55 protein-coding genes (2 of these 55 running past the window's edge) are annotated in these 57,671 nt (G+C 33.9%); 22 read left to right on the top strand and 33 right to left on the bottom strand.

The window, feature by feature from the left end; translation table 11 throughout:
• Nucleotides 1-816 carry the 5' portion of an OmpA family protein gene (locus tag UH7x_RS06475; protein WP_482362904.1) on the bottom strand. 525 nt of this gene lie to the left of the window's left edge, so only the first 816 of its 1,341 coding nucleotides appear in the window; it begins with the start codon at nt 814-816; its stop codon lies beyond the left edge, outside the window.
• Between the two features lie 462 nt (nt 817-1,278).
• Entirely contained in the window at nt 1,279-4,416 is a 3,138-nt protein-coding gene (locus UH7x_RS06470; RefSeq protein WP_482362903.1) for a UvrD-helicase domain-containing protein, read from the bottom strand.
• 73 nt (nt 4,417-4,489) lie between these two features.
• On the opposite strand from UH7x_RS06470, the gene UH7x_RS06465 reads away from it, so the two are divergent.
• The gene (locus tag UH7x_RS06465) at nt 4,490-5,098 is read left to right on the top strand and encodes a superoxide dismutase (RefSeq protein WP_482362902.1); all 609 of its coding nucleotides are present in this window, start codon (nt 4,490-4,492) and stop codon (nt 5,096-5,098) included.
• A 1,089-nt stretch (nt 5,099-6,187) separates the two neighbouring features.
• Here the strand turns inward: UH7x_RS06465 and UH7x_RS06460 are convergent.
• The 4 genes from UH7x_RS06460 to purN form a co-directional block, all read right to left on the bottom strand.
• Nucleotides 6,188-8,086, bottom strand: coding sequence for an amidophosphoribosyltransferase (locus tag UH7x_RS06460; protein ID WP_482362901.1), 1,899 nt, complete (start codon nt 8,084-8,086; stop codon nt 6,188-6,190).
• 44 nt (nt 8,087-8,130) lie between these two features.
• The gene (locus UH7x_RS06455) at nt 8,131-9,057 is read right to left on the bottom strand and encodes a PfkB family carbohydrate kinase (protein WP_482362900.1); all 927 of its coding nucleotides are present in this window, start codon (nt 9,055-9,057) and stop codon (nt 8,131-8,133) included.
• Nucleotides 9,058-9,146: 89 nt separating this feature from the next.
• Nucleotides 9,147-9,782, bottom strand: coding sequence for a ribonuclease H1 domain-containing protein (locus UH7x_RS06450; protein ID WP_482362899.1), 636 nt, complete (start codon nt 9,780-9,782; stop codon nt 9,147-9,149).
• The gene (gene purN / locus UH7x_RS06445; RefSeq protein ID WP_482362898.1) at nt 9,782-10,354 is read right to left on the bottom strand and encodes a phosphoribosylglycinamide formyltransferase; all 573 of its coding nucleotides are present in this window, start codon (nt 10,352-10,354) and stop codon (nt 9,782-9,784) included. The genes UH7x_RS06450 and purN overlap by 1 nt, the downstream gene beginning before the upstream one ends.
• A 156-nt stretch (nt 10,355-10,510) precedes the next feature.
• Here purN and UH7x_RS06440 point away from each other — a divergent pair, with 156 nt between their 5' ends.
• The 13 genes from UH7x_RS06440 to UH7x_RS06380 all read left to right on the top strand — a co-directional run bounded on the left by UH7x_RS06440 (nt 10,511) and on the right by UH7x_RS06380 (nt 22,066).
• Nucleotides 10,511-10,744: an acyl carrier protein gene (locus UH7x_RS06440; protein ID WP_153756429.1), complete on the top strand. Its 234-nt coding sequence runs from the start codon at nt 10,511-10,513 to the stop codon at nt 10,742-10,744.
• A gap of 99 nt (nt 10,745-10,843) precedes the next feature.
• Nucleotides 10,844-12,094, top strand: coding sequence for a beta-ketoacyl-ACP synthase II (fabF, locus tag UH7x_RS06435; protein WP_482362897.1), 1,251 nt, complete (start codon nt 10,844-10,846; stop codon nt 12,092-12,094).
• Nucleotides 12,095-12,102: 8 nt separating this feature from the next.
• Complete coding sequence (gene rnc, locus UH7x_RS06430; protein ID WP_482362896.1) at nt 12,103-12,840, top strand: ribonuclease III; 738 nt, start codon at nt 12,103-12,105, stop codon at nt 12,838-12,840.
• Between the two features lie 116 nt (nt 12,841-12,956).
• A complete protein-coding gene (locus UH7x_RS06425) occupies nt 12,957-13,412 on the top strand; it encodes an IPExxxVDY family protein (RefSeq protein WP_482362895.1) in 456 nt (151 codons plus the stop codon).
• 2 nt (nt 13,413-13,414) lie between these two features.
• Nucleotides 13,415-14,857 (top strand): pyruvate kinase, encoded by a 1,443-nt coding sequence (gene pyk, locus UH7x_RS06420; protein WP_482362894.1) that lies wholly within the window; start codon nt 13,415-13,417, stop codon nt 14,855-14,857.
• Nucleotides 14,858-14,996: 139 nt separating this feature from the next.
• Nucleotides 14,997-15,845, top strand: a complete 849-nt coding sequence (locus UH7x_RS06415; protein ID WP_482362893.1) for a helix-turn-helix domain-containing protein — start codon at nt 14,997-14,999, stop codon at nt 15,843-15,845.
• Between the two features lie 92 nt (nt 15,846-15,937).
• Nucleotides 15,938-16,093 carry a hypothetical protein gene (locus UH7x_RS06410; protein WP_482362892.1) on the top strand — a complete coding sequence of 52 codons (156 nt, stop codon included), beginning with the start codon at nt 15,938-15,940 and terminating at the stop codon, nt 16,091-16,093.
• A gap of 91 nt (nt 16,094-16,184) precedes the next feature.
• Nucleotides 16,185-16,733, top strand: coding sequence for a carboxymuconolactone decarboxylase family protein (locus tag UH7x_RS06405; protein WP_482362891.1), 549 nt, complete (start codon nt 16,185-16,187; stop codon nt 16,731-16,733).
• 31 nt (nt 16,734-16,764) lie between these two features.
• The gene (locus tag UH7x_RS06400; RefSeq protein ID WP_482362890.1) at nt 16,765-17,148 is read left to right on the top strand and encodes a cupredoxin domain-containing protein; all 384 of its coding nucleotides are present in this window, start codon (nt 16,765-16,767) and stop codon (nt 17,146-17,148) included.
• 210 nt (nt 17,149-17,358) lie between these two features.
• On the top strand, nt 17,359-18,603 hold the full coding sequence (locus tag UH7x_RS06395; RefSeq protein ID WP_482362889.1) for an efflux RND transporter periplasmic adaptor subunit: 1,245 nt from the start codon (nt 17,359-17,361) through the stop codon (nt 18,601-18,603).
• A 5-nt stretch (nt 18,604-18,608) separates the two neighbouring features.
• Nucleotides 18,609-19,985 carry an ABC transporter permease gene (locus UH7x_RS06390; protein WP_482362888.1) on the top strand — a complete coding sequence of 459 codons (1,377 nt, stop codon included), beginning with the start codon at nt 18,609-18,611 and terminating at the stop codon, nt 19,983-19,985.
• Between the two features lie 45 nt (nt 19,986-20,030).
• Nucleotides 20,031-21,491 carry a TolC family protein gene (locus tag UH7x_RS06385; RefSeq protein WP_482362887.1) on the top strand — a complete coding sequence of 487 codons (1,461 nt, stop codon included), beginning with the start codon at nt 20,031-20,033 and terminating at the stop codon, nt 21,489-21,491.
• 119 nt (nt 21,492-21,610) lie between these two features.
• On the top strand, nt 21,611-22,066 hold the full coding sequence (locus tag UH7x_RS06380) for a COG2426 family protein (protein WP_482362886.1): 456 nt from the start codon (nt 21,611-21,613) through the stop codon (nt 22,064-22,066).
• Between the two features lie 20 nt (nt 22,067-22,086).
• On the opposite strand, the gene dinB is transcribed toward UH7x_RS06380, so the two are convergent.
• A complete protein-coding gene (dinB, locus tag UH7x_RS06375) occupies nt 22,087-23,187 on the bottom strand; it encodes a DNA polymerase IV (protein WP_482362885.1) in 1,101 nt (366 codons plus the stop codon).
• Nucleotides 23,188-23,220: 33 nt separating this feature from the next.
• On the opposite strand from dinB, the gene UH7x_RS06370 reads away from it, so the two are divergent.
• Entirely contained in the window at nt 23,221-23,688 is a 468-nt protein-coding gene (locus tag UH7x_RS06370; protein WP_482362884.1) for a CYTH domain-containing protein, read from the top strand.
• Between the two features lie 14 nt (nt 23,689-23,702).
• On the opposite strand, the gene UH7x_RS06365 is transcribed toward UH7x_RS06370, so the two are convergent.
• The 18 genes from UH7x_RS06365 to UH7x_RS06280 form a co-directional block, all read right to left on the bottom strand.
• Nucleotides 23,703-24,311, bottom strand: coding sequence for a TetR/AcrR family transcriptional regulator (locus UH7x_RS06365; RefSeq protein WP_482362883.1), 609 nt, complete (start codon nt 24,309-24,311; stop codon nt 23,703-23,705).
• Between the two features lie 14 nt (nt 24,312-24,325).
• The gene (locus UH7x_RS06360) at nt 24,326-25,729 is read right to left on the bottom strand and encodes a TolC family protein (RefSeq protein WP_482362882.1); all 1,404 of its coding nucleotides are present in this window, start codon (nt 25,727-25,729) and stop codon (nt 24,326-24,328) included.
• Between the two features lie 7 nt (nt 25,730-25,736).
• Nucleotides 25,737-28,883, bottom strand: coding sequence for an efflux RND transporter permease subunit (locus UH7x_RS06355; RefSeq protein WP_482362881.1), 3,147 nt, complete (start codon nt 28,881-28,883; stop codon nt 25,737-25,739).
• 37 nt (nt 28,884-28,920) lie between these two features.
• Nucleotides 28,921-30,006 carry an efflux RND transporter periplasmic adaptor subunit gene (locus tag UH7x_RS06350; protein WP_482362880.1) on the bottom strand — a complete coding sequence of 362 codons (1,086 nt, stop codon included), beginning with the start codon at nt 30,004-30,006 and terminating at the stop codon, nt 28,921-28,923.
• A gap of 101 nt (nt 30,007-30,107) precedes the next feature.
• Nucleotides 30,108-30,590, bottom strand: a complete 483-nt coding sequence (locus UH7x_RS06345; RefSeq protein ID WP_482362879.1) for a GbsR/MarR family transcriptional regulator — start codon at nt 30,588-30,590, stop codon at nt 30,108-30,110.
• A gap of 242 nt (nt 30,591-30,832) precedes the next feature.
• Nucleotides 30,833-31,228 (bottom strand): hypothetical protein, encoded by a 396-nt coding sequence (locus UH7x_RS06340; RefSeq protein WP_482362878.1) that lies wholly within the window; start codon nt 31,226-31,228, stop codon nt 30,833-30,835.
• Between the two features lie 10 nt (nt 31,229-31,238).
• Complete coding sequence (gene pheS / locus UH7x_RS06335) at nt 31,239-32,258, bottom strand: phenylalanine--tRNA ligase subunit alpha (protein WP_482362877.1); 1,020 nt, start codon at nt 32,256-32,258, stop codon at nt 31,239-31,241.
• A 117-nt stretch (nt 32,259-32,375) separates the two neighbouring features.
• Complete coding sequence (locus UH7x_RS06330) at nt 32,376-34,241, bottom strand: SulP family inorganic anion transporter (RefSeq protein WP_482362876.1); 1,866 nt, start codon at nt 34,239-34,241, stop codon at nt 32,376-32,378.
• A 147-nt stretch (nt 34,242-34,388) separates the two neighbouring features.
• On the bottom strand, nt 34,389-35,015 hold the full coding sequence (locus UH7x_RS06325; protein ID WP_482362875.1) for a carbonic anhydrase family protein: 627 nt from the start codon (nt 35,013-35,015) through the stop codon (nt 34,389-34,391).
• A gap of 95 nt (nt 35,016-35,110) precedes the next feature.
• The gene (locus UH7x_RS06320) at nt 35,111-35,410 is read right to left on the bottom strand and encodes a hypothetical protein (protein ID WP_482362874.1); all 300 of its coding nucleotides are present in this window, start codon (nt 35,408-35,410) and stop codon (nt 35,111-35,113) included.
• 59 nt (nt 35,411-35,469) lie between these two features.
• Entirely contained in the window at nt 35,470-36,237 is a 768-nt protein-coding gene (locus tag UH7x_RS06315) for a tetratricopeptide repeat protein (RefSeq protein ID WP_482362873.1), read from the bottom strand.
• Between the two features lie 19 nt (nt 36,238-36,256).
• On the bottom strand, nt 36,257-38,035 hold the full coding sequence (locus tag UH7x_RS06310; RefSeq protein WP_482362872.1) for a BatD family protein: 1,779 nt from the start codon (nt 38,033-38,035) through the stop codon (nt 36,257-36,259).
• A 5-nt stretch (nt 38,036-38,040) separates the two neighbouring features.
• Nucleotides 38,041-38,901, bottom strand: a complete 861-nt coding sequence (locus UH7x_RS06305; RefSeq protein ID WP_482362871.1) for a tetratricopeptide repeat protein — start codon at nt 38,899-38,901, stop codon at nt 38,041-38,043.
• Nucleotides 38,902-38,903: 2 nt separating this feature from the next.
• Entirely contained in the window at nt 38,904-39,956 is a 1,053-nt protein-coding gene (locus UH7x_RS06300) for a VWA domain-containing protein (RefSeq protein ID WP_482362870.1), read from the bottom strand.
• Nucleotides 39,957-39,962: 6 nt separating this feature from the next.
• A complete protein-coding gene (locus UH7x_RS06295; RefSeq protein ID WP_482362869.1) occupies nt 39,963-40,961 on the bottom strand; it encodes a vWA domain-containing protein in 999 nt (332 codons plus the stop codon).
• Nucleotides 40,962-42,623, bottom strand: coding sequence for a hypothetical protein (locus tag UH7x_RS06290; RefSeq protein WP_482362868.1), 1,662 nt, complete (start codon nt 42,621-42,623; stop codon nt 40,962-40,964).
• A complete protein-coding gene (locus UH7x_RS06285) occupies nt 42,623-43,489 on the bottom strand; it encodes a DUF58 domain-containing protein (RefSeq protein WP_482362867.1) in 867 nt (288 codons plus the stop codon). The genes UH7x_RS06290 and UH7x_RS06285 overlap by 1 nt, the downstream gene beginning before the upstream one ends.
• A gap of 89 nt (nt 43,490-43,578) precedes the next feature.
• Nucleotides 43,579-44,580, bottom strand: coding sequence for an AAA family ATPase (locus UH7x_RS06280; RefSeq protein ID WP_482362866.1), 1,002 nt, complete (start codon nt 44,578-44,580; stop codon nt 43,579-43,581).
• 260 nt (nt 44,581-44,840) lie between these two features.
• Here UH7x_RS06280 and UH7x_RS06275 point away from each other — a divergent pair, with 260 nt between their 5' ends.
• Complete coding sequence (locus tag UH7x_RS06275; RefSeq protein WP_482362865.1) at nt 44,841-45,596, top strand: SDR family NAD(P)-dependent oxidoreductase; 756 nt, start codon at nt 44,841-44,843, stop codon at nt 45,594-45,596.
• Nucleotides 45,589-46,725, top strand: a complete 1,137-nt coding sequence (locus UH7x_RS06270) for a DUF5929 domain-containing protein (protein WP_482362864.1) — start codon at nt 45,589-45,591, stop codon at nt 46,723-46,725. The genes UH7x_RS06275 and UH7x_RS06270 overlap by 8 nt, the downstream gene beginning before the upstream one ends.
• 54 nt (nt 46,726-46,779) lie before the next feature.
• On the opposite strand, the gene UH7x_RS06265 is transcribed toward UH7x_RS06270, so the two are convergent.
• From UH7x_RS06265 to UH7x_RS06240, 6 genes are all read right to left on the bottom strand, one after another.
• The gene (locus tag UH7x_RS06265) at nt 46,780-47,064 is read right to left on the bottom strand and encodes a hypothetical protein (RefSeq protein WP_482362863.1); all 285 of its coding nucleotides are present in this window, start codon (nt 47,062-47,064) and stop codon (nt 46,780-46,782) included.
• A gap of 30 nt (nt 47,065-47,094) precedes the next feature.
• On the bottom strand, nt 47,095-49,119 hold the full coding sequence (locus tag UH7x_RS06260; RefSeq protein WP_482362862.1) for a serine hydrolase: 2,025 nt from the start codon (nt 49,117-49,119) through the stop codon (nt 47,095-47,097).
• A 28-nt stretch (nt 49,120-49,147) separates the two neighbouring features.
• Complete coding sequence (locus UH7x_RS06255) at nt 49,148-49,738, bottom strand: hypothetical protein (RefSeq protein WP_482362861.1); 591 nt, start codon at nt 49,736-49,738, stop codon at nt 49,148-49,150.
• Nucleotides 49,735-49,899: an RNA polymerase sigma factor gene (locus UH7x_RS06250; RefSeq protein ID WP_482363586.1), complete on the bottom strand. Its 165-nt coding sequence runs from the start codon at nt 49,897-49,899 to the stop codon at nt 49,735-49,737. The genes UH7x_RS06255 and UH7x_RS06250 overlap by 4 nt, the downstream gene beginning before the upstream one ends.
• A 9-nt stretch (nt 49,900-49,908) precedes the next feature.
• Nucleotides 49,909-50,241: an RNA polymerase sigma factor gene (locus UH7x_RS06245; RefSeq protein ID WP_482362860.1), complete on the bottom strand. Its 333-nt coding sequence runs from the start codon at nt 50,239-50,241 to the stop codon at nt 49,909-49,911.
• 141 nt (nt 50,242-50,382) lie between these two features.
• Nucleotides 50,383-51,324, bottom strand: a complete 942-nt coding sequence (locus UH7x_RS06240; RefSeq protein WP_482362859.1) for a carbohydrate kinase family protein — start codon at nt 51,322-51,324, stop codon at nt 50,383-50,385.
• A 137-nt stretch (nt 51,325-51,461) separates the two neighbouring features.
• Between UH7x_RS06240 and UH7x_RS06235 the strand changes: the two genes are divergently transcribed.
• The 4 genes from UH7x_RS06235 (at nt 51,462) to UH7x_RS06220 (ending at nt 55,584) form a co-directional block, all read left to right on the top strand.
• Nucleotides 51,462-52,598, top strand: coding sequence for an SPFH domain-containing protein (locus tag UH7x_RS06235; RefSeq protein WP_482362858.1), 1,137 nt, complete (start codon nt 51,462-51,464; stop codon nt 52,596-52,598).
• Nucleotides 52,599-52,723: 125 nt separating this feature from the next.
• On the top strand, nt 52,724-53,806 hold the full coding sequence (locus tag UH7x_RS06230) for a TFIIB-type zinc ribbon-containing protein (protein ID WP_482362857.1): 1,083 nt from the start codon (nt 52,724-52,726) through the stop codon (nt 53,804-53,806).
• The gene (locus tag UH7x_RS06225) at nt 53,803-54,525 is read left to right on the top strand and encodes a metallophosphoesterase (RefSeq protein WP_482362856.1); all 723 of its coding nucleotides are present in this window, start codon (nt 53,803-53,805) and stop codon (nt 54,523-54,525) included. The genes UH7x_RS06230 and UH7x_RS06225 overlap by 4 nt, the downstream gene beginning before the upstream one ends.
• A gap of 63 nt (nt 54,526-54,588) precedes the next feature.
• Nucleotides 54,589-55,584, top strand: coding sequence for an acyl-ACP desaturase (locus UH7x_RS06220; protein ID WP_482362855.1), 996 nt, complete (start codon nt 54,589-54,591; stop codon nt 55,582-55,584).
• A gap of 73 nt (nt 55,585-55,657) precedes the next feature.
• On the opposite strand, the gene UH7x_RS06215 is transcribed toward UH7x_RS06220, so the two are convergent.
• Nucleotides 55,658-56,206, bottom strand: a complete 549-nt coding sequence (locus UH7x_RS06215; RefSeq protein ID WP_482362854.1) for a hypothetical protein — start codon at nt 56,204-56,206, stop codon at nt 55,658-55,660.
• 25 nt (nt 56,207-56,231) lie between these two features.
• The gene (locus tag UH7x_RS06210; protein ID WP_482362853.1) at nt 56,232-57,140 is read right to left on the bottom strand and encodes an OmpA family protein; all 909 of its coding nucleotides are present in this window, start codon (nt 57,138-57,140) and stop codon (nt 56,232-56,234) included.
• A gap of 219 nt (nt 57,141-57,359) precedes the next feature.
• Here UH7x_RS06210 and UH7x_RS06205 point away from each other — a divergent pair, with 219 nt between their 5' ends.
• Nucleotides 57,360-57,671, top strand: partial view of a hypothetical protein gene (locus UH7x_RS06205; protein WP_482362852.1) — the 5' end (the start) only. The gene runs 555 nt beyond the window's last position; 312 of the gene's 867 nt are visible here — the first part of the coding sequence; the start codon lies at nt 57,360-57,362; its stop codon lies beyond the right edge, outside the window.

Genomic DNA, 57,671 nt, shown 5'->3' with positions numbered 1-57,671 from the left:
ATCAGCATCAGGACAACCACCTAAGTTAGCTAAACCAGCTTCGTTAGGACAAGCATCATCTTTATCAGCAACACCATCACCATCAGCATCAGGACAACCGTTCATCTCTTTAGAACCAGCTTCGTTAGGACAGCTATCTTTACTATCTTCGATTCCATCGCCATCAGCATCAGGACAACCGTTGAAAGCTTCTAGACCAGCAACTTCTGGACAAGCATCATCTTTGTCATATATACCATCACCATCAGTATCAGTACCACCAAATTTAACTTTGATACCAGCTAAATGCTGAAAATGAGTAGATAAATAATCTTCGAATGCATGTTTGTATACTGTTTGTACAGAAAGACCAATATTGTCAGTGAACCAAAAGTTAAGACCAATAGATCCGTTAACAGTACCAGCACCAACTTCATCAATCCAAGTATAACCACCACCTACTTCAACGAAAGGATCAATTACAGTTTCTTTTAAGAAGTTGTACTTAATAGTACCATCAAGACCGTAATAAGAAAGATCAGAAACATCTGTATCTCCCCATTTACTAATTTTATTTAAAGAACCTCTAGCTCCAATAGAAAATCCATCACCTATTGACTTCGATACCGCAACAGTTGATATTGAAGGAAGAATATTCCAGTGGTCTGTCGCATTAAAGAACTCATTACCAAAAGAACTAACGTCACCAGTTGGGTATACGTCAATGGCATTTACCCCAAAGCTCACTGCCCAAGGATTGTTCTCGTCTTGCGCTTGTATGTTGTTAAAACCTACAACAAGTAGAGCAACAACTAATAATTTGCTAAGATGTTTCATGTTCAAATTTTTAAGTTTAAGTGTTTATTAGGCGCAAATGTAAGTTGTTAAATATTATTAACAAAATCAATTTCTTATTTTTTTATTGCATTTTTTTTGTAAAATGATGCATTTAAACGATATTAATGGCCCTTCTAACGAAAAAAACATACTCCTCTGGCACGTATGAACCACGCTACTATATAGATTTTTCGGTGTACGACTTTAATAATTGACAATACTTTCAATCTTGTAAGAGGGAAAAATCTTATAACATTAAATACACGTTTTTATGTGTATTTGAAGTAAAAATTGTTAATTTTTAGACTAAAGGATACATGAAAACTGTGTTATTTATGAAGCTTAAGTTCTATAGAATAGGAATTTTACCTATCTGATAGGCGTAAATAAGAAGTTTATGAGTAATTAGCTTTATAGAATATAATTCATTTGACTAATAAAAATGATTTGATGTTATAAGATTTATACGTATTCAAGAATTATATCTTTATTTATATAAACTATAATTTTGTTCTTTATTATATAGCCCATTGCTACTAAGGCGTCTGCGTATGAATAGATTTGTTCTTTGTGCTTGGGGTTTTTTAAACCCGTTTTGTAATCAATGACTGTAGCTTCGTTCATATGTATAACGATTCTATCAGGCCGCAGGAGCCTACCATCTGATGTTAATATGTCGCGTTCATTTAATATAGTATACTTTTCAGTATAGAATTCCTTTAAATCATTATGTTGTATAATTTTTTTAATAACTGAAGTAATTGAAGCTATTTCATTTTTATTGATATCTCCATTTTTGAGTACTGTTTCTAGTGCTTTCTCTAAATCTATCTCGGTTTCAATCAGTCCTAATATATAATGTATTAAGGTGCCATGAGTTATAGCTTCTTCCCTTTCGGTATTCCATAACATACCACAAGTAGTTACAATATTAAAGTTGGGTCTGTCTCGAAAGGAGTACTGATAATTGAGTGATTTTGTATTTGCGTCTGTGGTTGACGCTTTTGAGCATTTTTCTAATAAACCAAATTCATAAGCTGAAAGCTCATCTTGCCAAAGACCTTTATTTATAAGATAATTTATAAACATGTCGCTATAGCTACCAATTTTATCACTCTTTGATTTTGCCGATTTTTTTTCACTGATTATATAAAGTGCTTTTTCAGCTCTTGTTTGGGCAACGTAAAGAACATTCATGGCATCGAGCTCCATCATTTGTTCTTCGTGTTGAAATAATGAAGCAGCCTCATTGGGGTATTGTTCCAACTCACTTTTTTCGGTTAATAGTAATTCTTCGAAACCATTAAATACTGTTGGATCTGCCGGAGACCAAATCATTTTGTTAGTTCTATTGTAAATATTGGCATCTGCAAACGGAAAAATAACTACAGGAAATTCTAATCCTTTTGATTTATGAATTGTCATTATTCGGATAGCATCAAGGTTTTCTGGACTGGCAACAGCTAATTTCTCTTTTTTCTTATCCCAGTAGTTTAAAAAATATTGAATGCTTCCACCGTCTCTATTCTCAACATCCAATATAGTATCCATCAAGAATACAATATAAACATCAGAAGATGGAACAAGATTGAATTGTCTTATTGCATATTCCAGACTATCATAGGCCGAAAGTCTTTCAATTTTTGATAATGAAAAATTATATTGAACAGTAAGAAAATTTTCTAAATTCTCTAATTGCATATATATAAATTCGTGTTTTGAGCTATTCGAAGGAGCTAAAAATTCTAAAATTTCATAGGCTAGCGCTTTTTCTTTAAAACCGGTTGCATAATGTAAAAGGTCTATTAAAAATCGAACTTTCGGACTACTTTGTAACAAAAGACTATCTGAAGATATTATAGGTATGTCATTTTCCGAAAGATAATCAGCTAATAGTGCACCTTTTGTATTGCTTCTAACTAATATTGTGATGTCTTTATAGGGATAGTTATTTTCTTTAACCTCATTAATGGTTGATAAAACCTGTTCGCAATAAAGATCGGTTGTATCAATTTCTGCTTCTTTCGAAACAAAATCTATTTTTACAAAACCTCCTTTTTTTGAATTGGTTTCCTGTTTATTGCCTTCAATAAATAAACCTTGATACGTTTCTTTGTTTAGTAGTTCACTAGACCATGTAAAAAAATCATTATTAAATGCTACTACTTGATCATAACTTCTATAATTAACTGGAAGGTTATTAACTTTTGGTTGAATTACAAAAGGGTTTTCAAAGTCTCCAGATAAATTAATAAATTGTTCTGCTTTACCTCCGCGCCAGCGATAGATTGCTTGCTTTGCATCGCCAACCAGGAATAATGACCCACCTTCACTAGCTAAGGCATTATCTATTAACGGAATTAGATTACTCCACTGGGCGGCAGAAGTATCTTGAAATTCGTCAATAAAATAATGTCGATATTTTTCTCCGAGACGTTCATAAATAAATGGGGCGGGTTGATTTTTAATTTCTTTTGAAATAATTTGATTGAACTTAAAAATTGGAATTTGATCCCGTTCTTTTTCAATCGCTATTACTTCTTGTTGAATTACACTCAGTACCGTAAGTGGAACTAAGTTTCTATATATGTTAGTTAAGTAAGATCGATTGTAAACTGTATTTTTTAATTTTATATAATGAATAAGCATAGTTTCAAGAAACTGATAGGAGGGTAGATCTATACCTTTTTTTAGAATAGCACCATTTTCAAGATTCTCTTGTAACTTGTTATTATATAATGTAGAAGGACTATATACCCCATCTATAAACTTTTTAAAATGGTTGGGTAGCGTTTGCCTCGGAAAATCTTCAAATTGTAAACCACTTTTTGTAATTTCTTCTAGAGCGGTTTTGGCCATTTCGGCCATGTCATTTTCTAATGCGGCTATTCTTTCAATTACAATTTTTTTCAATTGTAAGAAATCGGTCATCTTTTTAGATGCTAATTTTTCAAGATGGCTTGCATGATTTTCTCTAAATATTAATTGTCCTATTTTGTCAAGGTCGAATGTGATATCCCAACTGCGATTATCATCTATTTTTTCTAAAGCAAATTCAATGAGTACTTTGGTTAATTGTTCATCACTACCAGCTTTTTGAACTACTCTAGAAATTGCCTCATCAAGCAATAAGTCAGTTTCAACTACAGGTTCGAAATTTTGTGGTAGTTTAAGGTCTTTGGCAAACGTTCGAATAACACGATGTGTAAACTTATCTATTGTAGAAACATCAAAAAATGCATAATTATGAAGAATGTATTTTAGCGTTGAGCCGCTTTTACTTCTTAACTGCTCTGCAGAGATATTTAATTCTATTAGTAAATCTTGAAATAAACTAGTGCTTTTGGGAGGGAGATCTTGAAGACTAAAGTCAAACAAACTTGATAAAACACGCTCTTTCATTTCATTTACGGCCTTATTCGTAAATGTTATGGCTAGTATGTTTTTAAAACTATTGCTGTCGCTTAAGGCAATTTTTAAATACTCTTTAACCAAAGTATGTGTTTTGCCAGATCCGGCAGAAGCATTATAAATTTTAAAACTAGTTGGTTGCAAGAGCTTTTTAATGCAAATTACTAATTCTAATAGAGTTCTTAACAAATTATTAGTGCATTATGTTTGTTAAAAAATGTAAATTTGAAGAAAATGAATATTAATTTAAAAACAATATAAAATGGCTTTTGAACTACCTAAATTGCCTTATGCATATGATGCATTAGAACCACATATTGATGCACGTACAATGGAAATTCACCATACTAAACATCACAATGGGTATACAACAAAATTGAATGCTGCTATTGAAGAAACTGATTTGGATGGAAAATCTATTGAAGATATTTTGAAAAATTTAGACATGTCGAATGCGGCTGTGCGAAATAATGGCGGTGGTTTCTTTAATCACTCTTTGTTTTGGACTGTTATGTCACCCGATGGTGGTGGAAGCCCTTCAGGTGAATTGGCAGATGCAATTAATGCTGCTTTTGGATCTTTTGAAGGTTTTAAAGAAAAATTTAGTGCAGCTGCAGGTACAAGATTTGGTTCTGGTTGGGCATGGTTATGTGTACATCCTGGCGGTAAAGTAGAAGTTTGTTCTACACCAAACCAAGACAACTCATTAATGCCAAATACTGGTTGTGGTGGCTACCCAATTTTGGGGGTAGATGTATGGGAGCATGCATATTACCTAAACTATCAGAATAGAAGACCTGATTATGTTGGCGCATTTTTTAATGTAATTAATTGGGATAAAGTAGCTGAGTTATACGCAGCGAATAAATAGAAATACTTCGAGTAAAAATAAAGCTTCTAAGATTAGTTTTTTAGAAGCTTTTTTTATGTCTTTTTTTAAATAGAAAAGGGTAGAGAAATCTCCACCCTTTTCGTCCCAAATCTTACCATAAACTTAACCTACTTATGCTATGGCAAAACTAAATTACTGGTATTGGAGGAAATAAAAAAGGAATTTTGTGACTTTTTAGGTTAAATAAATTACAAATATTTGAAGTAAAAGTTGCTAATATTTGCTTTAACCTTGCCAATTATTGGGTTTATGACAAATAAAAAGGCGGAACATTGTTCCGCCTTTTTCCCCAAATCTTACCATGAACTTAACCTACTTATGCTATGGTTCTTCAAAAATAGATTGAATAATCACCTTAAAAAAAGGTTTTAGATGAATGGTTATATGTTTGGTTAAAAGGTGAAAATTTAGTTTTTGCCTTATTTTTTTAGAAGAAAAGGAATACAAAAAGGATTAGAATCGCTTGTTATTTTTGCTGGGCATTATGTGTTTACTTATTTAAAAAATAAAGGAAGTTTAATTGATTAAAATGGTAGAATTATTATTTACTATAATTAGATATTAGTAGGTATTTTAAAGTGGAATAACCTAAAAATAAAAAGGCGGAACATTGTTCCGCCTTTTTCCCCAAATCTTACCATGAACTTAACCTACTTATGCTATGGTTCTGTAAATATATAACGAGACTTAATTGTTTTAAAACATCTTTGTTAAACTCCCCAATATTCTGTTGAAGTGTATTTTCTGTATTAAATAAAGTGTTATTTGAAATAATAAAATAAATAAGTGAACGAATATAGTCCGACCTTCATATATAAGATAATTCTTATATGGACTATGAATCGGTTAGTACTATGTGTATTTAAATTTTATGCAAATAAAAAGGTGGAGAGATCTCCACCTTTTTGCCCCAAATCTTACCATGAACTTAACCTACTTATGCTATGGCAAGCCTAAAAATAGCCTTGCTGTACGTCAAAATTATTATAAATCCGTCTAATGACCTGAATTATCGATGAAATGCACTTTTTATTGTATTTCATCGATAAGGGCCCAATTTGTACTGGGTTAATAGGCTCTTTGGTTCTTACCTTCGTAAAAGTTGATAAACGCCCTATTTACTACTCTATTTCCACCGTGTGTAGGATAATTACCTGTAAAATACCAATCTCCGAGGTTCTTAGGACACGCAATATGAAGGTTGTCTATTGTTTGATAAATAATCTGAACTTCAGCCTTTATATTTTCGGAAGTTAAGAGTTCCCCAATTTTAACCGAAACCTCATGTGGTGTAAATGGTTCGTAAAACTCTTTTACATAGTTTATTATTTTTTTATCGGGCTCATTTACTTGTTGTATCGATTTTTTATAAATTTCGTCAACAATGTGCATAGTATTGCGCTCTTTGTGCAGTGCTAGTGCAGCTCTAAAGGCTATAAAGTCTTCTAATTTGGCCATATCAATTCCATAACAATCAGGAAACCTAATTTGAGGGGCAGATGAAACTACAATTATTTTCTTTGGAGATAACCTATCTAGTATTCTAATAATACTTTTCTTTAAAGTTGTACCACGTACAATACTATCATCAATAATTACAAGATTGTCATTTTCTTTTACAGAACCGTATGTAATGTCATATACATGGGTTACTAAATCATCTCTACTGCTATCTTGTGTAATGAAAGTTCTTAATTTAGCATCCTTAATAGCCACCTTTTCAATTCGTGGACGAACTTTTAGTATTTCGTGTAACTTCTCTCTTGAAATCGAAGGGCCTATTGCAAGTATTTCTTCCTCTTTATTTTTGTTTAAATAGTTTTGAGCCTCTTTAACCATGCCATAGAAAGAAGTTTCTGCAGTATTGGGTATATAAGAGAAAACGGTATTTTTAATATCGCTATTAATTGATTTTAATATCTGTGGGAATAGAAGTTTTCCTAATTCTTTTCTTTCTTGATATATTTCTTTATCACTTCCTCTAGAAAAATAAATACGCTCGAATGAACATGCTAATCTTTCTTTTGGTTCAAGAATTTGATCAATTGCAACTCGACCACTTTTTTTTATGATCATGGCATGACCAGGATCTAGCTCTTTTACATCGTTATAATCAACATTGAAAACTGTTTGAATAGCCGGTCTTTCTGAAGCTACAACTACCACTTCGTCATCTTGGTAATAGTATGCTGGACGAATTCCACCTGGATCTCTAAGTACAAATGCATCACCATGGCCTAATAAGCCCGCCATAGTATAACCCCCATCAAAGTTCTTTGCGGCTCTTTTAAGTATTTTTGAAACTCGTAATCTGTCGGCTATTAACGCGGAAGCTTCTCTTTTTGTATATCCTTCTTTTTTAATCTTTTTGTAAAGTTTAGCGACAGCATCATCTAAAAAATGACCAATTTTTTCCATCACTGTAACCGTATCCACCATGTCTTTTGGGTGTTGCCCCAATTGAACTAGATTGTCAAAAAGTTCATGTACATTGGTCATATTAAAATTACCGGCAACAATAAGGTTTCTGTGCATCCAATTGTTTTGGCGTAGAAATGGATGTACGCTTTCCATACTATTTCGACCAAAAGTTCCATAACGAACGTGTCCTAAAAGTAATTCACCTATATAAGGAATGTTAGCTTTTTGTAGGGCAACATCGTCTTTATATTCTGGATGATCTGATAACTCGGTATTGATACGATGATTAATTTTATCAAAGATATCTTGTATTGGCTGCTGCTCTATTGAACGTACGCGACTCATAAAACGAGCGCCAACAGGTACGTCGAGTTTAATGCTGGCGAAGCCTGCACCATCTTGACCACGATTGTGCTGCTTTTCCATCATTAAGTACATCTTGTTCACACCATAAAAGGCTGAACCATACTTTTCTTTGTAATACTCCAATGGCTTTAAAAGGCGTATAAGGGAGATTCCGCATTCGTGCTTTATAGCATCGCTCATTATATATAGGTATTAAAAAAGCCCTGTTTTTTCAGGGCATGTATTTATTGTAATTCTATTTCAAATTGTGTTAGCGTCTTAAATTGATGAAGCCTTTTACTTACTTCAGCGCGCTTTAAGTTTTCCATACGTTCTGTGCCGAATCGCTCTACGCAAAACGATGCCAAATTAGAACCGTGAATAACCGCTTTCTTTAAATTTTCAAAACTTGTATCCTCTGTTGCAGCTAAATAACCAGAAAAACCTCCAGCAAACGTATCTCCAGCTCCGGTTGGATCAAATACCTCTTCTAACGGTAATGCGGGAGCAAAGAATACATTATCATTATTAAATAATAGTGCACCATGTTCACCTTTTTTAATAACTACATATTTAGGACCCATTTTATGAATCTCTTTGGCTGCTTTAACTAATGAGTATTCACTTGTTAGTTGTCGAGCTTCCTCATCATTAATCGTAATGACATCAACTTTTTTGATAACCTCTAATAATTCATCAAGTGAATTATCCATCCAGAAATTCATGGTATCTAAAATGATAAGTTTAGGTCGTTCGGTCATCTGATTAATTACACCCATTTGAATACTTGGATGCAGATTACCTAACATAACTACTTCTGCATTCTTGAAATTTTCAGGAACAATTGGATTAAAATCTGCTAATGTGTTTAATTCAGTTATTAAGGTATCGCGAGAATTTAAATCGTTGTGGTATCTGCCTTTCCAATAGAAAGTTTTTCCACCTTTTACTATTTCAATTCCAGAAATATCAATGTTCTTGCTTTTAAGTAAGTCAAGATATTCTTGTGGTAAATCTTCACCAACTACTGAAACTATTGCCGAAGACACCTCAAATTGAGAAGCCGACAAGCCAATAAACGTACCTGCGCCTCCTAAAATTTTATCAGTCTTTCCGAAAGGAGTTTCAATTTCGTCAAAAGCTACTGTGCCTACAATCAGAAGTTTGCTCATTTTATGTAAAAAATTAAGCTGCAAATATACGTTTTGTATTGCTATAAATAAGACTCCTATAAATCAAGTTATCAATATTTGTAAGTGTATTATTTACGTCCAAAATCTGCAGGAATTTCCCCCCATGCCTTGGTTTCCCATTTTACCACAGGTGTGTTGTAGTCATTTTCCTTGAGCCAAATGAGAGCTCTTCCAATTAATTCGAATACATCTTTATTCTTTGCTGTTTCTTTAAGCTTAGTATTACACGTTTTTTTGCGAATCCAACTCATGGCAATTCTAGAGTCAGTATATATGATACGATCGCTTTTACGTTCTTTTAAATAAGCTAAGCCATGCACTAAGGCTAAAAACTCGCCTATATTATTAGTTCCTTGTTTAAATGGACCTTGCTTAAAAAGCACTTTTTTAGTTTTTGTGTCAACTCCTTGATATTCCATAATACCAGGGTTACCACTAGATGCTGCATCAACTGATATTGAATGATAATTAGGTGTGCCGTATTTTAAAAGGTCTTCTTGTGATATTTTGTCAATTTTTGAATTTTTCTTACTGTAATCAGAAAAATTGCCATTAAAAGCTTTTTTTGCTTCTGCAAAAGTTAAAAAAGACTTGTATTGAGCACCTTTGTATCCAGATATTTGTGCTTTACAATCATTCCAAGTATCAAAAATACCTGTATGCTTGCCTTTCCAGACCACATAAAATTTCTTTTTCTTGGCCATTAGTTCTCAAATAATAGTTTTTCAATCGTACGTGGGAAATGTTCGTATTCTAATTGATGAACCTTTTGGGCAATTTCAGCTACAGTATTACTTTGATTTATAGTCGTTTTGGCTTGAAAAATAGTCGCGCCCTCGTCATAATTTTCATTTACATAATGAATTGTTATCCCAGTTTCATGCTCATTATTCTCTTTTACGGCTTTATGAACATTATTTCCATACATTCCTTTGCCACCGTAATTTGGCAAAAGTGCGGGGTGAATATTTATAATTTTTGTAGGAAAATCTTGAATAATTTTTTGCGGCATTTTCAAAAGGAAGCCGGCAAGTATAATGAGGTCAGGATTAATGTTTGTTAAAATATCTCGAACAATATCTGTTGCGTAGAATGCATTTTTATTGAAATATAAACCACTGATATTCAAATTATTACACCTATCAAGGACTTTGGCATCGCTTTTGTTAGTAAGTACTACGGAAGTGATAACCGAATTATTATTCTCTTGAAAGTAACGTACGATGTTTTCAACATTAGATCCAGAACCAGAGGCAAAGAGTACTATTTTTTTCATGAGTAAAGCATCGATTATCGTTAAAATAAATACGAGACGAAAGTAACACACTTGCGGTGATTTTTTTAAATTACAGTACATTTTAACCGTAAATAGTGTTATTAATCTAAAGTTTTTTATTTTTGCCATCAGTTAAAATTTTAAAACCAAATTATTATGTCAGACATTGCATCAAGAGTAAAAGCTATCATCATTGATAAATTGGGTGTTGATGAAAACGAAGTAGTATCAGAAGCTAGCTTTACGAACGACCTAGGGGCCGATTCATTGGACACCGTCGAGTTGATCATGGAATTCGAAAAAGAATTCGATATTCAAATTCCGGATGACCAAGCAGAAAATATCGCTACTGTAGGTCAAGCCATCAGTTATATAGAAGAAGCGAAGTAATTTTATGCTTACTTGATAAGATTTAAAAATTATCCATGTGGTACGATGCTGCATGGATATTTTTTTTTAATTTCACTTTGCTCATAAAAAAAGCGGTTCATGCAATTAAAACGAGTTGTAGTTACAGGTTTGGGTGCTTTAACACCTATAGGAAATAATGTAGAAGAATATTGGGAAGGCTTAAAAAGCGGAAAGAGTGGTTCTGCCATTGTAACCCATTTTGAAACCGAAAAGTTCAAAACAAAGTTTGCTTGCGAAATCAAAAATTATAATCCAGAAGATTATTTTGATAGAAAAGAAGCTCGTAAACTAGATAGGTTTGCACAATTCGCTTTAATATCTTCAGATGAAGCTATTAAAGATTCTAATTTAGATCTTGAAGCAGTCGATAAATTTCGTGTAGGCGTAATTTGGGGTGCCGGTATTGGTGGTATTCAGACTTTTCAGGATGAAGTTATGAATTTTGCGGAAGGAGATGGAACACCACGTTTCAACCCTTTCTTTATACCTAAAATGATTGCTGATATTGCACCAGGTCATATTTCTATAAAACATGGTTTTATGGGTCCTAATTACACAACAGTATCGGCTTGTGCATCTGCGGCAAATGCAATGATAGATGCATTGAATTATATTAGATTAGGACACTGTGATGTCGTTGTTACTGGAGGTAGTGAAGCTGCCGTAACTATTGCAGGTATGGGTGGCTTTAGTGCTATGCATGCATTATCTAAAAGAAATGAAAGTCCTGAAACGGCATCTAGACCTTTCGATGCAACCAGAGATGGTTTTGTTTTAGGAGAAGGAGCAGGTGCTCTTATATTAGAAGAATACGAACACGCAAAAGCAAGAGGCGCTAAAATTTATGCTGAAGTTGCCGGTGGTGGTCTATCAAGTGACGCTTATCATATGACGGCGCCACACCCAGAAGGAATAGGTGTTGTTAAAGTTATGGAAAATTGCTTGCGAGATGCTGGTATTGGTCTAGATGAAGTTGATGCTATAAATACACACGGTACATCTACACCTTTAGGTGATGTTGCCGAATTAAAGGCTATCTCAACAGTATTTGGTAAACACGCTGCTAATATTAATATTAATTCAACCAAATCGATGACTGGCCATTTGCTAGGTGCTGCAGGTGCTATTGAAGCAATTGCTTCGATATTAGCGATGAAATATAATTTAGTGCCACCAACAATTAACCATACTACGGTTGATGAGAATATTGATCCTAGTCTTAATTTGACTTTAAATAAGGCTCAAGAGAGAGAGGTAAATGTTGCTATGAGCAATACATTTGGCTTTGGTGGGCATAATGCCTGTGTTGTTTTTAAAAAAATAAGTTAAACTAAGAAATGAATTTTGCTTCTAATTTATTCAATTCCCATTCCAAAGAGGATGGGGATTTTTTTTTGGGAGTAGCTAAAATTCTCGGATTTAAACCAAAGTCTCTCGACATATATAAGAAAGCTTTTCTTCATCGTTCTGCGAATAAAAAAGATGAAGATGGTAATCCAATGAATTATGAACGCTTAGAATTTTTAGGTGATTCTATGTTGGGTACTATAATTTCTAAATATTTGTATGATGAAGTACCTGAAGGAGATGAGGGCTATTTAACAAAAATGAGGTCTAAAATTGTTAGTAGAAAACACTTAAATGAGTTGGGAAAGGATTTAAACCTGATACAATTTGTACATAGTAGAATACCAAAAACACATTTTGGTGATAACATTCATGGCAACGTTTTTGAAGCTTTGGTAGGTGCTATTTATTTAGATAGAGGTTATAATTATTGCGAGAAATTTATTCACCAACGCGTAATTGATCCTTATGTTGATATAGAGCAATTAGAAGGTCGCGTTATTAGCTATAAAAGTTTAGTTATTGAGTGGTGCCAGAAACAGAAAAAATCTTTCGATTTCAATGTTTATGAAGATAGTGGTAATGATACGCTAAAGCATTTTGCCGTAAAACTTTCTATAGATGGTCAAGTGATAGCCAAAGCAAGGGCGACTTCAAAAAAGAAAGCAGAAGAACGCGCTTCGAAAAGAGCCTTTTTTGCTTTACAGGATAAGATGAATAAGTCTTAAATCTTTATTCAAGTATTACTATAACGTTATTGTTTTAGCATATTTAATTCACATGCTAAAATTTTATGGTGGTTTTATCTAATAAGCCTATATTTACATTTCGCTTTTACATCATTATGGGAACAAAGCATAAGATCTTAGAAGATTTTTATGATGAATGGTTCATGCTCATTGCCTTACATAGCAATCAAGAAGACCATGCTTTGGTTTATGCCCTTAACTCAACTTTGAAAGCTCAATTTAAAAGGACAAAAAAGGATTTAGAATTGGACCAGAACCTCTCATTCCCCATGTTTGAATGGTTTGATGAGAAAACAGATAGTTTTTGGTCACTTTTTCCCAATAGTTCGAATAGTCAAGGTGTAATAAAAATGACAGGTCTTTTTAAAGACATGCCTTCGACATCAAAACATCTATTAGTGCCAGAGCACAAAGAAGTAGATTATTTTATAAAAATAGATCAAGAAATAGCCGATATTTTGTTAAGAAATATCCAAGAAATACCAAGCATAAGGGCCGCATATACGGTTGATTGTGATAAACTAAATTCAAAAAACAATTTAATATTTTAAGAATGCCTACACATAAAAAAACCAAAATAGTTGCAACCCTTGGGCCTGCAACTTCTAAGAAAGAGGTACTGAAAGAAATGATATTGGCTGGTACTGATGTCTTTCGAATTAATTTTTCTCATGCTGATTACGATGGAGTTAAAGAACGTATAAAAATTATTCGTGAGCTTAATGAAGAACTAAGTACAAATGTGTCTATTCTTGGAGATTTACAAGGACCTAAATTACGTGTTGGCGTTATGGGTGGTGAAATTGTAGTAGCCCCTGGTGATGAAATTGAATTTGTTACTGGTACGCCTTTCGAAGGTACTGCTGAAAGAGTTTATATGAATTACGCTGCTTTTCCAAAAGATGTGAAAGCCGGTGAACGTGTATTACTTGATGATGGTAAATTAATTTTTGAAGTTGTTACTACCAATGGTACCGACACAGTAAAAGCAAAGGTTATACAAGGTGGACCCTTGAAATCAAAGAAAGGTGTAAACTTGCCAAATACTAATATTTCACTTCCTGCTCTTACAGAAAAAGATATTAATGATGCAATTTTTGCAGTTGGCCAACAAGTAGATTGGATTGCACTTTCTTTTGTTCGTTTTGAGCAAGATTGTATTGATTTAAGAAAAATTATTGAGGAGCATTCAGAGCATAAAATTCCAATTATTGCTAAAATAGAAAAGCCTGAAGCTGTTGAGAATATAGATAAAATTGTAGCGCATTGTGATGGTTTAATGGTTGCCCGAGGTGATTTAGGTGTTGAAGTGCCTGCACAAGAAGTTCCTTTAATACAAAAGCAATTAGTATTACGTGCCAAAAAAGCAAGAATTCCGGTTATTATTGCCACTCAAATGATGGAAACCATGATTACTAGCCTTACACCAACGAGAGCTGAGGTAAATGATGTGGCTAACTCTGTTATGGATGGTGCTGATGCAGTTATGCTTTCTGGTGAAACTTCTGTTGGTAATTACCCCGTGCAAGTAATTGAAAAAATGGCTAGTATATTGCAAAGTGTAGAGGGTTCAGATTTAATTCATGTACCACACGATCCGCCTCATATTAGAACAAAAAGGTATATAACAAAATCTGTTTGTTACCATGCTGCAATTATGGCCAATGAAATAAAGGCAAAAGCTATTTCTACTTTAACAAATAGTGGATATACTGCTTTTCAGATTTCGGCTTGGCGTCCTAGTGCGCATATTCTTGTTTTTACCTCAAATAGAAGAATTTTAACGCAATTAAACCTTCTTTGGGGTGTTAAGGCATTTTATTATGATAGATATGTGTCTACCGATGAAACTATTGAAGATGTAAATGCAATCGCTTGTAAAAAAGGTTTTTTAGATGTAGGTGATATGTTAATTAGTCTAGCTGCTATGCCAATAAAAGATAAGGGAATGGTGAATACCCTAAGAGTTACAGAAATAGAAAGTTGTAGTTTCTAAAGAACTACAAGTAAATGTGTAAGTGTTAAATCCTGATTTATAAAATCAGGATTTTTTTTGATTCTATATGTTCTGTAAGTTATTTAGATGATTATGGACTAAAACTGTCATTAGTATCACATTAAAATACTTTAAGAAAATGAGATATGAATTTCATGACGCTAAAATTGGTTCTCTTCTTGGGTTTACCAATGATATAAAAAAGAATGAAAATCTTTTCTCAAATAGGTCTTCAAATATTAGTATTCTTTGGAATCGCAACAATGAGAAGGTATTAATAGAAATAGATGGTTTATCAATTCAGTTATTACCAAATCAATTGGTGACTACCACCTATTTACAACACGTTTCATATAAGCCGACTGAGTTGCCTTTAACCGCTTTTCTTTTCAATAGAGAGTTTTATTGCATTAATGATCACGATGCTGAAGTATCGTGTAATGGCATACTATTTTTCGGCACGCAAGACTTACCAATTATAACTATTCCGGAAAATCAAGAGCGAAAGTTTAATACCTTTTATGAGGTGTTTTTGGATGAATTTTCTACTGCTGATAGAATTCAAGGTGATATGTTACAAATGTTGTTAAAGCGCCTTATTATCATGTGTACTCGTTTGGCAAAAGAGCAGCTTATTGTTAAAGTATTGGACAATGAACAAATTGATGTAGTGCGCAAGTTTAATATATTGGTTGATACTCATTATAAAACAAAAAGAAAAGTTAGTGATTATGCTAGCTTACTTTTTAAGAGCCCGAAAACACTTTCTAATCTCTTTGCAATTTATAATCAAAAGTCGCCCCAGCAGATAATATTAAATCGAATTGCTTTAGAAGCTAAAAGGCTTATTACATTTTCTGACAAACAAAACCAGGAAATTGCCCATGAATTAGGGTTTAATGATCCAGCACATTTTAGTCGTTTTTTTAAAAAAATGACAGGTTATTCGCCTTCGCAATTCCGAGAATTAGACACAATTCAAGCATAAAGGGAAATTTCTACATGCTGTCGGGCAATACCTTCTAAAAAACACCTTCACTTCAGTCGCATCTTTGCATAGTAATTAAAAAACAAAGCAAGATGAATATAAGAATTAAATCCATTTTCAATTTAATTGAAATCTTCAGAAAAGGTAAAAAAGTATCTATGAAGTCAATTAATATAGATACTCATTGTGATCAAATGTATCATCATGATTTTTATTGTGGTGGTGAAAAACCATTTGTACAATTTTAAAATAGATAGAAATTAAGCGCTGTCATTAACTAAATATTCTTATTAACACGAAGTTTCTACGATAGTAAAAATTTCAAAAAATAAATTAATTATGAGCAATTTTAATGTACCCAAGAGAGCAGAAGTAAGTTCAAACAATCAGGCGATTTTTGATAATTTAGAAAAAGCTGTAGGCTTTGTTCCAAATTTGTATGCGACATATGCGCACTCAGAAAATGCCTTAACAAACTACCTAAACCTAAGTAATGCCAAAACTTCTTTAAATGCAAAACAAAAAGAAGTAGTAAACCTAGCTGTAAGTCAAGTAAATAATTGTTCTTATTGTTTGGCTGCCCATACAGCAATAGGTAAAATGAATGGTTTTTCTGATTCTGAAATTCTTGAATTAAGATCTGGGAGAGCAAGCTTTGACTTGAAATTAGATGCCTTAGCAAAATTAGCAAAAAACATAACAGAAAATCGTGGAACTACTAGTAATACTGTTATCAATGAATTTTTTAATGCTGGATGGACAAAAGAAAATTTAGTGGATACTATAGTTTTAGTAGGAGATAAAACCATATCTAACTATTTACACAAAACAACAGATGTGCCTGTTGATTTTCCTGAAGCACAACCCCTAGAAACAGTAGAAGCTTAATAATAATAGATTAATTAAATAAAAGTAAATAATGAAAAAAGTAATAGCAATAGTATTCGCAGTAGTGGGAACAGTTTTCTCAGTAAATGCACAAACGGAAAATGAAAATGTAAAAATGATTTCTTTGGAGCAAACTCCTGGAGAGTTTACTAAAAAACAACTAACAGTAGAAGAAGGCACCTATGTTTTTGAAATATTGAATAATGAAGTAGGGCATGATGTTGGTTTTGTTTTAGTACAAAAAGGAAAAGACATTAGTAAGCCTGAAAATCATATTCAAACAGCTTATGTAACTGAGGTGGTAGCTAATGGTAAAACTCAGAAATCTAATCCTACAAACTTAACAAAAGGCGAATATGTTTATTTCTGTCCTATGAACCCAACTGCTACTGATAATACCTTAATAGTAAAGTAATATCTAATATTAGATTGATTAGGCCTTGATTTTTCATAGAGAAATCAAGGCCTTTTTTATTTCCTTATTTAGGTTGTTTGGATGGGATTTTTCAATAATAAAATTTGCGATGTATCATTTTTCCTTCAAATATTAAGAAAAAAATAACAGCGAGTGTAGCTTTTGATGTAACTAATTAATTAGTTTTAAGAGATTTAAAACCAAACAACCATGAATAAAAAACGACTCCTCTATATAGGAATTCCTATATTGGTCTTACTCTTGGGTTATTTTATTTTCAGTTCTGACTCAGAAGAAGATGTTTCAATAACCGCAGAAGTAATAAAAGGAGAATTCTTAAACGAAGTGATAATTTCTGGAGAGGCACAATCTACTAGCCTTAAAAATATTGATGGCCCAGCCAATCTTCGAAAGTTTAGATTGAATAATATAAAAATACAGGATTTAATACCTGAAGGTACTTTAGTAAATGAAGGAGATTATGTTGGCAGACTTGATCCATCTCCGGTAAATGAACAAATTATTGATGCACGTTTAAGTTTAGAAAGTGCTGAATCAAAATATCTTCAAGAACAATTGGATACTACCTTAACACTCAAGCAAGAAAGGACAGCCATAAAAGATATTCAATTTAATATGGAAGAAGATAAGCTTGAGCTAAAACAGTCCATTTATGAATCGCCAGTAACCATTCGACAATTGGAAATAAAAATAGAAAGGGCTGAACGTGATTTAAAAGAAAAAAAAGAGGACTATTATATTAAAAAAAGAAAGGCCGTTGCTAAAATGGTTGAGGTAGGCACTGAGGTATCTAAAATTAGAACAAAATTGGATGATCTTATTGCTCTTCAGGCTTCATTTACAATTCATTCAGATGCGAGCGGAATGGTTACTTATGCAAAGAATTGGAATGGCACTAAAAAGAAAGTTGGGTCTGATATTAATGCTTGGGATCTTACGATTGCTACCCTTCCTGATTTGACAAAAATGGAATCAAAAACATATTCAAATGAAGTTGATGTACGAAAAATTGGGAAAGACCAAATAGTAACTGTTGGTTTCGATGCTTTCCCTGATATTACCATGGAAGGTGTTGTTACTAGTGTTGCTAATGTAGGTGAAAATAAAAGGGGTTCTGATATTAAACTTTTTCAGGTATTGATAAAGCTTAATGAATCGAATTCAAGTATTCGACCAGGTATGACAACATCAAATCGAATTTTAATACAAAAAGAAGAAGACGTTTTAATGATTCCTTTAGAAGCTGTTTTTTCTAAAGACTCTATTAGCTATGTATATATGAATTCTGGTTTTTCTGTAGATAAAAAACAAGTTGAACTAGGTGATTCAAATGAAGATGTCATCATCGTGAAAAAGGGATTAACAGAAAAAGATATTGTTTATCTCAATAAACCCGAAGGCCTAGAAGATAAAAGTATAGCCCAGTTAAGATAACTCCCATGGCTAATAAAATTCTTTTAGAAACTATAACCTCTAATCTTTCAGAGGCCGTTCGTGTAATAAGGGCCAATAAGGTTCGCACTTTTTTAACTGCTTTGGGTATCATATTTGGAGTTGCCGCTGTAATTACAATGTTGGCAATTGGTAAAGGAGCTGAACAAGAGATTTTAGCTCAATTAGAATTGGTTGGAGTAAATAATATTGTTGTAACTCCGATACCTGATGAAGCTGATGAAAATGATTCTGAATCTGAGGCAGAAGAAGGTTCAGCTTCTGAAACCATTCGATTTTCAAAAGGATTAGATTTATTAGACGTTACTAGCATTGAAGAAAATATTCCAACAGTAAAAATGCTTAGCCCTGAGATTATACTAGAAACGTATATGATTAATAAGGGAAGGCAAAGCTCGGTTCGATTAATAGGGGTTACCAATTCTTTTTTTGAGACTTCTAATGTTCATATTGGTCAAGGAGAAAGTTTCACCGACATTCAAACTATAAATGCACTACCAGTTTGTATTATCGGGGAGAAAGTAGAGAAGAAGCTATTTACTGGAGAAAGTGCCATAGGTAAACATATTAAAGTAAAAGATGTTTGGCTTAAAGTGATAGGTATTATTGAAGAAAAATTAATTTCAGAAACGGCTCAGGAAAATTTGGGAATTCGAGATTTAAACCAAGACATTTATATTCCAATAAAGACATTTTTGGTTCGTTATAAGGATCGAAAAATTATTAGCGATGTACCTATAGATTTTAGTGGTGGCATGGTTGTAATTGGTGGTGGAGATAATGGTCCAAAAAAGAGATTGCCAAGAGGCAATTACCACCAAATTGATAAACTTACGATTCAAGTGAATAACTCAAATGAATTAAAGTCCACTGCCGAGGTGGTTAGTAAAATGCTCAAAAGAAAGCACAACGGAATGCTAGATTTTGAAATTACAATTCCCATCAATTTATTGAAACAGCAACAAAAAACAAAGCAGATATTTAATATTGTCTTAAGCATAATTGCGGGAATTTCATTGTTGATTGGTGGTATAGGAATAATGAATATTATGTTGGCCTCCATTTTAGAACGAACCAAAGAAATTGGTATCATGAAGGCAATTGGTGCCACTAAGCAAGATATTATATTACAATTTTTATCGGAGTCAATTTTAATAAGTTTAAGCGGTGGTATTATTGGGTGTGTTTTGGGGATAGCTGCCTCTTATGTTTTAGAACTCGCTACGGATATTGAAACGATTGTTTCTGTTAGCTCTATTTTACTTTCCTTTTTCGTTGCTACTTTTATCGGACTCATTTTTGGGGTTTTACCTGCCAAGTCAGCTGCTAATAAAAATCCAATTGAAGCCATTCGTCATGAATAATATTTAAAGTCAAATCATTATTTAGAATTGATTAAAAAAAACAAAATGAGAAGATTTGTATTTTTCCTTTTCCTAATTTTTAATGTTGTTAGCTACGGACAGTCTCAAAAAATAAAATTGATTGAGGCCATTAAAATAGCACAGAAAAAATCTCCTGAATATGTTAGAGCTGTAAATACGTATCGGTCTGGTTATTGGAGATATCGAAATTACCAAGCCGATTTTCTACCTCAATTAAGCTTAAGAGCAACATTACCCGAATATTCAAATTCAATAACTAAAATAACCAATGATCAAGGGCAAGATATTTTTGTAAATCAAAATCAATCGGTAGTTGATGCTAGACTAATATTAGAACAAAAAGTGCCTTTCACTGGAGGAGCTTTTTCAGTAAATAGTCGTATTGATCGTGTTGATCGCTTTGGCACACAAGAGGCTACAAATTATTCGTTGGTGCCATTTTCAATCAATTATTATCAAAACTCACTATTCTATAATCCTTATAAATGGCAACGTAAAATTGAACCACTGCGCTATGAAGAATCCAAGCGAAATATTATAGAGAACATGGAAGATATTTCTTTAACCACTTGTATGCTTTATTTTGGTTTATTAAAAGCACAGGTTACTTTAGATATAGCAAAGAAAAATTTATCAAATCAAGATACTTTACTACAAATTACTAAAGGCCGATTTAAAATAGGAAAGATTGCTGAAAACGAATTGCTTCAAATAGAATTGAGTCATTTAATATCGCAAAATAACGTTACTTCAAATACCATTTTACTAAAGAAAACATCTCAGGATTTAGCACGATATCTAGAGCTTGAAACAGAATCTATTGAATTGGAAGTGCCAGAGAAGCTTGAAGAATTCGTAGTTAGCTTAGATAAAGCATTAGATGAAGCTCAGACAAACAGAAAGTCAGTTATCGCGTTCAGACGAAGACGATTAGAAGCAGAGCGCCAATTAGCCGAAGTTAAAGGTACCAATCGTCTTCAAATAAATCTAAGTGCTAATTTCGGACTTAATAGACGTTCTGAAGAGTATGCAACACTATTTCAGAATTATGACCAACAGCAAAATGTTTCATTGTCATTGGGAGTGCCGATATTTGATTGGGGTGTTACCAAATCGAGAAGAAAAATGGCAGAAGCAGATTTAGATTTGGTGGAAAATGATATTGAACAAGATAAAGAGGCTTTTGAGCAGGAAATATTCTTACATACGCTAAATTGGTCGAGCCAAAGAGATTTTTTAGCAACCTCTGAGAAAGCTCAAGAAATTGCTCTCAAACGATACGATATTACTAAAAAGAGATATGTTTTGGGTAAAATTACTATTACCGATTTGAATATTGCTCAATCGGAAAAAGACAAGGCGGTTGTTGACTATCTGAATTCATTAGAAAAATTTTGGGTTGATTATTATACGCTTAGAAGATTGACTCTTTATGATTTCAAGGAAGATGAAAAAATTTCTATTGAAGATATTGTTTTCAATTAAGGTTCTTAATCAGCTTATTTTCACTTAAAGGTTTTGTTATTTTTAATTCTTTTTTAAGAACAAAAATATACGGTTTGATCAATTAGAACGTTAATTTTGCATTCTTAAAAAATAAGGCTTTGATAATAGATTTCATAGTAGCAATTCTTTGGAGTTTGTCGCCATTTGGCGAGGCAAAAGTAGGTATCCCTTACGGGATGCTTAAGGGGCTTAATGTATATTGGGTTTTTGTGCTGTGCTTCTTTGCTAATGTTATGGTTTTTCCAATTATGATGTTCTTTTTAGAAAGAATAAACATCTATTTAACAAGATGGACCTTTTATAAGAAATCTGCATTATACGTTGCTAGAAGGGCGAAAACAGGATCTGGTGATAAAATTAAAAAATACGGATTTTTCGGATTAGTTTTATTTGTAATGATTCCGTTACCAGGTACCGGAGTTTATGCTGGAAGTATTGCAACTTATCTTTTCAAAATTGAAAGACAAAAAGCTTTTTGGGCCAATACTTTGGGTATTTTTCTTTCATCAGTTATTGTTTGGTCGGCGACTATGGCTTCTATGAAAGCAATGTAATGTTCACTTTTTCATTTAAACTATAATTCAAATTTTAATTGAACCGAAACAGCATCTTCTTTCGATTCAACTTTCTTTTTAGCAGTGTTCAGATTTGCTAAAGATATGCCTAATAGGCGCACAGAATTTTGAAGCTCTTCTTGGTATAGTAATTCTTTTGCAGTTTCCAAAATTAGTTCCTTATTCGATACAAAATAGGGTAGAGTCTTACTTCGGGTGTTTAATGTAAAATCACTGTATTTTATTTTTAAGGTGATGGTTTTGCCAGCAATTTTAGACTTTAACAATCTTCGCTCCAGTTCTTCTGATATTTGTTGTAAGCGTTCAAGCATAAAAATTTCGCTACTTAGGTTTTCACTAAATGTGCGCTCAGCACCTACTGATTTAGGAATGCGATGTGGTTTTACTTCACTGTTATGAATTCCTCGCACGACATGATAATAGTATTTGCCACTTTTACCAAAGTGTTCATCCAGAAATTCTATTGACCTTGCTCTCAAATCTTTACCTGTAAAGATGCCTAATTTGTACATTTTCTGTGCAGTTACTTTGCCCACACCATAAAATTTTCTGATATCTAATACCTCAAGAAATTTTAGTACTTCTTCTGGGTTTACAGTTTTTTGTCCATTTGGTTTATTAAAATCACTGGCTACTTTAGCAATAAATTTGTTTACAGAAATACCTGCAGACGCCGCTAACCCTAATTCATTAAAAATGCGAAGTCGAATTTCTTTTGCAATTAGCGTAGCTGATGGATTCCCTTTTTTATTTACAGTAACATCTAAATAGGCCTCATCTAAAGACAGCGGTTCAACAAGATCTGTGTAATCATGAAAGATTGCGCGTATTTGTTTTGAAATTTCCTTGTAACGGTTATACCTAGGTTTTACAAATATTATTTGTGGACAATTCTTTTTTGCCAAATAGCCACTCATAGCACTTCGCACTCCAAATTTACGAGCTTCATAATTTGCTGCTGATACTACTCCTCTTTTTTCACTTCCGCCTACAGCAACAGGTTTTCCTTTTAGTTCTGGGTTGTCTAATTCTTCCACTGAAGCGTAGAAAGCATCCATATCAACATGAATGATTTTTCGTAAAGGTAAATCCGAAATCATTTTATAAATTTATAACAACTTCCACAACAAACTATGCTAGAAATAGAACGAAAATTCTTGGTTAAATCATCTGATTTTAAAAATGAGGCTTCAACGCAAGAAAAAATATCACAGGGCTTTTTAAATACGCATCCAGAAAGAACGGTGCGAGTTAGAATTAAAGGTGATAATGGATATCTGACAATTAAGGGAATATCGAATGAAACAGGTACATCTCGTTATGAATGGGAAAAGAAAATAAGGGTATTAGAAGCCCAGGAACTTATGCTTTTATGTGAGAAAGGTATTTTAGAAAAAACCAGATATAATGTAACTGTTGGGAATCATATTTTTGAAGTGGATGAGTTTTATGGAGAAAATGAGGGACTTGTGGTTGCAGAAATTGAACTTAAGGATGAAAATGAACCTTTTGAAAAACCGGACTGGTTAGGTGCAGAGGTTACAGGCAATATAAAGTATTACAATTCTCAATTGAGTAGGAACCCTTATAAAGAATGGTAAAATCTGAAAACACACTAATTTCCTTGTAATAAATTGTTGGTTTTTTTTAAATAATTTGCGGTTGCAATACCACGAAGATTATTAACAATAATATGTTCTACAAGTTCTTGTACAGAATACGTTTCATAAATGTTTTTTGAAGAAAATAATATAAGTTCCAATCTGTTTAAATACAATTCGCAGATAAGCTCAATATTTGCTTCACTTCTAATTTGGCCTTTGTCTTTTGCACTTTGGAGTAAATTATTTAATATAACATTTACCTCTTTAGTTCTAAAATCAGTTAGCATATCGTAAACTGTCGGGTAATACTTCTTTAAGCCAAAAATGAAAGAAGGACTAAACGTTTTAAAACTATCTAATCCTATTCTATAAATCTTAATTATAGCTAAAATAGGATTAGATTTTTGTTCCTCAATGCATTTATTAAATTCGTTACGTAACTTGTTTATGAATGCATAAAGACTTTCTTGTACTATTTCTTCTTTGCTTGCAAAATGCTCGTAAATCGTTTTCTTAGAAATACCCATTTCATGAGCTAAATCGTCTAATGTAAATCGTTTGCTTCCGAACCTTGTAAATTTAGAAAGCGCAAATATTAAGAATTTGTCTTTATCAATCATTTATAGAAATTGCTTTATTGCCAACCACCACCAAGTGAACGATATAATTCTACCGTTGCCGATAATTGTGTGAACTTATTGCTTATTAAATTGAGTTCAGCATTAAGTGAGTTTTCCCTGGCTGTTAAAAGATCTAAATATGTTAAATAACCACTATTTAGCAACTCTTCAGAGTTATCTTCAGCTCTTTTTAAAGCAACTACTTGTTTTGTGACAAAAACTTCTTTTTCTACAGAAATGTTAAAATCATTTAATGCTTCCGATACTTCTTTACCTGCAGTTAAAAGTGCCTTCTTAAAGTTTAGTATAGACTGTTCTTGTTGTGCTTGTGCAACTTCATAGGCAGTTCTTATTTTGCGACCATTAAAAATAGGCTGGGTAAGACCACCAATAAGGTTAGCAAAAATTGATTTTGAATCAATCCAATTATCAAGTTCTAAACTTTGAAAGCCGCCTTGTGCAGAAAGCGTTATAGCTGGGTAAAAGTTGCTTTTAGCAACATTGGTTAATTCAAAACTAGTTGCGACTCCATATTCCGCTTGCATAATGTCGGGTCTATTGCGTAATAATAATGCTGGCACGCCAAGTTGCATCGCTTCAGATAAATTTTGATCTTCTAAAGAATTACGTTCATACGCTTTAGGTTGTTCCCCTAAAAGAATACTTAATGTGTTTTCTGTTTGATAAACTGAATTTTTAAGATCTAATAATTGACTTTGTGCACTGTATAATTGTGCCGCAGTTTGATCTACACCTACTTGATTCGCTTGTCCAGCTTCTTTTAAAGCAGAAATAGTTTCTAAACTTTTCGAACGGTTTTCAATAGTTTCCTCAGTAACCTTAATTTGCTTATCTAAGGCTAACAATTGGTAATATGTAGTTGCTATTTGGGCCACTAAATCAGTTTTTACTGCTTTATGTGCTGCTACAGTCTGTAAGTAACTTGCATCACTAGCACGTTTTGTGCTTCTTATTTTCCCCCAAATATCAGCTTCCCAAGAAAGTGTTCCAGATGCTTCATATTGATTAAAAGGTTGTGTAAAAAAGCTTCCGAATTGCCCGTTTTCACTATTTCTTGCTGTTCTTGTAGCACTTGCTGCTCCGTTTAGAGTTGGTAAATAACCTGCCTTACCTTGTTTCACATAAGCTTCAGCCGCAGTAATATTTTGCAGCGCTATACGTATATCCAAGTTGTTGTCTAGACCTCTTTGGATATAGGTTTTTAAATATGAATCTGTAAAAAGATCTTTATAAGATACTGATGCAAGCGAAACACTATCTTGCGGCAAATTGTCTGTTCGATATAAATTTTCGATTTCGACTTCTGGTCGTGTATAGTTCTTGGCTACAAAACATGATTGTAGTAATAGTGGAAGTATAGCCACTATAAAGAATTTATTTATTGCGAATTTTTGCATGATTTCTTTAGTTCTTTGTTTCTTCAATAGTTATTTGTGGAGCGCCAGTAATACGCTCCTGAATGGTCTGAAAAATGACGTATAATGCTGGAATAACAAATACTCCGAATATGGTGCCTATTAACATTCCACCAACTGCACTCATACCAATAGACTTATTTCCTACAGCTCCAATACCTGAAGACAATGCCAATGGCATTAGCCCAAGAATAAAGGCGAATGAAGTCATTAAAATAGGTCTAAGCCTTGCTTTTGCACCGTCAATTGCAGAGTCAATTATCGACATGCCGTGTTTTCTACGCTGCAACGCGAATTCTACAATAAGAATTGCATTTTTAGATAGTAGACCAATTAGCATGATTAATGCAATTTGGAAATATATATTATTCTCAAGACCAGCCATACTTACAAAACCAATAGCACCTGCAATACCAACTGGTAATGAAAGTAAAATTGATAATGGTAAAATATATGATTCATATTGAGCACTTAATAAGAAGTACACAAATACCAAACTCAATATAAAAATGATAATCGTTTGGCTACCCGCACTATTTTCCTCTTTTGTTAAACCAGAGTATTCATAAGTGTAATTGTTAGGTAGTACCTCTGCAGCTACCTCTTCAATTGCTGTAATAGCATCACCCGTGGAATAACCAGGGTTCATGGCTCCGTTAATTTTTACAGAACTCAATAGGTTAAATCTACTTACCACCTCAGGACCATAAATTTTCTTTAACGATACAAATTGTGATACAGCAACGGATTCACCATTACCGTTGTTTACGAAAATGTGGTTTAACGAATTTTCGTCCGCTCTATCTTCTGGTTTCGCCTGTATCATTACGCGATATTGCTTACCAAACTTATTAAAGTCAGTGGTATATAAACCGCCATAATATCCCTGCATTGCGCTGAAAACATCTGTTACTGCTAAACCGGCCATTTTGGTTTTCTCTATATCTACTTCCAATTCATATTGAGGGAAATTAGCATTGAAATTTGTAATAGCATATTGTACTTCTGGTCGTGCATTTATTGCAGCTAAAAACTCATTAGTAAATTTATTTACAGACTGCCAATCATCTGAATCTTTACTTTGTAAATTCATCTCAAAACCTGTTGAGTTACCAAAACCGCGCACACTTGGTGGCGTAAAGAAAAATATTTTGGCATCTTTTAATCCGGCCGTTTTAGCAAATAAACTACCTACTACCTCTTGTACAGATTCACCTTCGCCTTTTCGTTCGCCCCAATCTTTGAGTCGAATTACTGAAAAAGCATATGAACCACCGTTAACACTATTTAATATACTAAAGCCGGTGATGTTCATTCTAGCTTGAATGATATCCATAGATTGATAAATGGAATCTAACTTTTTAACAGTTTTTTGAGTCTGTTCTAACGTAGTTCCCGGAGGCATCGTTACATCTGCAAATACAATTGCTTTATCCTCATTTGGAATAAATCCGGTAGGAGTAGATTGGAATAACATGTAAGCTATCACACCAAACACGGCAAGAGAAATCCAGGTTACCCATTTTCTTTTGGCAATGAACTTTACAGAGCCAACATACTTATCGGTTACTGCATCAAATCCTGTGTTGAAAGCAGAAAAGAAACGTTTTGTAATTCCTTTTTTATGCTCGTCGGATGGATTGTGGGGTTTCAATAAAAGTGCAGCCAAAGCTGGACTTAAGGTTAATGCGTTAACCGCTGAGATAAGAATAGCAATTGCTAAAGTTATACCAAACTGTTTGTAAAACACACCAGACGACCCACTAATAAAGGACACAGGAATAAATACAGCAGACATTACCAATGTGATGGAAATTATCGCGCCGGATATTTCAGACATTGCAGATTTAGTGGCTTTTTTTGCGTTAGTGGCTCCATCTTCCATTTTCGCATGTACAGCTTCTACCACAACAATTGCATCATCGACCACAATACCAATGGCGAGAATCATTGCAAATAGGGTTAACATGTTAATCGAATAACCAAATAGGGAGAGGAAGAAAAACGTACCGATAATTGCTACAGGAACCGCAATTGCAGGGATTAATGTAGATCTAAAATCTTGTAAGAAAAGAAATACCACTAAGAATACTAGTAGAAATGCTTCAATCAATGTTTGGACAACATGATCAATAGAAGCACTTAGGAAATCTTTCGTGTTATAAGGAATTACATAATCCAATCCTTTTGGAAAATCCTTTTGACTATCATCAAGTATATTTTGTATTTCATCAATAATGGCATTTGCATTAGACCCAGAGGTTTGAAAAATACCAACAGCAGCACCGGGTTTACCCATACCTTCATTTTTGGTGCCATAGTTAAATGCACCTAATTCTACTTCTGCAACATCTTTAAGTCTTAAGAACTGACCATTCTCCTGAGCTTTGATAATTATATCACCGTATTCTTTTTCTTCTGAAAGTCGGCCTTTGTATTTTAAAACATATTCGTAAACACCATCGGCATTTTCACCAATTTTACCTGTTGCAGCTTCCAGATTCTGTTCGTTCAATGCTGCTTGAATATCTGAAGGCATAAGCTTGTAGGCAGCCATTTGCTCTGGGTTTAACCAGATACGCATTGAATAGTCTTTAGACCCAAAAACCGTAACGTTACCCACACCTTCAATACGTTGTAATTTTGGTACAATGTTAATTCGAGCATAGTTTTCTACAAAGGTTGCATCATAATCATCGTTATCTGAAAATAAAGAGAAAAATAGTAATGCACTTGTCTGAGATTTTTGAGTAATTACCCCTGTCTGTACTACTGCTTGTGGTAGAACACTATTTGCTCTAGCAACTCTGTTCTGAACATTTACTGCTGCTATATCGGGGTCTGTACCTAATTTAAAAAAGACATTTATGGTTGCAGCTCCGTCATTACTCGCGTTAGAGGTCATGTACAACATGTCTTCAACACCATTAATCTGCTCCTCTAACGGAATAACAACACTCTTAAGTACTGTCTCTGCATTTGCACCTGTATAAGTACTTGTTACTTGAACCGTTGGTGGCGCAATTTCAGGGTACTCTTCTATAGGTAAGGTAGTTAAACCTAAAATACCTAGAATAACTATTATGATAGAGATCACCGTAGATAGTACGGGACGATCTATAAATTTTTGAAACATCGTTCTTTATTTATATGTTAGGGTAATTGGCGGATGCTTATTTCGCAGGACTAATAGTCATTCCGTCTTTTAATTTGGAAACACCTTCTAGAACTATAGTAGTTCCTTCTTCTATTCCTTTCTCTACAATAAAACCTTTTTGAGTAGTAGTAATAATATCTAAAGGCATGGTCGAAACAGTACTATCTTCTTTTACGATATAAACTAGTTTCTTCCCTTGTAGATCAACTGTTGCAGTTTGTGGAATTTCATAGGCGCCAGTATAAACTGTTGGAATTTTAATTTTCCCTGTACTGCCACTGCTTAACAAATTGTTCTTATTATTAAAATCAGCTCTTGCTGTTACACTACCGGTTGTACTATTAATAATGGTGTTTACCATAGCAAGTTTGCCTGGTTCACTATACTCTTTTCCATTAATCATTACTAAAGTCACCTGGGGTGCCTTAGCTACATCCATAGTGTTGTTGCTATTTTTAGGCATGCTTTCCTTAAGTTTTAAAAGCTCTTTTTCATTCATTGAAAAATATGCACGTACTTCACTAATATCTGAAACAGTAGTTAAGGGTTGTTCCATATTTGAACTAACCAAAGCGCCTATTTTAAAAGGTATTTCACCTATATAGCCGTCAACCGGACTGGTAATACGAGAGTATCCGATGTTCGATGCTACACTTTGATAACTGGCTTTTGCTTGCTCTAGTTGAGCTTTTGCAGTTTCTAGTTGAACATTACTAATAATGTTTTTGTCAACCAGAGGTTTTAATTTGTCCACTTCAACTTGAGCCACGTTTACCGAAGCTTTTGCGGCGTTAGCATCTTGGTTTAAGGTCTGCGTTTCTAGTTTAAAAAGTAATTGACCTTTTTTTATTTTCTGACCTTCTTCTACATATACTTGTTGTACGAAACCTGATACTTTGGGCCAGATTTCAACATTTTGCTTACCTTCCAATGTAGTAGAAAATTCATTGTATACTGTTAAATCTTGTTTGTTAAGTTCAGCAACTTTTAAGCTTGGTGGAGGCGGAGCTACAGCTCCTTGTGCTGGTTTTTCTGTAGTTGCAAAGCATGAACTCAAAAGAAGAGCTGTACTTAATATTCCTATAATTGATAAATTTCTCATTATTAGATGGATGTTTGTTTTACTTTAAAATTATGATACCCTTGTTAAGGTTTTGTTAATTCAGTTAGTTCGATTGTAAACGAACCAAACTGGTAAAAAAATTATTTTTGTTGTTTCTTTAATTCTTCAATAGTTGTTTTCAGTGTTGAAGTCATGTCAGTTATACATTTTGTATAAGTCATTCTCTTCTTGGTGTTTTCAACATGTTTTTCAGGTCGAAACTTTTCGTTATACTCCGAAATTTTTAAAAGTATTTTACCTTCTCTTTCTAAATGTTTTAATGAACGATTAAGCTTTTTTATGAAAAAGGTATTTTTATCTGCTATTACAAAATAGCGTCTACGATCACCCGATTTAGTAAAATATTTTACGAACTCTCTTTGTAATAATAAATTTAACGATGTAGAAATTGAACTTTTACTAGCGCCTCTATTATGAAGACAATCCTCAAAAGTAAGTCCATCCTCCTCAGTTAAAACTAAACTAGCAAAAATCCTGGCCGCTAATGGTGGTAAATCATACTCCGATTCAAAATGAACCCCAAGTTCTTCTATTAATTTATTTTTTATCTCTTCTTTAGACATAATTTTTAATTTGAAGATACAAATGTACAGTTAGTTCGGTAATAAACAAACCAAAAGAACTTAAATTTTCTTAAAACAAGTTAAAATTTTATTAATGCTTTTTCGCTAGGATTTTAAACACTTATAAATGAGTGTTATAGATAGTTTTTAAGTTAGAATTAACTTAGGAAAAAAATAATAATTTGACTGGTTGCCACTACATAAGCTCGAAAGACTAGGAGTAAAAAGTGCTGTGATACGTTTTATTTAGCAAAAATTCCATCTTTTTCAATAAGCGGAATGGCAATAAGATTTTTTTCGCTTACGGTGTTTTGTTCAAATACAAAACGTTTTTCAAACAATTTATTATTAGCATAGAAGGTGACAAAAAATTCATTATTCAGAGCAAGTACATCTTCTTGGAGTAGTTCAATTTTTTCAAATGATTTTGCGGCTATTTCACCTATTGCATGCCGCATAGTTGAAGTTTTTTTATCACCATCATATCCTTTGGATACTATTAGAACCATATCAATAGGGTCGGTACGGTTATTTAATATGTAGGCATTCCAATCTTTAGAAAGAAATTCATCATTCCATTCATGAACAACGGCAATGTATACCTCTTTGACAATGGGGATTTCTATGTCTTTCTTCATTAAGGTATCTTTAAAGTGCTCCCTTAAATTGCTCTAGAAAACGTACATCATTTTCACTAAGTAAACGGATATCAGTTATTTGGTGTAAGAGCATAGCTATACGATCAATACCCACACCGAATGCAAAGCCAGAATAGGTTTCTGGATCAATTCCACAATTAGTAAGAACATTGGGGTCTACCATACCACAACCGCCAATTTCTAGCCAACCTGTACCTTTAGTAATTTTATAATCAGATTCTGTCTCTAGACCCCAATACACATCTACTTCTGCACTTGGCTCTGTGAATGGAAAATAAGAAGGTCTTAAACGAATTTTAGATTTACCGAAAAGCTCGGTAGTAAAAAACTGTAACGTTTGTTTTAAATCTGCAAAGGAAACATCTTTATCTATATATAACCCTTCTACTTGATGAAAGAAACAGTGCGAACGAGCTGAGATGGCTTCATTTCTATAAACTCTTCCAGGAGAAATAGTGCGGATTGGAGGTTTATTATTTTCCATATAACGAACCTGTACCGATGAGGTATGCGTGCGCAATAAAATATCAGGGTTTGTTTGAATGAAAAAAGTGTCTTGCATATCTCTTGCAGGATGATGCTCCGGTAAATTTAATGCTGTAAAGTTGTGCCAATCATCTTCTATTTCCGGTCCTTCAGAAACATTAAAACCAATACGCGAAAAAATATCAATAATTTGATTTTTTACAATTGAAATTGGATGCCGTGCACCAATCTCAATTGCTTCACCAGGTCGTGTAAGATCCCCATAAATACTTTTTTGCTCCGTATTTTTTTCCAATGAATTCTTTAAAACATTTACCTTTTCGGTAGCAGCCATCTTAAGCTGATTGATTGTTTGCCCAAATTCTTTTTTCTGAGCGCCGGGCACATTTTTAAATTCTGCAAAGAAATCGTTTAATAAACCTTTTTTACCTAAGTATTTTATACGAAAGGCTTCAACCGCTTCTTTTGAATCTGCTCTGAATTTTTCGACCTCAGCAATATGTTCTTTTATAGTATCAATCATGGCATAAAGATAATGGACAAATTTATCACTTTTCTCTCAGTACTTGAAACAATTTAGCCTAATAGAACTATATCAAAATAGTCTATTAGGCTAAATACTAATATTTAAACAAGTTTGTTAGTACTTGTCTTTTATATTGGTTTTAATCCATTGTATACATTCATCAATAGTATCAAAGATATTTTCTTCTGGAATAAGATCTGGAATAAGATCTACCCGTTCCATCATATATCTGGGTTGGCGCAATACATCCACCAGAAGTACATTTATTTTGGACTTTCTTAGATCAATCAAAACATCTTCTAATGCGTACAATCCAGACTGGTCCATATATTGCATACGATCCATTCTAATAATAACCGTATTTGCAGTTTCAGGAATTTGTTTTGCTAAGGCTTGAAAATCACTAGTAGACCCAAAAAATAGGGGTCCCTTTAAATGTTTAATGAAAACTTCTTCTCGTAAGTTTTGTGGAAAATCTGATTCGTCTGACCAAGCTTTTTCTTTTTCCAGAGTTTTTAAATCTGAACGTTCAGCAGTTAAATCTCCCATTTTTTTCATAAACATTAATGAGGCTATCACAAGGCCAATACCAACGGCGTACACTAAGTTCCATACAGAAGAAAGTACAAGGACTACAAGCATTATAAGCACTTCTGAACTTAATTTTAATGGGCCTAATTTAATGTCTTTTGGTAAACTAGGAATTGCTTTAAGACCTTTGTAATCCATAACACCAATACCAACGGTAACTAATATACCCGCAAGTACTGCAGCAGGAATTTGTGAAGCTACTGGTGCTAGCGCTAACATAATTATTAAAAGCATTACACCTGCAGTCATACCAGATAATCTAGTTTTACCACCGGCATTAATGTTCACAACGGTTCTAATGGTAGCGCCTGCACCTGGTATTCCACCAAAAATAGCTCCGATACTATTACCAATTCCCTGTCCGACTAATTCTTTATTTGGCTTATGTTTAGTTTTAGTCATGTTGTCAGCCACTACTGAAGTTAATAAAGAATCAATTGCTCCTAATAGTGCTAAAGTAAGTGCGGTAAATATATAAGGGGAAACTGTGCTTAACTCAAATTGGGTGAAAATTCCTAGATTAGGAATGGGAAATCCGCTTGGTATTTCATCAATTGGACGATAGTCTAAACCAAATCCGTAGGCAACACCTGATACTACAGCAAGAGCAACTAATGTGCTTGGAACAGCTGTAGTAATCCGTTTAAATCCATAAATGATGAAAATAGTAGCTAAGGCTAATGCCAACTCTAACCAATTAATATTCTTTAAAGCTCGTGGTAGCACTTTTATTGCTCCTAGAACCCCAGAAGCTTCAGAATTAGCTAATGTTTTAGCTTCTTTTAACATATCCGCTTCAGTGATGCCTTCAGCGCGTTTTATTGTTTCTTCGAAATTTTCTAAAACTAGAATACCTTCTCCTGCTTCTTCCTTCAATATATTATCTAGAATAATCTCTTCGGCATGAGGTTTAAATTGATCTACGAATTCGAGATCTTCTTTAGGATAATATCCTACTGCTGGTAAAATTTGTGTTACCAGTATAATTACCCCAATGGCGGTCATAAAACCAGAAACTACTGGATAGGGAATATACCTAATGTATTTACCGATACCTAGAAGTCCGAGTCCGATTTGCATTAAACCGGCAAGAAAGAAAACAATTAATATCGCTGGTAATGCTTTTTCAATATTACCATCATTAACGGCTACTATACCAGCAATAACGACCATACTTACAGCTGTCATTGGAGCTGTTGGACCAGATATTTGAGTGTTCGTGCCTCCAAACATTGCTGCGAAAAAACTAACGAATATTGCCCCATAGAGCCCGGCACTTGGCCCTAGACCTGAGCTTACACCAAACGCAAGTGCTAAAGGTAAGGCAACTATACCAGCAGTAATTCCGCCGAATAAATCGCCTCTTAGATTAGAAAATAGATTTTTCATATATATAAGATTGTAATTATTATTCTTAAACCTTTTAAAATTAAAAAAGGAATACTATATAATTGTTTGTATTTAATAAATAGTTTTTACTCTTTAGTGCTAAAACTAAAAACGAACCATATATTATAATAAATAAATTGTTGATTATTAATAAAATTCAACTGCGCCAGAAGAGATGTCGTACATAGCCCCGACGATTTTAATTTCACCGTTTTCTTCCATTTCGGCAAGTATTGGACTTTTCTTTCTAATGTTCTGAATTGTCATTTCAACATTCTTAGCAGAAACTTCATCAACAAAATCTAAGTTTTTTGAATTTCTAAGATTTTCATCAGCTGGTTCTTTAACTGCTTCAACTGCTGGTTCTATTTTATTGATAAGCGCGGTAAGATTACCTAATCTTGCATGGTCGCAAGCACCTTTTATAGCACCACAACTTGTATGTCCCAGCACTACAACTAATTTAGTGCCGGCAAGCTTACAGCCGAATTCCATGCTTCCTAAAATATCTTCATTTTCAAAATTACCTGCTATACGGATACTGAAAATATCGCCCAAACCTTGATCAAAAACTAATTCAGCAGAAACGCGAGAATCTATACAACTTAAAATAGTAGCAAATGGGAACTGCCCCTCACTAGTGTCATTAACTTGTTCTAGAAGATTTCTGTTCGCTTTTAAATTGTCTTGAAAACGTTGGTTTCCTTCCTTTAAAAAACGTAACGATTTTTCGGGGGTCATTGTACCTTGGGTCTCTTTGGTATGTGCTTTCATAATACTATAATACTTTTAAAATTTAGTTTTTCAATGTTTTTCTAAATGATATTATTAAACGAAATGCTAATAAATCATTAATAAGGCAAAATAAACTAAACAGTTTTTGGAGGGGGGAGTACTATGTCTAGGCAAATATCGGTCTTGCTTAAGAGATAAAAGCTGTATGATAAATAATTCTGTAAATGGGATAAAATTTGAAAATTAGACGAGTTGTCTTGAAAAGCAATATTCTCACCTATATTCTTTTTAACTTGCTCTTGTTGCTCTTCTTCATTGAGGTTTAGCGTAATAATAGACTTGTTATTATCAGAAAGCAAGGTGATAACCGAAGGCCCAACTATCGCAAAAAGCCATAGCACTAACAAAGTAATAAGCATTCGAGACCTTGGCATATAAAATTAAATTAAATGCAAATATAGAATTTAAGGTTAAAACCGTTGTTAAGGAAGTATTAAAAATCTTTTATGAGCTTAATGTTTTCAGATGAAATCCAACCAGTTTGACCATCTGCAAGTTGAATTTCATTCCAATCTTTCAATGTACTAATTACATTTACCTTTGTGCCTTCATGTAAAATAAATGATTGTTGACTTCTGTCATTGGGTTCTGTTTTTACTTGACTTTCCTTAACAAAGACAATAGCGGGGTTGTTTTTATTAAAATCATCAAACTCAATGTAAGCGAATACAGCAGCTATAATTGAAAATAATAATGCTATTAAACTGAATATAAAGGCAATTCGTTTTCTTGTCGCATAACTAAAAAAGTAAAAAGCAATGTACAAGAGCACAAAGAGAATCATTAAGGCAATAGCGATTTTAGCCCATTGATCAAAAGATAGTACCTCAGTAAACTGTTTGTATAAATTAGTGAGACCAGAGACAGGCAATGTTTCAATAGCATCTAAAGTCATATTTTGAGCATATGACAAATTGTTTAAAATTTCACTATCCTTAGGTTTTAGAAGTAGTGCCTTCTCATAATAATAGATGCTTGGAGCTATTTGATTTAATTTGTAATAGGCATTACCAAGATTAAAATACACCTCAGCCGAATGTTCTCCTTTTTCTAAAATCGCTAAATATTGATCAGCAGCCGTTACATAATCACCATCATTATATGCGTCATTCCCTTTTTTGAACAATGCATCATTTTGCGCGAATGCACTTATTTCAAATAGAAATAACATAACTACTAATATGAAACCTTTTTTCTTCACTTCTGTTTTTAACAAATTTCTATAATTGCTTGTCTAAGTAAGACATTACTTCACTTGCATCGGTATAATCTTGTTGCATTTGAACATCTGAAAATGGGCTATAACGTGCCATCTCACAATTCTTAAGTAAATTAATAAAACGTTCTATTGTCTTTTCATCTACATTTTTTTCAGTTAAAAGATCCTTGATTTTATCTTTGCTAAATTCAGTAGTTTCAATTTTTAATTTGGCTTTAAGGTAATTGTGAAGTCCTTTTTCTAATGCCACATAGAATGCTTCTTTATTACCTAAGGCTTTTTTTGCAGACGATAAATATCTTCTGGCGAGCCTATTTGCCATTCTAATTTTATTGCCTTCTAAATCACCAGCTAAATCATCGCGTTTCTTTCTAAAGAAAATAGCTAGTGGAATTAATAGTAATGGTAATAACCACCATAAGTAAAAACTTCTACTACCGAAAAAATTTATAGCACTTATAGGAGTTAAACTAGTGTTTAACTTAATAAAGGCGAATTGATCACTTGCCACATTAACAGATTGCTTGTTATTAGCTCCAGCTGCATTTGTATTTGCTGAGCCACTTGAGGGGCCAGAAACAACATCAATCAAAATCTCCTCAGAATCTATTGTTTTGTATTTTGCCGTACTAGGATCAAAATAACTAAAAGAAATACTCGGTATAGGATACTTACCCTTGTAAGCCGGAACAATTGTATAATTATTAGTGACTTTACCCTGCATTCCAGCTAGGTTTGTACGTACATTTTCATCAAATTCAGGTTCGTAAACTTCGAGTGAACTTGGTAAAATAGGTTCTGGAAGTTTAAATAATTTTAAATTTCCTTTACCCGAAACTTCTACTTTAGCTTGTAAAGATTCCGATGCATTTAAAGTGGTTTTACTTGCCGTTACTTTAAAATCAAAATCTCCTACTGCTCCATTAAAGTTTGCAGGTTTACCATTCTCAGGTAGGGCTTTTACATTGATTGTTCTTTTGCCTGCCGATACTGTCTTATTTGCTTGTGAATAAATTCTTCCGCCAAAGAAATCTCGTTTTTGTGTAGGTACATCTGCAGTAATTTCTAACGATAAAGGTTCTATTTCTAACTTTCCTGATTTCTGAGGATATAATACTACCCGCTTTAGAACTACATACCTAAAGGGTTTGCCATCGTAAGTTCCATTTTGTGCATTCAACCTAGTAATCGGGATGTCTTGACTCCAAAAATTATTGTACGTAGGATTATCAAGTGGACGATAGTTTGATATACCAATTTGTTGACCAAAATATAATTTGTAAACCACAGTTATTGCTTCGTTCATAAACGGACGAGCATTAGAAACCTCTGCAACCAAATGAAGACTTTCGTCGGCAACATCGTGTGCTGTCATTTGATCACTTGGCTTATCTACTGGTGGACCAACTTCTATTTTTTTCGATAATGATTTGTAAATTTTTCCATCTATTACAATTGTTGCTTGCTTAATAGTAAAAGTTCCCTGCGCTGTAGGTGCAATTGTATAAGAATAAGTCTTAGAATAACTACGAACACCATTTACCCAACTAGAACTTATAGATTGTGAAGGACCCATCAATACTTTAAATCCTTGAAAATCAGGCGGATTAAAATCATCTCCGTCTTTATTCATAGAAAAATCAACGCGGATGCGCTCATTTATTCCCATTTTACTCTTACTAACCCTAAGCTCAAACGTAACCTGATCTTGGTCTTGTGCTTGTAGAGCAAACGACAAAACTGTAAAAAGAAAAAGTAATATGTAATTTTTGGTTTTCATTTGAATTACCAATCTTTTTCGTTTTTGACTTTAACGCCTTTAACTTTTTGAGCGTCAATTTTTTCTTGAACTTTATCTTCTTCATTCTGCATAGCGTCAAGCAGATTCTGAATTTGTTGTTTAGATAATTGATTTGGTCTAGGAGGAGCTTGTTGCTGTTCTTCAGGTTTTTTTTCTTGCTCTTCTTTCTCGTCTCCGTCACCTTCTTTATTATCTTCTTTTTCTTGGTCTCCTTTATCGCCTTCGTCTTGCTTGTCTTTATTTTCCTCTTCGTTATCTCCTTCGTCTTCTTTTTTATCGCCGTCGTCTTTCTTGTCTTGGTTTTTTTCTTGATCGTCCTTTTTATCGTCTTTGTCTTGGTCGTCTTTCTTTTCGTCGTCTTTCTTTTGCTCGTCTTGTTCTTTTTTAAGCATTTCTTTAGCTAAAGCTAAGTTGTAACGAGTTTCTTCATCTTTCGGATTGTTACGAAGTGCTTCTTTATAAGCTTCAACAGCCTTTTCGTATTCTTTTCGCTTCATAAATACATTTCCCATATTATGGTATGCTTTATGTTTCTCAGCTTTATCTTCAGATTTATCACCAGCCTCTTTAAATCTTCCAAAGGCTTCGCTGTAAGTTTCCTTGTTATAATATGCATTACCTAAATTGAAAGGAGCTGCCACATTATTATCACTTTTAGAAATAGCTCTTCGGTATTCTTTTTCTGCTTCTACAAACTTTTCTTCGGAAATATATTTGTTTGCTTCCCAAGTAAGATTCGTAGATTCTGCTAAATCTTTTGCATTAGTTTCTTCAATCTCTTCGGCTGTTTGAGCACTAAGAGAGAGTCCTAGAAATAAAAAGAAATATATCAGTTTAAATTTCATACTTATTCGCTTTGCTTTTCGTTGAATAAATTCAATTTTCTAAGCCACTCCGTTTTTCGGTTTAATACAAAAATATCAATAAATAGAAATAAAAGTCCAGCTGCTAAAAACCATTGAAATTGGTCTTTATATTCAGCAAATTGTTTCGCTTCAAATTCTTTTTTGTCCATTTGTAATAGCTGGTCCTTTATATAATTTACAGCTTCTTCTGTATTGGTGCCGTCAATATACTCGCCATTACCTTCTTCAGCAATATCTATTAATACTTCTTGATTTAGCTTCGTAATAACTACTTCACCTTTACTGTCCTTTTTTAGGCTTTCTACCACGCCATTTCTTTTAATAGGTATTGGTGCGCCTTTAGGTTTACCAACTCCTATAGTAAAAATGCGAATTCCAACTTCGGTCGCTTCTTCAACAGCATCAATTGTAGTGCCTTCAGAATGATCCTCTCCATCTGATATTATGAACAACACACGATTGGTTTGCTCTTCATCGTCATAATAAGTGGTCGCTAAGTCGATTGCAGCATTAATAGCTGTGCCTTGGGAGGTAAGCATATCGGTATTCATGTTTTGTAAAAACATTTTTGCAGCGCCGTAATCGGTGGTAATTGGCAATTGTGGGTATGCTTGGCCAGCATAGGCTATAATTCCGATGCGGTCACTTGCTAATTGATTTATTATTTCAGAAACTAATCGCTTTGCTTTCTCAAGCCTATTCGGTGCAATGTCTTCTGCCAACATACTTTTAGATACGTCTATTGCAAAAACTATATCGACACCTTCACGCTTTACGGTTTCAAGTTTTGTTCCAATCTTAGGATTTACCAGTCCTAATGTTAATGAAGAAATACCCAAAAGAAAAAGAATTAGTTTTAATGTAGATTTAAAACTGGATCTGCTTGGGGTTAATCTTTTTAATAGCGATGATTCGGCAAATTTATTTTGTGTTCTTTTCTTCCAAATTTGAAGCAGAACAAAGAGTATCACTATCACCGGAACGATGAAAAGCAGATAGAAATATATTTTTTCGTCTAATTGTATTGTCGACATCTCTTTTTATATAAAACTTCGGAATACTGTATTTTTCAAAATCCATTCTAATAGAAGCAGGGCTCCTGCTAATAATATCCATGGTCGAAACTTTTCCTCGTACCTATAATATTTAAACTCTTCTATTTCTGTTTTTTCAAGCTTATTAATCTCATCATAAATTGCTTCTAGTTTTTCATTATTGGTAGCTCTAAAATACTTACCTCCCGTAACTGTTGCAATCTCTTGTAATAATTCATCATCGATTTCTACTTGCCGCATACCATATCTAAAAGTACCATCTGCATTGTATGCAATTGGCGATAGTGCATTACCATTAGTTCCCAAACCAATGGTATATGTTTTAATGCCAAATTCCACAGCTAAATCTGCTGCTGTTTTCGGCTCAATAAAACCACCATTATTTACTCCATCTGTTAAAAGAATAATTATTTTGCTTATTGCTTTACTTTCTTTTAATCGATTTACAGCTGTGGCCAACCCCATGCCTATTGCAGTACCATCATTTAATTGACCATATGTTATTTCACCAAGCGCACCCAATACAATAGACTTATCACTAGTAATAGGAGTTTTTGTATAACCTTCTCCTGCGTAAGCAACCAAGCCAATACGGTCATTAGGTCTTTTAGCTATAAAATCTGATGCTACTTCTTTTAATGCGGCCAGCCTATTTGGTTTTAAATCGCGAGCCAGCATACTAGACGAAACATCAATAGCCATTACAATATCAATACCTTTTGTGGTTTTTGTACGGGTAGATATATCTTCGGTTTGTGGTCTTGCCATAGCAACTATAATTGCTGCCATAGCTAATAACCTTAAAATAAATAATCCATGTCTTAATTTAGGAAGAACACTATTTTTAGAAAAACCGCTGATTGTAGATATCGTTAAGGCTGCACTTTGCTTTTTTCTTTTGAAAAAATACCATAGCAAAGCCACCGGAAGCAATAATAGCAACCAGAAAAATTCAGGATTTGCAAATGAAATATTTTCTAACATCTATAACTCTATTTTTACTTCTAAAGTGGTTGTAATTCGATTTACAATTTCGTCGGCATATTCATCATCTGCTAACCAGGTAATAAGTATTTGTTGTTGAAAACCAGGTCCGCCAAAACTGTAAATTTCATAGTTACCTCTTACTAGGTTATTTGTATCATCGACTTTAAATTTGCCGCTTCCGTAAGTTTTTAAACCTTTTACACCAGAAATAGTAGTGAATTCATCATTCTTAGTGATAATATTTTTAGCTCCTTTTTTCTCAAAATTTGCTATTAGATTCTCAATAGTCTTTTCATGGTCAGGCTCATCTTGTTCTGTGAAGAGGGTGGAAGTCGCTGCAACTGTGAATAGCGCATCATTGTTTTGGTAACTAAAGGTACTTAACTCTTTGATTTTACTTTGAGCTGCAGCTGGAATTTTAGTCTTTTGTCGAACTAATACCTCTGGGGTTTCTAAGATAATTGGTGGATAACCATAAGAACTTGATACCCATTCTTTATCTAATAACTTCTTGGTTTCATTACCGGTAACAGTATCCCAAACTTGTTTTGGACCATAATAAATTGATAAACCTGCAATTGCCAAAACGATTGCAGCAAGTGCAGCAACTCCAGTCATAATCCATTTCCTTCGCTCCTTTCTTCTTGCTAATTCTTCTTGATAGGCTTCTTGTTCTAACAATTCTTCTTCTGTAGGTTCTGGTAATGCCTCATGGGTTTTAATCACAATTTGTTCAATCGATTTTCTGTGATTTTCAGCAATTGATGTCTCTGGTTTCGATTTTGCAAACTTTACTAAATCTGCTGTTTGTAAAATCTGTTTGAATTGCTTTAATGTATCGTCTTCTAATTTTAGTTCACCAGCATCCCTGCGCATTTCAAGTTTATCAATCAATTGATCGGTGGTGCTTTCTAGCGCTGATACATGAACATCTTCTTCTAAATATGAGCGTACAATGTCCGTTAGTTCTGTATAATATTGTTTGTATTCGTCTTGAATGAGATATTTCGAATTCTCTAAGTTTTTTAATTCCAACATGGCCCTGTCGTAGGGCGGTAATAAGGCTACTTTTTCTTCTTCTGTTAAAGGTTTTTTGCGAAAAACAAACCAATAGAGTAATCCGCCTACGATTAATAATGCGGCTAATATTGCCGCTAATATCTTCCAAAGAGAAGCATTGTTTTTTTCAACATTAATGAATGGTTTAATGTCGTACATTTTTTGTGCAAGTGTGTCAACAGGTACATTCGCTACATTAATTAATAGCGAATCGGTATAAAATGCTTTACCATTTATGTCAATAAATTGTTGTGGTAATTTGTATTGTCCAGAATCGAATTGAGTTAGGGTGTACGACTTTTGTAATATAAACCTACTGTCTTTTTTAGTGGTATCGGTTGGTAATGCTTCAACAGTTTCTAAAGGAGAAAATGTTTGTCCTTCCGGAAATATCACTTGCGCTGTAGTATCTGTATTTACCGTTACCGTAAACTTTATTTGTTCTCCAATTTTTATGGAAGTGGTATCAACACTTGAGGTAATGGTAGGTGTAGATTGAGAAAATCCATAAAAAGAAGTTAGAAATAGGCATAGAAAAGCATATCGCACTTTAGGCGATATATTTTTCAAAATTCGTATTTCATATTTCAATTTCTGCATTATCCCCTACGTTTAAAATAGCCCAATAATTTTTTCACATAGCTTTCATCAACTCTGCAACTTAATACTCCACAACCCGATTTTCTAAAGGTTTCTGTGAAATATGCGACTTTTTCTTGATGGTATTTTGCATACGATTGTCTTACTTTTTTAGACTGGGTATTTATAACCTGCATTTGCCCAGTTTCCGCATCTTGCATTTGTACCATTCCTAAATTTGGAATAGATTCTTCACGGTGGTCATAAACACGAATACCTGTAACATCATGTTTGTTACCCGTAATTTTTAAGGTTTGTTCGTAGTCTTCGGCGATAAAATCTGATAAGACAAAGACTATAGCCTTTTTCTTCATCATATTCGACAAATATCGCAAAGCACCTGCAATGTCTGTTTTGTTGCTTTTAGGCTTAAATTCAAGCAATTCTCTAATTATTCGGAGTACATGACTTTTTCCTTTTTTTGGTGGGATAAAAAGTTCTACTTCGTCTGAAAATAAAATGAGACCTGCTTTATCATTATTCTGCAATGCAGAGAATGCTAGTGTCGCTGATATTTCGGTAAGAATTTCTTTTTTGAATTGATTGGTGGTACCGAATAATTCTGAGCCACTTACATCAACCATTAACATCATGGTTAATTCTCGCTCTTCTTCAAAAACCTTTATATAGGGCTCATTATAACGGGCAGTAACATTCCAATCTATTGCTCTTACATCATCGCCGAACTGATACTGTCTAACTTCACTAAATGTCATACCACGCCCTTTGAAAGTCGAATGATATTCGCCTCCAAAAATATGATCGGATAGACGCCGGGTCTTAATCTCAATCTTCCGTACTTTTTTAAGTAGTTCTTTAGTATCCATCTATGATAAAAAACAGTTAACAATAATCGGTAAAATGGTTGGCGCCTTATTACGAATAGTAGTTTGCCAAATATTTACAATCAACTGTTTTAAGGCACTTCGATTTCGTTTACAATCTTATTGATGATTTCTTCAGAAGTAATGTTTTCTGCCTCGGCTTCATAAGTGATGCCAATTCTGTGTCGCAATACATCGTGTACTACAGCGCGAACATCTTCGGGTACTACATAACCTCTACGTTTAATAAATGCATAACATTTAGCTGCATTTCCTAAATTTATACTTCCACGTGGTGATGCTCCAAAATTAATTAGCGGTTTAAGAGATTCTAAATTGTATTTTTCGGGATATCGAGTAGCGAAAACTATATCAAGTATATATTTTTCAATCTTTTCATCCATATAAACTTCACGAACAGCTTTCTGAGCACTTAATATTTGTTCTATTGAAACCACTGGGTTTACAGTTTCGTAATTACCCAAAAGATTTTGGCGCATGATATTTTGCTCTTCGGCCATTTTTGGATAATCAATTACTGTTTTCAGCATAAATCTATCAACCTGTGCTTCTGGCAACGGATATGTTCCTTCTTGCTCTACAGGGTTCTGAGTAGCCATTACCAAGAATGGTTTGTCTAGAACAAATGTTTCGTCACCAATTGTGACCTGCTTCTCTTGCATGGCCTCAAGTAATGCCGATTGTACCTTCGCAGGTGCACGGTTAATTTCATCTGCCAATACAAAATTTGCGAATATTGGACCCTTCTTAATTGAAAAGTCATTCACCTTCATATTATATATCATAGTACCTACAACATCTGCAGGTAAAAGGTCTGGAGTAAATTGAATTCTACTAAAACTGCCTTTAACAGCTTTAGCTAGGGTGTTTATTGCTAGCGTTTTAGCTAATCCAGGCACACCTTCCAAAAGTATGTGGCCTTGACCTAAAAGGCCAATCAATAATCGTTCAACCATGTGTTTTTGGCCCACGATAACCTTGTTCATTTCTGTAGTGAGCAAGTCGATAAATGCACTCTCTTGTGCAATTTTCTCGTTTACTGCGCTAATATCCACAGTAGTATTATTATCCATAAGAAGCGTAATTTTTAGTCAATAAATATAGTTGGTTGAATAGTAGAGCGCAAATTGAAAATTTATTTAATCATTGCCTGTTAACGATTGGTTAAAATACCTCAAAAACCCCTAAGTTTTAGGAAGATGTTAAGGTAAATATTTTTAATTTAACATCCTTAGGGAAAAAGAGGCTTAAAACACTCTTGTTATTGCAGAATTTTAAGACTTCTAGATAACTAAGATTACATGTCTTAATACCGCTAATTAAATGAAGTATAATGTCTAAAACAGTATTAATTACAGGAGCAACTAGTGGAATCGGCTATGCTACCGCCGAATTATTGGCGTCTAAAAATTTTAATTTAATTCTTTGCGGAAGAAGACAAGAGCGATTAGATGAATTGGCAGTAAAATTAACTAAGGATGCTAGTATTACTACCCTAAATTTTGATATTCGAGACCGAGAAGCTGTTATAAAAGCAATTAATTCCTTGCCCGTAGAGTTTTCACAAATAGATGTGCTAATTAATAATGCTGGTAATGCGCATGGTTTGGATCCCATTGATAAGGGAAGCTTGGATGATTGGGATGCAATGTTAGATATTAATGTGAAAGGTTTACTATATGTTTCGAAGGCTATACTGCCGAAAATGGTAGAAAGAAAATCTGGACATGTTATAAATATTGGGTCTACAGCAGGAAAAGAAGTGTACCCAAATGGAAACGTTTATTGTGCAAGTAAGCATGCGGTTGATGCGATAAATCAAGGAATGAGAATTGACTTAAATACATATGGAATTCGTGTAGGAGCTGTAAATCCAGGGATGGTAGCCACTGAATTTAGTGATGTTCGTTTTAAAGGTGATACCGATAAAGCTAAAAATGTTTATAAAGGTTTCCAGCCTTTAATGCCTGAAGATATTGCCGATATTATTCATTTCGTTATTTCTAGACCTTATCATGTGAACATTGCTGATTTGGTAGTAATGTCCACAGCACAAGCATCTTCTACAATTGTGAACAAAAATGATTAATAAACGATTACTTGTGAAAAACCTTCTCGCTCATAATGATGAGAACAGTTTTTATGACAAAAAGCGTTTCATCAATTTTGGTTCTAAAGAAGGTAAAGCTAAATTTTTAAAGCATGTTTGTGCCTTAGCGAATAGCAACCCAAAGAATAATTCATTTATTGTTGTTGGTGTCGAAGACGAAGACAATAAAATTGTGGGGGTCGACTTCTTTGATGATAGTAAAATTCAAAATTTAGTAAATGCTTACCTAGTAAATCCGCCTTTAATTTCCTATGAAAATATTCCTTTTCCACAATTGGAAGAAGGTAGAGTTGTCGGTTTAGTAACCATTAAATCTAATGGTGATGTTTGTGCCTTACGGAAGAATATCTGGAAATATTATGGAGGTGCAGTTTTCTTTAGAGAAGGAAGCATAAGTATGCCTAAAGCTTATGGTGTTGAGCTAAAGGATATAAATTCAGAAGTAGTTGCTACTATCGAACAACATGCTAAAAATAATATTGAGCTTACTTTAGATGGTGTTATCGATTTTATAAATAATCGCCATAAAGATTTAAAGAGTAGTTATAAGGTTTTTAAAGAGCAATTTATAGTTTGTTGGGCTGGTAATACCAAAGTGGTAAAAGATAAAACCTATTTTTCGCGTGTTGACATTGAGCTGATTAACGAACAAGTAAAGCTTTTTTATTCTGCATTAGATGAAGTGACTATTTCTTTTGATGACGATTCATTTACTACAGTAGAATATGTTCAATTGGAATTAGGAACGAGTCAAAGATATTTTCCATTAGAAGAAACAAATATCACTTTTGCGGAAAATGGAACGTATCAAATTCAGAGTAAATTACTTTTCGAACCACCGCAATATGATGCTAAAACGTTGCACCATATTTTTAATGCTAATAATGCCATATTGCAAAAATTGGAGAAAAAAATAAAGTTGAATCCATCTGAAATAAGAGATGTCAAACAGTTGCCGGACTCCTATTTAATATGCTTTTTTAATGGTTTTGAGGATGCAAAAGATAAATTAGATACCGCGCGCCCTCTTTTAAAAAAGTATGACAAAGAAATATATCTATCCTTAAAAGAAGCGCTCAGAATTTTACGTAAAGTGAAGTATAGTTAACCCTTTACTTTTTCATTTTTTTCCAACTTTTTTGATTTAATCACAGTAGTTGTCCTAGCTGGGATATTGCGCGTAAAAGAAAAACCACATAATCCATATCGCATAAAAAATCAATGGACAAAGTAATGCATTTGCAAAAAATATCGCCGAGAATGCTTTATTGATAAAATAAGATAGAAGTCCCAAAATCAGATTAATTCCAAGCAAAAGAAAAACAATGGGTAAAACAGTAAGGGCAAAATCTGATTTGAATTTCATTACATAAAACCAAATTCCCATTAGTATAGATTCTGATATAAGAATTCCAATTCCGTATTGAACTATTTTTCGATGTTTCATTATATTATCTATTGGCATACTCGTAACACGTTATTCAACCAATTTTTTACCGGGTATATTCTGGCCGTTTTGGTGTAAAGTCACGCTTTCAACTACACCATCTTTATTTTTATTAAAAGTAAGTTGTGCATTGACGACTTTTAAATAAAACTCATTTTCAGATTTTGGAAAAACAAGAAGCTCAGGTTGCCCAGTTGCCTGTGTTTTTAATTGCGTGCCGTCTCTAGTTACAGTCAATATAAAATTGGGCGCTAATTCATATTTACCAACATAGGTTTCTAAAATGGCTTCATCTATTATCACATCTTCAATTAAGTCGTCCATATTTACCTCTAGTTCATCCAACTTTTTCCCTGGCATGTTTTGGCCGTTTTGGTGTAAAGTCACACTTTCTATAATTCCTTCTTCATTTTTGTTGAATGTGAGTTGTGCATCAACAACTTTTAAATAAAACTCGTTTTCAGATTTCGGAAAAACAAGAAGTTCAGGTTGTCCAGTTGCTTGTGTCTTTAATTGCGTTCCATCTCTAGTAACGGTTAAAATAAAACTGGGTGCTAATTCGTATCTGCCAACATAGGTTTCTAGAATGGCTTCATCTATTATTACATCTTCGATTAAGTCGTCTGTATTTACCCCTAGTTCTTTTAGTTTTTCAATTGCTTTGGGATTGGCTGGGTTGAGTTTTACAGATTTCTTAAAGTTTTCGATGGCGCTTACCTTATCGCCACTCTTCATTAGTGCAGCGGCATAATTACCATAAACATTAGATGAGTTGGGGTAGACTTCAGTATTTAGTTTGAGAACTGCAAGGGCTTTTTTTATTTCTTGCTTGTTTATATATTCATTTCCCAAGCGGTTCATTTCGGTTTCTCCAAAATTAAATTCAAAGGCATTATTTTTCTTTAAATCGGAATATGTCTTTAGCCCAACTTCTAGGCCTTCTTTGTCGATAACCTTTTTAATTTTGGTCGCAATGGAAGGTTTTACATCATTTAAAGGCGAATCAGAATGTAATATGTGCAGACCGATATCGTCAGCCCCAATGTTTGAGTTTGAAAGTACGACTACCCCTTTGTCGCCACCTTTTATAAATCCGGCAAAAGTTCGATAACCACCAGTGCCACCATTGTGCCAAATTATTTCAGTATCATCGAGTACCTTGGTAAACCACCCCAAACCTATTATTTGTTCTTCCTCTTCTTCTCTAGAATTCTTTTGTGCCAATTGCATTGCGGGGTAAAGGTCACTTTTTTTAGTTCCCATGTTGAATGCTAAATAGTTCAGCATATCAATAGCGTTCGATCGAATTGCACCGGCACCCGCCAACGTTGGTAGGTCCCAATTCTCGACTTGGACGCCACCACTGTGCCCCATGGCGAGATTATTTTTCATGTTGGGGGTAAGGGTAATACCGGTATCTTCAAGACCCAAGGGTTTGGAAATGACTTTTGCTAACAATTCTTCGTAGGTAGTATTGTTTTGTTTGGCTAAAGTATAGCCTAATAAACCCATAGCATAGTTTGAATATTCAAATTGTGAGCCGATATCACGCGGAAGTTCGTAGCTCTCCAAAAAATCATATAGCTGTTTCTCGGTATAATCAGCAAACGGATTATTGAGATTTGCAGGATTAAAATTTGAAGGCATTCTTGGGAGCGAAGAAGTATGATTCGCCATGTTCACCAGTTTAATTGATTCGCCATTTCGAGTAGGTGCCGCAATACCTTCTGGAAGATATTTTTGTAATGGGTCGTCTAATTTTAATTTATTTTTCAACACCATATCGGCCAATATTATACCTGTAAAAGTTTTGGTGATAGAACCAATTTCAAAAACGGAGTTTTCATCAACAGGTTCATTTGTTTTTAGAGATTTTACACCAAAACTATAATAGTTAGTTTTATTTGCTTCAATAATACCAACTACAATTCCGGTATTGATTCCGTTTTCTATGCGCAGTTCAATGTTTTTGATTGTCTCGTCAGATAGTTTTGTCTGTGCTTGGCATGAGAATAGAATTACTATCAATAGAAAAGCAGCTATAATATTTTTCATGTTTATGTATTTTTTATGCATAGTGGTTTTATTCCTCCATCACTTCTATAAGTTCGTCAATTTTTTTTAATCGAGGTGTAAATTGCTTTTTAACGGACCATTTGTTTAGATAATGAGCCCCAATCGCCATAGCTATAAAAAGGAAAAAAGTAAAAAGAATTATGTTGGTTTTTTCTGGAATATGAATAAAGCCCAACATAAATAGAATTAAACCAGGAGATATGGGTAACACATACCAAAATACGACATTGTTAAGTGCCTTTTTCTGAATACCGAGAACTTCTCTGGTGCTATATAAATAATCTAAATAGTTTTCTGAATTGATATTTGACTTCTGTCTATTAAACCTAAAAAGACGAAAAACTATATATACTACAGCTATGACAATCAAACCCGACCCAATTCTTGTTAGGGTAAATGGGTGTGTGCATGCAGTATAAGCAAATATTGGAATACAAATTGCGAAAGCCAAGGTTTCCCTAATAAGCATGTTTTTCCAGACTCGATGAATACGTTTTAAACTTGACTCTAGCTCAATCATCAATCTAGATTTTTCAAATTTCAACTGTTCCACCTTAGGTGAAGATTGCCAAATATTTATCAATTCATCTTCCATCATAACATCGGTTTTAAACAATTCAACAATTTCTTTTTGATGCGCTTTATTTTAACGGCAATGGTATTTTCGGATATACCCGTAATAGCAGAAATTTCTTTATAAGGCAGTTCTTCTAAATACAAAGTAATAACTGCTTTATCGGCTTCGTTCAACTGCTTAATGCATTTACGTTATTGTAGAAGTTGCTCTTGTTGTCCATCTTCTGAAGCATCTGTTTTGTATATGTTTATTGCTTTACTATCTAAGCGAAGTGTTTTATTAGCCCTGCCAATTTCTTTGGTTTTTAATCGAAGACAAACATTTAATGTAATTCGGTACATCCAAGTGCCGATATTTGAATTGCCTTTAAAAGTCGGTAGCGCTTTCCAAATGTTTACTAAAACTTCTTGAAGTAAATCTTTAGTGTCATCTTCGTCTTTTGCATATACCGAACAAATACGCAGCAACTTGTATTGATGTTCTTCCAATGCATTTAGAAAAGTGTTTTCTAAGTCTTCATTCATGATACATACCTGCTTCTACCTATTTAGTGACAAGACAGGTGAAAATATGACAAGGAATTTGAAGTTCTTTTATAGGTAAGTTTGAAGACCTATTTTAAATAGCGCTTTTTCTTGCCTATAGAGATAAAGAAGAATTAAATTTTAGAATATTTGTTCGGCACTAGGTAATGATGGAATGGCACCAAAATTTGTAGTTGTAATTGCTCCAGCTTTATTAGCAATTTTTATCATATTTTCTAATACATCAGTTTCAGTAATGATACTTTTCGGGTCTGATAAAGATGAAATTTGGCGGAGTAAACAACCAATGAAAGCATCGCCAGCGCCAGTTGTATCAACAGGTTCTACTTTAATGCTGTCAACCGTCTTTTTTAAATTTTCAGTGCTAACATATGTACCTTTACCACCTAAGGTTACTACAATTAATGGCACTCCCATCTCATGAAAATAAGCACAAGCATCTTCTGTATTTGATTTTCCTGAAAGTAATTGGGCTTCCTCTAAACTAAATTTGCAGAGATGCGATTTTTGAATAAAAGGCATGCATTTTTTAATGAAAGTTTGAGAATTGTCTTTCCATAAATCTTCTCTAAAATTAGGGTCAAAACATATAAAAGAATTCTTAGTAAGCGCATCAAATAAATAATGGGTGTAAGCTTCTTCTAAACTACCACCTAGCAGTGCTGTAGCAGCACCAAAATGAACGATGTTGTCTTTAAATTGTTGTTTTACTGCTTTATCGTATTTCAATTTTTTATCTGCACCTCTACTGAAAACAAAATCTCTTTCACCATCATCTGAGATAGAAACGAATGCTAAAGTTGTAAAGCTTTTTGAGCGCTGAGCTAGATCTAATTCAACTTTATATTCCTTAAGCACGTCTAATAAAAAATCGCCAAATTGATCCTCACCAATACAGCCGATAAAACTACTTTTTCCGTCGAGTTTTGAAATTGCGCAAGCTACATTAGCAGGAGCACCTCCAGCTTTTTTTGTAAAAATATTAGCTAATGAAAGGTCGTTACCTTGATTTTCAGCAACAAAATCAATTAATACTTCTCCAATACAAAAAACCGTTTTCATTTGTGTGCAAATTTCTTTTAAACATTACTATCATTAGTAGTAAAGTGCAAAAGGTAGATAAAAATTAGGGATAATTTAATATGCTCTCCTAAATAAATCCTTATCTTTTTATCAAAATATATAAAACTATAAACACAATGAATTTATTTGATGAAATAAAGAAAAAGCTAAGTCACGAATTTATAGATATTGTTGAATGGCTCGACAATACAAATAATACCATAGTATATAGATTTGAACGTTACCAAAACGAAATAAAAAATGGCGCTCAATTAATTGTTAGAGAAGGACAAGAAGCTGTTTTTATAAGTGAGGGTCAATTGGCCGATGTCTTTAAACCTGGCACATACACTTTAAATACGCAAAACTTGCCAATTTTATCTACCATAAAAGGTTGGAAATATGGTTTTAATAGTCCGTTTAAAGCTGAGGTGTATTTTGTAAATACCCGATTATTTACCGATGAAAAATGGGGAACTAAAAACCCTTTTATTTTAAGTGATGAGCGATTCGGAATGGTTGAAATACGCGCTTTCGGTACATATAGCTTTCGAGTTAAAGAATCTGGAAAATTTGTAATAAATGTGGTTGGTACTGATAGTCATTTCACTAATTACGAGGTAAACGAACATCTTAAAAGCTTAATAGTTACTAGGTTTACCAATACCATAGGTGAGGCTAATTTACCTATTGAAATGTACGCGGCAAACACTACTGAGCTTTCAGAAACTTGCCAAGAAGTAATGCAACCGGAGTTTGGTAGAGTAGGCATAGAACTGGAGAAGTTTTACATAGAAAATGTTTCGATGCCGGAGGAACTTAAAAAGGAAATTTTTGAGTACAGCCGATTAGATAAATTAGACATGACTAAACTTTCGCAATTTAAAACAGCAAAAGCAATAGAAGAAGCTGCCAAAAATGAAGGTGGTACAGCTGGTGCCGGAATGGGAATGGGAATGGGCTTTGTTTTAGCACAGCAGATGGGTAATATGATGAATCCAAATTTGGGGCAACAGCCTGTCATGAAACCCCAAGCTGGTTCAGTAGCGCCACCGCCAATACCCTTGCAAACTATGTATTATTATGCGTTTAGCGGACAGCAACATGGTCCTGTGCCTTTTGAGAAGTTACAAGAACTTTTCGCTAATAGAACCGTAAATAAAGACACCCTAGTTTGGAAACAAGGTTTGGCTGCATGGGTTGCTCTAAAAGATGTTGAAGAACTAAAAGTATTCTTAGGAGGAAATACGCCACCACCTTTACCAACCGCTTAATCTAAATTACAAAGGGTTGGATATAAGTCTTGAAGCTATTTTCAAGGCTAAGTATTAATATGGAACTATTGGTCCAAAATAGATTTCCGACAAGATTTAAATTATTAAATCTGGAAATGACATAAATGGAAGAAGTTAAAAATTCAGAAAGTAAAAAGGCATGTGCCTCTTGTGGAGCAGAGCTAAAATATAAACCCGGTTCGCATCAGGTAAAATGTGAATATTGCGGTTATGAGGAGTTTATTGAAAATTCAAAAAGTAGTTTCGAAGAATTAGAACTGCAACATTATTTAAAAGTTGTGGGTGATAATGCGTACACCGAAACTATAGATTTGTTGCATTGTAAAAATTGTGGTGCTAATCAACATATAGAAGAAAATTATAAATCGCTTCATTGTGTGTATTGCAGTGAGCCTTTAATAAGAGAGGATGTTAATAAAGAAGGGTGGATTATTCCCGGTGCTCTCGTACCTTTTCAACTTGATTCTAACAAAGCACAATCTATTTTTAAAGGTTGGGTAAATGGTATTTGGTTTGCTCCAGATAACCTTAAAAAGGCTGCATTAGACCCAGAAGGGTTGCATGGTGTTTATATTCCACACTGGACATTCGACGCAAAAATACGTGCGAGTTATCAGGGGCAAAGAGGGGAATATTATTATGAAACTAAACGGGTAAAAACTAAAAACGGCGTACAAAATAGACAAGTTCGAAAAACGAAATGGTATGGGGCTTCTGGTGCCATCAATGATTTTGCAGATGATATACTAATAAATTCATCTGAAAAAAAACGACGCGAAATTCCGCAAGCTGTTTCTTTTTGGAATTTAGAAGAATTAGCTGGTTTTAATTCTAAGTATTTATCGGGCTATGTAACTGAAAAATATACTATTTCGCTAAAAGAGGGGCATCATCGTTCTTTTCAGAAAGCAAAAGAGATTGCTTACAATAGTATTCGTCGAGATATTGGTGGTGACACACAACGCATACATCACGCAGATATTAAATTGTCTGATGAAACTTTTAAGCATATTCTGTTACCTATGTATATTAGTGCTTATCGGTTTAATGGTAAAGAATTTCACTTTTATATAAACGGGCAAACGGGTAAAATAAGTGGCACAAGGCCCTACTCGTTTTGGAAAATATTCTTTTTGGTGATTTTTATCATTGTTGTTATTGTCTTAATTGCGATTTTTGCACAATGAGAACACTAGTAATAGGAGATATACATTCTGGTTTGCGTGCACTTAAACAAGTTTTTGAGCGTGCACAAGTTACTACTGCTGATAGACTAATTTTTTTAGGTGATTATGTAGATGGATGGAGCGAAGCCGTTGAAACTGTTGATTTTTTGTCGGAACTTGATGAAACGTATCAATGTATTTTTTTACGAGGTAATCATGATGAATTGTGTCTAGAATGGCTCTCTAACGATGAAATAAATGAAGTTTGGTTACAACATGGCGGTCAGGCTACTTTTAATTCGTATCAAAATGACGTTGATGCCAGTGATTTACACATGATGTTCTATGAAGGCTTGAAGAATTATTATATTGATGAACAAAACAGATTATACTTACATGCTGGTTTTACCAATTTAAGAGGAGTGGAGCATGAATATTCTACCAAAACTTTTTATTGGGATCGTACCTTATGGGAAATGGCACTTTCTCTAAATCAAGATTTAAGTATAGATAGTCCTTATTACCCAAAAAGGTTGATTCATTATCCCGAAATATATATTGGGCATACCCCAGTAACACGTATGGGTGAAACTACGCCGCAAAAAGCAGCAAATGTATGGAATATAGATACTGGAGCGGCATTTAAAGGACCACTTTCAATTATTGATGTTGATACCAAAGAGGTTTGGCAAAGTGACCCTGTTTATCTTTTGTACCCTGGTGAAAAAGGGCGTAATTAAAAGAGACTTTTAATTTAAGACATGTTTTAACTATATTATTGCGAACTTTGAAAAAAATAGAAAATGGCCGAAAAGAATATTAGGTTAGAAGTAATGCAGGCAATTGAGCACAAAGTTGATGGGTTCATGAACCAATTTCTTATTCCAGTTGAAGACATATGGCAACCCTCAGATTTTTTGCCAGATTCTGAAAATGATAACTTTTTAAAGGAAGTTGAAACTTTACGAGGAGAATCTAAGGAACTCGGGTATGATTTCTGGGTTACTATGGTTGCAGATACTATTACCGAAGAAGCATTGCCAACATATGAATCTTGGTTGATGGATGTTGAAGGAATTAACCAACATGACGGTAAGCCAAATGGATGGTCTAAATGGGTTCGTGCATGGACAGGTGAAGAAAACAGACATGGCGATGTCCTTAATAAATATTTATACTTGTCGGGTAGAGTAAATATGCGGGAGGTTGAAATTACAACTCAACACTTACTTACTGATGGCTTTGATATTGGTACAGATAGAGATCCTTATAAAAACTTTGTATATACTTCTTTTCAAGAATTAGCAACGAATATTTCTCATAAGAGAGTAGGGCAAATGGCTAAGAAAAAAGGAAATGCGTTGCTTGGTAAAATGTGTACCATTATTGCTGGTGATGAAATGCGACACCATTTGGCTTATCGCGAATTTGTTAAAACTATTTTTGGAGAAGACCCTTCTGGCATGATGTTGGCTTTTGCTGATATGATGAAAAAGAAAATTGTAATGCCAGCTCACTTTTTAAGAGAATCTGGAGGAGCAGTTGGTGAGGCTTTTGAAAACTTCTCTAATTGTGCCCAACGTTTAGGTGTGTATACTGCACAAGATTACGTTGATATTTTACGTAAGCTTAATGTTTATTGGGAGTTAGAAACGGTTAGAAGCTTAAATGATGAAGCGGAAAAAGCTCGTGATTATCTTATTAAATTACCTTCGAGATTAGAACGTATAGCGGAACGTATGAAGTTTCCTGAAGATGATTATCGTTTTAAATGGGTAGAAGCTAACGGAAGGATATAATATTATTTTAAGTATAAAAAAAACCCTGTTAATCAATTGATTAACAGGGTTTTTAGTTTAATTATGAAAATGATTACAGTTTGCCGTGATCATGTTCATCTTGCCATTTAGATAATTCAGCCCATTTGCCTTCATAACACATTTTGGCTTGCATTGGCCAAGATGCTGGGTTGTGAACTTTGTAGCGATCACCACCACCATCTAATACTTCTTGGCATTTTGCAACCGGAGTCTCTGAAAGTGCTTTCCAAGTTGTGATTCCAGCATTAATAAACATCTCTGAAATTTTTGGACCTATACCTTCAACAACTTTTAAATCGTCTTGCTTTATAGTCTTACCAAAGACTGCTTTAGCAGCAGCTCCATCAAAAGGTATTAATGCCGCTACAGCTGGCGCCGCAGCCATTGCAACTGGTGCAGCTACTTTTGCAGAGAGTTTACCATTACAGGCATCTAAATCAGCTTTTAATTTTGCATTTTTATCTTGTAACAATTTAAGATCCGCAGTATTATCAATCGTTGTACTTTTTCCTTTTCCGAGTAAATACCCAAATAAAGCACCTAATAATGTACAAAGAAGCGGAATTAACCAGCACCAAAAGTTTGAAAAATCAATATCCATTTTTATTTATTTTTTTGTTATTTATTTAATTTAATGTCACAACGGTTCTTCGGTTCTTAGCTCTGCCTTCTTCCGTGGCATTACTTGTAACCGGTTGTGTTTGACCTTTAGAACTAGCATTGATTTTTGAACTAGATATACCATTTTTAGTAAGGTATGCTTTAGCAAAATCAGCTCTATCTTGGCCAAGCCTCATATTAGTAGAAGCTTTACCCGTATTATCGGTGTGGCCTACTACATTACTGCTAGCATCAGCTACTTTATCTAAATAATGAGAAATGTCAGCAATTTTTTGTCGCTGTGCTTCAGTTAATGAAATTGATGCTTCTGCAGTATCAAAATAAAGAACTAAGGGGTCTGCCTTTATTTTTTCATACAAAGCTTTCATGTCGTCGGCCGTATTTGCAGCTTCTGTTTCTAAACTATAAGAAACGGGGCCAAAATAAGTATTGTCTTTTGCAACCATTTCGTCTTTAAGTTGCCCAAATGTGTTTATTTGAGTTGACGAAATGCCGGTTTCAACCAAGCTATTTTTAACCGCATTTGCTCTTGCAAGCCCTAGGTTTGGAAAAGCTGAATCGTTAGTTTCATCACTTGTATAAAAACCAGTGATGTTCACTACTTTTTCAGAGTTTTCTCCTAAAAAGGTTTTTAAAGAACCAAGGCAATCGCTTACCTCTGTTGCTAAAGGTGCTAAAATACTAGAAGACGACACATTAAAATTGTAATTGTCGTTCACATTACACGCATAACCTTCATCGCTTAATGCAAAGGGGTAAGACGTGGTTTCGGGTACTGCTGGAGCTACCACTTTTTCGACCGGGTCATTGTCTGCTACCGCCACTCCGCAAGAGCTGCAGAGATGATAGTAGAGATAAATACCTGCCAGAATCGTCAGTAAGATTCCAATCAGATTTGTTGTTGTTTTACTCATTGTTAATAATTATTTAGTGTTTAACCTACAATGTATTAAAAATTCAGGCAAAATGTTAAATTTTTAGCATTTATTATCTGATTGTTAAGCCTTTGAGTGTATATTTTATAGGTTGTTGACGTAGGAAGTATACAAAATGGTCAAAATTCTTTTTTCTATATGTTAACCCCATTATCTATTAAAACATAAAGAGACATATAAACTTTAAAATTATTTGTCATGAACTGTATGAAAAACAATAAAGAAGAATGTGTAATAATAGACACAGTAATTAAAAAAAGAAAGAACTTTTTTATGGCCTATTTTTTAGTAATAGCGCTTATTGTATTAGCGTCCTGTAAAAAGGAGAATTTACAAGATGCTGTCTTGCAAGATACGGTTGAAACTTCATCAACAAATGCGGGTAGTACAAATGGTACTAACGGAACCAATGGTTCTAATGGTGAAGATGGCAGTAACGGTGATGATGGAGCTGATGGTCAAGATGGTGCTGATGGAACGGATGGTCAAGATGGCGCAGATGGTCAAGAT

Source organism: Aurantibacter sp. UH7, assembly GCF_056839165.1.
This window is presented reverse-complemented; position numbering and strand designations above follow the sequence as displayed.

Bases quoted from the DNA above. Each gene is read 5' to 3' on its own strand.
- UH7x_RS06465 (WP_482362902.1), top strand. From the start codon at position 4,490: ATGGCTTTTGAACTACCTAAATTGCCTTATGCATATGATGCATTAGAA.
- UH7x_RS06460 (WP_482362901.1), bottom strand. From the start codon at position 8,086: ATGAGCGATGCTATAAAGCACGAATGCGGAATCTCCCTTATACGCCTT.
- UH7x_RS06455 (WP_482362900.1), bottom strand. From the start codon at position 9,057: ATGAGCAAACTTCTGATTGTAGGCACAGTAGCTTTTGACGAAATTGAA.
- UH7x_RS06450 (WP_482362899.1), bottom strand. From the start codon at position 9,782: ATGGCCAAGAAAAAGAAATTTTATGTGGTCTGGAAAGGCAAGCATACA.
- purN (WP_482362898.1), bottom strand. From the start codon at position 10,354: ATGAAAAAAATAGTACTCTTTGCCTCTGGTTCTGGATCTAATGTTGAA.
- UH7x_RS06440 (WP_153756429.1), top strand. From the start codon at position 10,511: ATGTCAGACATTGCATCAAGAGTAAAAGCTATCATCATTGATAAATTG.
- fabF (WP_482362897.1), top strand. From the start codon at position 10,844: ATGCAATTAAAACGAGTTGTAGTTACAGGTTTGGGTGCTTTAACACCT.
- rnc (WP_482362896.1), top strand. From the start codon at position 12,103: ATGAATTTTGCTTCTAATTTATTCAATTCCCATTCCAAAGAGGATGGG.
- UH7x_RS06425 (WP_482362895.1), top strand. From the start codon at position 12,957: ATGGGAACAAAGCATAAGATCTTAGAAGATTTTTATGATGAATGGTTC.
- pyk (WP_482362894.1), top strand. From the start codon at position 13,415: ATGCCTACACATAAAAAAACCAAAATAGTTGCAACCCTTGGGCCTGCA.
- UH7x_RS06415 (WP_482362893.1), top strand. From the start codon at position 14,997: ATGAGATATGAATTTCATGACGCTAAAATTGGTTCTCTTCTTGGGTTT.
- UH7x_RS06410 (WP_482362892.1), top strand. From the start codon at position 15,938: ATGAATATAAGAATTAAATCCATTTTCAATTTAATTGAAATCTTCAGA.
- UH7x_RS06405 (WP_482362891.1), top strand. From the start codon at position 16,185: ATGAGCAATTTTAATGTACCCAAGAGAGCAGAAGTAAGTTCAAACAAT.
- UH7x_RS06400 (WP_482362890.1), top strand. From the start codon at position 16,765: ATGAAAAAAGTAATAGCAATAGTATTCGCAGTAGTGGGAACAGTTTTC.
- UH7x_RS06395 (WP_482362889.1), top strand. From the start codon at position 17,359: ATGAATAAAAAACGACTCCTCTATATAGGAATTCCTATATTGGTCTTA.
- UH7x_RS06390 (WP_482362888.1), top strand. From the start codon at position 18,609: ATGGCTAATAAAATTCTTTTAGAAACTATAACCTCTAATCTTTCAGAG.
- UH7x_RS06385 (WP_482362887.1), top strand. From the start codon at position 20,031: ATGAGAAGATTTGTATTTTTCCTTTTCCTAATTTTTAATGTTGTTAGC.
- dinB (WP_482362885.1), bottom strand. From the start codon at position 23,187: ATGATTTCGGATTTACCTTTACGAAAAATCATTCATGTTGATATGGAT.
- UH7x_RS06370 (WP_482362884.1), top strand. From the start codon at position 23,221: ATGCTAGAAATAGAACGAAAATTCTTGGTTAAATCATCTGATTTTAAA.
- UH7x_RS06365 (WP_482362883.1), bottom strand. From the start codon at position 24,311: ATGATTGATAAAGACAAATTCTTAATATTTGCGCTTTCTAAATTTACA.
- UH7x_RS06360 (WP_482362882.1), bottom strand. From the start codon at position 25,729: ATGCAAAAATTCGCAATAAATAAATTCTTTATAGTGGCTATACTTCCA.
- UH7x_RS06355 (WP_482362881.1), bottom strand. From the start codon at position 28,883: ATGTTTCAAAAATTTATAGATCGTCCCGTACTATCTACGGTGATCTCT.
- UH7x_RS06350 (WP_482362880.1), bottom strand. From the start codon at position 30,006: ATGAGAAATTTATCAATTATAGGAATATTAAGTACAGCTCTTCTTTTG.
- UH7x_RS06345 (WP_482362879.1), bottom strand. From the start codon at position 30,590: ATGTCTAAAGAAGAGATAAAAAATAAATTAATAGAAGAACTTGGGGTT.
- UH7x_RS06340 (WP_482362878.1), bottom strand. From the start codon at position 31,228: ATGAAGAAAGACATAGAAATCCCCATTGTCAAAGAGGTATACATTGCC.
- pheS (WP_482362877.1), bottom strand. From the start codon at position 32,258: ATGATTGATACTATAAAAGAACATATTGCTGAGGTCGAAAAATTCAGA.
- UH7x_RS06330 (WP_482362876.1), bottom strand. From the start codon at position 34,241: ATGAAAAATCTATTTTCTAATCTAAGAGGCGATTTATTCGGCGGAATT.
- UH7x_RS06325 (WP_482362875.1), bottom strand. From the start codon at position 35,015: ATGAAAGCACATACCAAAGAGACCCAAGGTACAATGACCCCCGAAAAA.
- UH7x_RS06320 (WP_482362874.1), bottom strand. From the start codon at position 35,410: ATGCCAAGGTCTCGAATGCTTATTACTTTGTTAGTGCTATGGCTTTTT.
- UH7x_RS06310 (WP_482362872.1), bottom strand. From the start codon at position 38,035: ATGAAAACCAAAAATTACATATTACTTTTTCTTTTTACAGTTTTGTCG.
- UH7x_RS06305 (WP_482362871.1), bottom strand. From the start codon at position 38,901: ATGAAATTTAAACTGATATATTTCTTTTTATTTCTAGGACTCTCTCTT.
- UH7x_RS06300 (WP_482362870.1), bottom strand. From the start codon at position 39,956: ATGTCGACAATACAATTAGACGAAAAAATATATTTCTATCTGCTTTTC.
- UH7x_RS06295 (WP_482362869.1), bottom strand. From the start codon at position 40,961: ATGTTAGAAAATATTTCATTTGCAAATCCTGAATTTTTCTGGTTGCTA.
- UH7x_RS06290 (WP_482362868.1), bottom strand. From the start codon at position 42,623: ATGCAGAAATTGAAATATGAAATACGAATTTTGAAAAATATATCGCCT.
- UH7x_RS06285 (WP_482362867.1), bottom strand. From the start codon at position 43,489: ATGGATACTAAAGAACTACTTAAAAAAGTACGGAAGATTGAGATTAAG.
- UH7x_RS06280 (WP_482362866.1), bottom strand. From the start codon at position 44,580: ATGGATAATAATACTACTGTGGATATTAGCGCAGTAAACGAGAAAATT.
- UH7x_RS06275 (WP_482362865.1), top strand. From the start codon at position 44,841: ATGTCTAAAACAGTATTAATTACAGGAGCAACTAGTGGAATCGGCTAT.
- UH7x_RS06270 (WP_482362864.1), top strand. From the start codon at position 45,589: ATGATTAATAAACGATTACTTGTGAAAAACCTTCTCGCTCATAATGAT.
- UH7x_RS06265 (WP_482362863.1), bottom strand. From the start codon at position 47,064: ATGAAACATCGAAAAATAGTTCAATACGGAATTGGAATTCTTATATCA.
- UH7x_RS06260 (WP_482362862.1), bottom strand. From the start codon at position 49,119: ATGAAAAATATTATAGCTGCTTTTCTATTGATAGTAATTCTATTCTCA.
- UH7x_RS06255 (WP_482362861.1), bottom strand. From the start codon at position 49,738: ATGATGGAAGATGAATTGATAAATATTTGGCAATCTTCACCTAAGGTG.
- UH7x_RS06245 (WP_482362860.1), bottom strand. From the start codon at position 50,241: ATGAATGAAGACTTAGAAAACACTTTTCTAAATGCATTGGAAGAACAT.
- UH7x_RS06240 (WP_482362859.1), bottom strand. From the start codon at position 51,324: ATGAAAACGGTTTTTTGTATTGGAGAAGTATTAATTGATTTTGTTGCT.
- UH7x_RS06235 (WP_482362858.1), top strand. From the start codon at position 51,462: ATGAATTTATTTGATGAAATAAAGAAAAAGCTAAGTCACGAATTTATA.
- UH7x_RS06230 (WP_482362857.1), top strand. From the start codon at position 52,724: ATGGAAGAAGTTAAAAATTCAGAAAGTAAAAAGGCATGTGCCTCTTGT.
- UH7x_RS06225 (WP_482362856.1), top strand. From the start codon at position 53,803: ATGAGAACACTAGTAATAGGAGATATACATTCTGGTTTGCGTGCACTT.
- UH7x_RS06220 (WP_482362855.1), top strand. From the start codon at position 54,589: ATGGCCGAAAAGAATATTAGGTTAGAAGTAATGCAGGCAATTGAGCAC.
- UH7x_RS06215 (WP_482362854.1), bottom strand. From the start codon at position 56,206: ATGGATATTGATTTTTCAAACTTTTGGTGCTGGTTAATTCCGCTTCTT.
- UH7x_RS06210 (WP_482362853.1), bottom strand. From the start codon at position 57,140: ATGAGTAAAACAACAACAAATCTGATTGGAATCTTACTGACGATTCTG.